Source organism: Nostoc sp. CCY 9925 (assembly GCF_963920935.1).
GTDB lineage: Bacteria > Cyanobacteriota > Cyanobacteriia > Cyanobacteriales > Nostocaceae > Nostoc.
Map to the genome: position 1 here is coordinate 57,672 of NZ_CAWUDO010000016.1, position 52,810 is coordinate 110,481.

General features: G+C 42.0%; 41 protein-coding genes and 1 pseudogene (1 of these 42 running past the window's edge). 24 read left to right on the forward strand and 18 right to left on the reverse strand.

What is annotated here, in order from left to right; genetic code table 11:
* Window positions 1–1,362, reverse strand: partial view of a threonine--tRNA ligase gene (gene thrS / locus ACM0OY_RS11270; RefSeq protein WP_414568940.1) — the 5' portion only. The gene continues 477 nt to the left of window position 1, outside the view; 1,362 of the gene's 1,839 nt are visible here — the first part of the coding sequence; its start codon is at window positions 1,360–1,362; its stop codon lies beyond the left edge, outside the window.
* Between the two features lie 110 nt (window positions 1,363–1,472).
* Window positions 1,473–2,684: an RNA-guided endonuclease InsQ/TnpB family protein gene (locus ACM0OY_RS11275; protein ID WP_414568941.1), complete on the reverse strand. Its 1,212-nt coding sequence runs from the start codon at window positions 2,682–2,684 to the stop codon at window positions 1,473–1,475.
* Window positions 2,685–3,073: 389 nt separating this feature from the next.
* Between ACM0OY_RS11275 and ACM0OY_RS11280 the strand changes: the two genes are divergently transcribed.
* The 3 genes from ACM0OY_RS11280 (at window position 3,074) to ACM0OY_RS11290 (ending at window position 4,273) form a co-directional block, all read left to right on the forward strand.
* On the forward strand, window positions 3,074–3,391 hold the full coding sequence (locus tag ACM0OY_RS11280) for a DUF2605 domain-containing protein (protein ID WP_414568942.1): 318 nt from the start codon (window positions 3,074–3,076) through the stop codon (window positions 3,389–3,391).
* Window positions 3,392–3,696: 305 nt separating this feature from the next.
* The gene (locus ACM0OY_RS11285) at window positions 3,697–4,026 is read left to right on the forward strand and encodes a DUF2973 domain-containing protein (protein ID WP_414568943.1); all 330 of its coding nucleotides are present in this window, start codon (window positions 3,697–3,699) and stop codon (window positions 4,024–4,026) included.
* Between the two features lie 118 nt (window positions 4,027–4,144).
* Window positions 4,145–4,273 (forward strand): hypothetical protein, encoded by a 129-nt coding sequence (locus ACM0OY_RS11290; protein WP_414568944.1) that lies wholly within the window; start codon window positions 4,145–4,147, stop codon window positions 4,271–4,273.
* 95 nt (window positions 4,274–4,368) lie between these two features.
* Here the strand turns inward: ACM0OY_RS11290 and ACM0OY_RS11295 are convergent, their stop codons facing one another.
* A complete protein-coding gene (locus ACM0OY_RS11295; protein ID WP_414568945.1) occupies window positions 4,369–6,660 on the reverse strand; it encodes a glycogen debranching N-terminal domain-containing protein in 2,292 nt (763 codons plus the stop codon).
* A gap of 1,214 nt (window positions 6,661–7,874) precedes the next feature.
* Between ACM0OY_RS11295 and ACM0OY_RS11300 the strand changes: the two genes are divergently transcribed.
* The 3 genes from ACM0OY_RS11300 to trpE all read left to right on the forward strand — a co-directional run bounded on the left by ACM0OY_RS11300 (window position 7,875) and on the right by trpE (window position 12,337).
* On the forward strand, window positions 7,875–9,884 hold the full coding sequence (locus ACM0OY_RS11300) for a DICT sensory domain-containing protein (RefSeq protein ID WP_414568946.1): 2,010 nt from the start codon (window positions 7,875–7,877) through the stop codon (window positions 9,882–9,884).
* A 170-nt stretch (window positions 9,885–10,054) separates the two neighbouring features.
* Window positions 10,055–10,474, forward strand: coding sequence for a photosystem I reaction center subunit II PsaD (locus tag ACM0OY_RS11305; protein ID WP_414568947.1), 420 nt, complete (start codon window positions 10,055–10,057; stop codon window positions 10,472–10,474).
* A gap of 285 nt (window positions 10,475–10,759) precedes the next feature.
* Entirely contained in the window at window positions 10,760–12,337 is a 1,578-nt protein-coding gene (trpE, locus tag ACM0OY_RS11310; RefSeq protein ID WP_414568948.1) for an anthranilate synthase component I, read from the forward strand.
* 681 nt (window positions 12,338–13,018) lie between these two features.
* Here the strand turns inward: trpE and ACM0OY_RS11315 are convergent.
* Complete coding sequence (locus ACM0OY_RS11315) at window positions 13,019–13,147, reverse strand: hypothetical protein (protein WP_414568949.1); 129 nt, start codon at window positions 13,145–13,147, stop codon at window positions 13,019–13,021.
* Window positions 13,148–13,987: 840 nt separating this feature from the next.
* Between ACM0OY_RS11315 and ACM0OY_RS11320 the strand changes: the two genes are divergently transcribed.
* From ACM0OY_RS11320 to ACM0OY_RS11350, 7 genes and pseudogenes are all read left to right on the forward strand, one after another.
* Complete coding sequence (locus ACM0OY_RS11320; RefSeq protein ID WP_414568950.1) at window positions 13,988–14,950, forward strand: orange carotenoid protein N-terminal domain-containing protein; 963 nt, start codon at window positions 13,988–13,990, stop codon at window positions 14,948–14,950.
* 579 nt (window positions 14,951–15,529) lie between these two features.
* Window positions 15,530–16,150, forward strand: coding sequence for a pentapeptide repeat-containing protein (locus ACM0OY_RS11325; RefSeq protein WP_414568951.1), 621 nt, complete (start codon window positions 15,530–15,532; stop codon window positions 16,148–16,150).
* 117 nt (window positions 16,151–16,267) lie between these two features.
* Entirely contained in the window at window positions 16,268–18,253 is a 1,986-nt protein-coding gene (locus ACM0OY_RS11330; RefSeq protein WP_414568952.1) for a DICT sensory domain-containing protein, read from the forward strand.
* A 392-nt stretch (window positions 18,254–18,645) separates the two neighbouring features.
* Entirely contained in the window at window positions 18,646–21,099 is a 2,454-nt protein-coding gene (locus ACM0OY_RS11335; protein WP_414568953.1) for an LAGLIDADG family homing endonuclease, read from the forward strand.
* Between the two features lie 281 nt (window positions 21,100–21,380).
* A pseudogene (nrdJ, locus tag ACM0OY_RS11340) lies at window positions 21,381–22,454 on the forward strand (ribonucleoside-triphosphate reductase, adenosylcobalamin-dependent); the annotation flags it as partial.
* A 230-nt stretch (window positions 22,455–22,684) separates the two neighbouring features.
* On the forward strand, window positions 22,685–22,903 hold the full coding sequence (locus tag ACM0OY_RS11345) for a hypothetical protein (RefSeq protein ID WP_414568954.1): 219 nt from the start codon (window positions 22,685–22,687) through the stop codon (window positions 22,901–22,903).
* A 325-nt stretch (window positions 22,904–23,228) separates the two neighbouring features.
* Window positions 23,229–23,804, forward strand: coding sequence for a TMEM175 family protein (locus ACM0OY_RS11350; protein ID WP_414568955.1), 576 nt, complete (start codon window positions 23,229–23,231; stop codon window positions 23,802–23,804).
* Here ACM0OY_RS11350 and ACM0OY_RS11355 read toward each other — a convergent pair.
* From ACM0OY_RS11355 to ACM0OY_RS11375, 5 genes are all read right to left on the reverse strand, one after another.
* Window positions 23,764–23,991: a hypothetical protein gene (locus tag ACM0OY_RS11355; RefSeq protein ID WP_414568956.1), complete on the reverse strand. Its 228-nt coding sequence runs from the start codon at window positions 23,989–23,991 to the stop codon at window positions 23,764–23,766. The two genes, ACM0OY_RS11350 and ACM0OY_RS11355, sit on opposite strands and share 41 nt — an antisense overlap.
* A gap of 522 nt (window positions 23,992–24,513) precedes the next feature.
* Window positions 24,514–25,707 (reverse strand): MFS transporter, encoded by a 1,194-nt coding sequence (locus ACM0OY_RS11360; RefSeq protein WP_414568957.1) that lies wholly within the window; start codon window positions 25,705–25,707, stop codon window positions 24,514–24,516.
* Between the two features lie 331 nt (window positions 25,708–26,038).
* Window positions 26,039–27,349 carry an efflux RND transporter periplasmic adaptor subunit gene (locus tag ACM0OY_RS11365; RefSeq protein ID WP_414568958.1) on the reverse strand — a complete coding sequence of 437 codons (1,311 nt, stop codon included), beginning with the start codon at window positions 27,347–27,349 and terminating at the stop codon, window positions 26,039–26,041.
* 249 nt (window positions 27,350–27,598) lie between these two features.
* Complete coding sequence (locus ACM0OY_RS11370) at window positions 27,599–28,606, reverse strand: LysR substrate-binding domain-containing protein (protein ID WP_414568959.1); 1,008 nt, start codon at window positions 28,604–28,606, stop codon at window positions 27,599–27,601.
* Between the two features lie 119 nt (window positions 28,607–28,725).
* Window positions 28,726–28,881, reverse strand: a complete 156-nt coding sequence (locus ACM0OY_RS11375) for a hypothetical protein (protein ID WP_414568960.1) — start codon at window positions 28,879–28,881, stop codon at window positions 28,726–28,728.
* 44 nt (window positions 28,882–28,925) lie between these two features.
* On the opposite strand from ACM0OY_RS11375, the gene ACM0OY_RS11380 reads away from it, so the two are divergent.
* The 3 genes from ACM0OY_RS11380 to ACM0OY_RS11390 all read left to right on the forward strand — a co-directional run bounded on the left by ACM0OY_RS11380 (window position 28,926) and on the right by ACM0OY_RS11390 (window position 31,205).
* Window positions 28,926–29,636: a cadmium resistance transporter gene (locus ACM0OY_RS11380; protein WP_414568961.1), complete on the forward strand. Its 711-nt coding sequence runs from the start codon at window positions 28,926–28,928 to the stop codon at window positions 29,634–29,636.
* A gap of 86 nt (window positions 29,637–29,722) precedes the next feature.
* A complete protein-coding gene (locus ACM0OY_RS11385; protein WP_414568962.1) occupies window positions 29,723–30,379 on the forward strand; it encodes a hypothetical protein in 657 nt (218 codons plus the stop codon).
* 397 nt (window positions 30,380–30,776) lie between these two features.
* Window positions 30,777–31,205: a YidH family protein gene (locus tag ACM0OY_RS11390; protein WP_414568963.1), complete on the forward strand. Its 429-nt coding sequence runs from the start codon at window positions 30,777–30,779 to the stop codon at window positions 31,203–31,205.
* Window positions 31,206–31,313: 108 nt separating this feature from the next.
* Here the strand turns inward: ACM0OY_RS11390 and ACM0OY_RS11395 are convergent, their stop codons facing one another.
* The 5 genes from ACM0OY_RS11395 to ACM0OY_RS11415 all read right to left on the reverse strand — a co-directional run bounded on the left by ACM0OY_RS11395 (window position 31,314) and on the right by ACM0OY_RS11415 (window position 37,063).
* On the reverse strand, window positions 31,314–32,036 hold the full coding sequence (locus tag ACM0OY_RS11395) for a class I SAM-dependent methyltransferase (protein WP_414568964.1): 723 nt from the start codon (window positions 32,034–32,036) through the stop codon (window positions 31,314–31,316).
* Between the two features lie 187 nt (window positions 32,037–32,223).
* Window positions 32,224–32,940, reverse strand: a complete 717-nt coding sequence (locus tag ACM0OY_RS11400; RefSeq protein ID WP_414568965.1) for a pirin family protein — start codon at window positions 32,938–32,940, stop codon at window positions 32,224–32,226.
* 665 nt (window positions 32,941–33,605) lie between these two features.
* Window positions 33,606–34,178, reverse strand: coding sequence for a DNA starvation/stationary phase protection protein Dps (gene dps, locus ACM0OY_RS11405; RefSeq protein WP_414568966.1), 573 nt, complete (start codon window positions 34,176–34,178; stop codon window positions 33,606–33,608).
* Window positions 34,179–34,450: 272 nt separating this feature from the next.
* Window positions 34,451–35,503, reverse strand: coding sequence for an aldo/keto reductase (locus tag ACM0OY_RS11410; protein ID WP_414568967.1), 1,053 nt, complete (start codon window positions 35,501–35,503; stop codon window positions 34,451–34,453).
* Window positions 35,504–35,860: 357 nt separating this feature from the next.
* Window positions 35,861–37,063: a 3-dehydroquinate synthase gene (locus tag ACM0OY_RS11415; protein ID WP_414568968.1), complete on the reverse strand. Its 1,203-nt coding sequence runs from the start codon at window positions 37,061–37,063 to the stop codon at window positions 35,861–35,863.
* A 493-nt stretch (window positions 37,064–37,556) separates the two neighbouring features.
* Between ACM0OY_RS11415 and ACM0OY_RS11420 the strand changes: the two genes are divergently transcribed.
* From ACM0OY_RS11420 to ACM0OY_RS11445, 6 genes are all read left to right on the forward strand, one after another.
* Complete coding sequence (locus tag ACM0OY_RS11420; RefSeq protein WP_414568969.1) at window positions 37,557–38,447, forward strand: EboA family metabolite traffic protein; 891 nt, start codon at window positions 37,557–37,559, stop codon at window positions 38,445–38,447.
* Window positions 38,448–38,570: 123 nt separating this feature from the next.
* Entirely contained in the window at window positions 38,571–39,473 is a 903-nt protein-coding gene (locus ACM0OY_RS11425; RefSeq protein WP_414568970.1) for a TatD family hydrolase, read from the forward strand.
* Window positions 39,474–39,624: 151 nt separating this feature from the next.
* Window positions 39,625–40,557 (forward strand): UbiA-like protein EboC, encoded by a 933-nt coding sequence (gene eboC / locus ACM0OY_RS11430; protein ID WP_414568971.1) that lies wholly within the window; start codon window positions 39,625–39,627, stop codon window positions 40,555–40,557.
* Window positions 40,558–40,715: 158 nt separating this feature from the next.
* Window positions 40,716–41,939, forward strand: coding sequence for a metabolite traffic protein EboE (eboE, locus tag ACM0OY_RS11435; RefSeq protein WP_414568972.1), 1,224 nt, complete (start codon window positions 40,716–40,718; stop codon window positions 41,937–41,939).
* A gap of 14 nt (window positions 41,940–41,953) precedes the next feature.
* A complete protein-coding gene (locus ACM0OY_RS11440) occupies window positions 41,954–43,330 on the forward strand; it encodes an alkaline phosphatase family protein (RefSeq protein ID WP_414568973.1) in 1,377 nt (458 codons plus the stop codon).
* A gap of 345 nt (window positions 43,331–43,675) precedes the next feature.
* Window positions 43,676–45,169: a catalase gene (locus ACM0OY_RS11445; RefSeq protein ID WP_414568974.1), complete on the forward strand. Its 1,494-nt coding sequence runs from the start codon at window positions 43,676–43,678 to the stop codon at window positions 45,167–45,169.
* A gap of 104 nt (window positions 45,170–45,273) precedes the next feature.
* Here ACM0OY_RS11445 and ACM0OY_RS11450 read toward each other — a convergent pair whose 3' ends face one another.
* From ACM0OY_RS11450 to ACM0OY_RS11465, 4 genes are all read right to left on the reverse strand, one after another.
* Window positions 45,274–47,106, reverse strand: a complete 1,833-nt coding sequence (locus ACM0OY_RS11450) for a tetratricopeptide repeat protein (protein ID WP_414568975.1) — start codon at window positions 47,104–47,106, stop codon at window positions 45,274–45,276.
* Window positions 47,100–48,539: an NB-ARC domain-containing protein gene (locus tag ACM0OY_RS11455; RefSeq protein ID WP_414568976.1), complete on the reverse strand. Its 1,440-nt coding sequence runs from the start codon at window positions 48,537–48,539 to the stop codon at window positions 47,100–47,102. Before ACM0OY_RS11455 ends, ACM0OY_RS11450 begins: the two co-directional genes overlap by 7 nt.
* An 8-nt stretch (window positions 48,540–48,547) precedes the next feature.
* On the reverse strand, window positions 48,548–49,723 hold the full coding sequence (locus ACM0OY_RS11460) for a hypothetical protein (RefSeq protein WP_414568977.1): 1,176 nt from the start codon (window positions 49,721–49,723) through the stop codon (window positions 48,548–48,550).
* A 155-nt stretch (window positions 49,724–49,878) separates the two neighbouring features.
* Window positions 49,879–50,313: a hypothetical protein gene (locus ACM0OY_RS11465; protein ID WP_414568978.1), complete on the reverse strand. Its 435-nt coding sequence runs from the start codon at window positions 50,311–50,313 to the stop codon at window positions 49,879–49,881.
* Window positions 50,314–50,635: 322 nt separating this feature from the next.
* Between ACM0OY_RS11465 and aroC the strand changes: the two genes are divergently transcribed.
* Window positions 50,636–51,724, forward strand: coding sequence for a chorismate synthase (gene aroC / locus ACM0OY_RS11470; protein WP_414568979.1), 1,089 nt, complete (start codon window positions 50,636–50,638; stop codon window positions 51,722–51,724).
* Window positions 51,725–51,810: 86 nt separating this feature from the next.
* On the forward strand, window positions 51,811–52,716 hold the full coding sequence (locus tag ACM0OY_RS11475) for a hypothetical protein (RefSeq protein ID WP_414568980.1): 906 nt from the start codon (window positions 51,811–51,813) through the stop codon (window positions 52,714–52,716).
* Window positions 52,717–52,810 lie beyond the last annotated feature (94 nt).

A 52,810-nucleotide genomic window follows, 5' to 3' on the forward strand; every position in this document is an offset into this window, starting at 1 on the left:
CAATTGCCATTCCCGTTCTAGGGCATCACTGAAGATAAAATCGAGTTTCGGCCCATAAAATGCCGCTTCCCCGATTCCCTCAAAGTGTTGCATCCCCAAGGTTTCAACTGCACGCCGAATCGCAGCTTCGGCTTTGTCCCAAACTTCATCGTCACCAATATACTTATCACTAGCTGGATCGCGGAAACTCAATCTAGCTTTAAAGTTCTTCAGTTGCAGTTTATTGAACACCGATAAAATCAAATCCACCACGCTGATGAATTCGCTATCGAGTTGTTCTGGGGTGACGAACAAGTGAGAATCATCCACAGTAAAACCGCGCACCCGCGTCAAACCGCCCAATTCTCCCGATTGTTCGTAGCGATAAACAGTGCCGAATTCTGCAAACCGCAAGGGTAGTTCTCGATAGGAACGCAACTCGCTCTTATATATTTGGATGTGGAAAGGGCAATTCATTGGCTTCATGACGAAGCCCACCTCCTGTGCGGCCGCTTCTTCATCGTCCGCCATTAAGGGAAACATATCTTCTTTATATTTTTGCCAGTGTCCAGAGGTTTTAAATAAATCGACTTTGGCAATGTGGGGCGTTACTACAGGCAAATAGCCCCGTTTTAGTTGTTCCTGCTTTAGGAAGTCTTCTAAAATACTCCGCAACAGAGTACCTTTGGGCGTCCACAAGGGTAAACCCGGCCCTACTAAGTCAGAAAATATAAATAATCCTAGTTCTTTACCGAGTTTCTTATGATCTCGCCGCAAGGCTTCTTCTTTCCGCCGCTTGTACTCAGCGAGTTGTTCTGGACTTTCCCAAGCGGTAGCGTAGATGCGTTGTAGTTGGGCTTTGGTTTCATCCCCACGCCAATAAGCGCCAGCAACACTTTCTAATTCAATGGCTTTGGGGTTTAATTCACTGGTGTTTTCCACATGAGGTCCCGCACACAAATCCCACCATTCATTCCCCAAGTGGTAAATCGTGATTGGTTCCTGTTTAATATCTGCGAGGATTTCTAACTTGTAAGGTTCCTTAATTTCCTGAATCCGGCGTTCGGCCTCTTCGCGACTGACTTCTTCTTGAATAACTGGCAATTTGCGATTGATAATCTTGACCATCTCTTTTTTGATGGCTTTAAGATCGTTTTCGCTAAATGGTTCTGGGTTATCGAAGTCGTAATAAAATCCGTTTTCAATCCAAGGACCAATTGTAACTTGCGCCTTGGGAAACAGCTTTTGTACCGCCATTGCCATCACATGGGAAGCAGTGTGGCGAATCTTTTTTAGCTTCTGGGATTCGCTGGTACGCGGTAAATAAATTTTTTCAGGTTTTTCTGACTCTTCTGAAGGATTTGATGATGATTTTAGCGACATTGGCTGCTGAACCGTTGGCGAAGTGATTACAAAAAGGAATTGATTTGAATTTGTAAGCTTATTCAACTTTGACATCCTCCCTGACCTAAAGGTACAGGGATTCCTAAGACTCACGACTTAGGTTTCTGCTTCTTTCCCTTTCGACTACGCTCAAGGCAAGCCTTACGGGTTTTACTCAACTGCCTTTTAATCTCAAGATTATCGGGTCTTATGTTCGATCCACAGACTGACACTGCGAGTCCCGCAGCCAAAATATTCTTACTTGCATTTATATCTCGGTCGTGATGTGTGTCACATTTAGGACAATCCCACTCTCGAATATTTAATGGCATTTTATCTACTACGTAACCGCAAGTTGCACAACGCTTTGAGCTAGGGAACCATCGGTCTATTTTTATCAGTTCTCGTCCATACCACTGGCACTTGTAAGTTAGTTGCCTGATTAATTCACCCCAACTAGCATCTGAAATATGCTGTGCAAGAGAGGGATTTTTCTCCATATTCTTGATAGCTAAATTTTCAACTACTATCGTTTGGTTTTCACGCACTAGTTGGGTTGTTAGCTTATGTAAAAAATCTGAGCGAGAATTCGTTATTTTTGCATGAATTTTAGCAACCTTGCGTCGTGCCTTGTATCTGTTGTTAGAGCCTTTGTGCTTGCGAGATAGAGATTTCTGGAGTTGCCTAAGTTGAGAACGCAATCGTTTAAAGTGCTTAGGGTTGACGATTTTATCGCCATCGCTAGTAGCTATCAACGAAGTTATACCAACGTCCAAGCCGATAGATTTATCAGTCACAGGTAACGGCTTAATACCTTGGTTGTCTACAAGCAAACAAATGTGCCACCGTCCACTTGCGTCGAGTTTGACAGTTATAGTAGATGGTTGGCAATTAACTGGCAATTGTCTACTCCAGCGAATAGGCAAGGCTTGGGCACACTTAGCAAGCCAAATTTGTCCATCCTTCCACCGAAAAGCAGCCTTAGTAAATTCAGCAGAACCTCCATGATGCTTCTTTTTAAAGTTTGGATATTGAGCAAGTCCTGCCCAAAAGTTAGCAAAGGCTTTTTGTAAATTTCGTAATCCCTGCTGTAATGGCACACTGCTAACTTCATTCAGAAATTGCAATTCCTCTTGCTTTTTCCATTCAGTCAGCAACGAACTTGTCTTAAGGTAGTCGATTCTTTCAAGTCTATCGTACCAAGCCTCCGTTCTCGCCGCCAGCGCTCGGTTATAAACCAAGCGCACACATCCGATAGTTTTCCGTAACAAGGTTTCTTGTTCAGAAGTTGGGTAAAAACGATAGCGGAAAGCTTGCTCCATATACTTTGTAGATATTCCTTACATTATAGACTAGATACTGTAAAAGAGGAAATTAATATAAAGTCGTCCTTCCAGGACGGGGTTTTTAACCCAATTTTTTGATAACGGCATTGGGAATTGGGAGTGCTGTTAGCGGTAGCGGGGCGTTTAGCCCGTGTTGACTGTTCACTGAGTAATTATTACTAGCCCCTCAGCCCTATCTATACCTATAGACACCTTTCCAAAGGAGCTGTACAAACCGATTAGCAAAAATATATAATTAAAAGTGTGCTTTTTGTTACAGATTATTGTTTTTTTGAATTTATTGTGTGTGAGAGAAATAAGATAATTGTTAAGAATAGTAAATAACGTTAATATTAGTAAGAAAGTTGGAAATATTCTTCTAATTTATGCGAGACTCAAATGTACCAGGGACTCAGTTGCTGAAAACGGTTTTAGAACCCCTGCTGGACGATTTTCAGTATTGGTTTACGCGATCGCGCGACTTACTCGAAACCGAAAAACTCTCATTTATGAGCAACCAAGAGCAATCTGACTTGCTTTTACGCGTTAAACAAGCGCAAGAAGAACTAAACACTGCAAAAATGCTATTTGCTGCTACTGACGGACAAGTCGGAATTGATATGGCAACCTTAATGCCTTGGCATCAATTAGTAACAGAATGTTGGAATGTGGCAATGCGCTTTCGTCAAGCACCTGAAGTCTAAACAGCATCACCGAAAGTTCGATACCGCAGACAGCTTAACAATTCCAAGGCGACATAATTTAGTCGTTAAACAAATAGTACAAAATTCTTAACATTATCTTAAGTTTGTTTCGATTAACAAAATAATGTATCCTATGTTACCGTAAGTGGAATAACGGTTGACAGATCGCTCCATATCAATGCAAGCGCACAAAAAGTGCGTTAAATATTTCCCCTCACTGTGAGCTTAAATGTGAGCCACAGCGTCGGCGAAACAAAACGTTACAAAATAAACTTTTAAAAATTGCTGCCCTGGAGGAAAATCCAATGTTACACCTGCTTTACATCTTTGCTTTTACAATCCTTGCATTTATAGCTGTTGGTAACTTAATTCGTAACCTGATTATGTTCAGTTTTGATCGGGAGCGAACCTACCCAACGAATGCTTCGCCAATGGGCGATAGAGGTAGCTTTGGTTATTACGCATCAAGAAAACAGTTTGTACCTCATCCAGAGTTATTAGATAACGCGGGTAACTTAATTAAAGAGCCATTATTGGTAATGCGTTCGATTAACGTTGAAGATGCTCGCCAACATCTGGATGCGCTTTATGAAGCATCTCCAGGGCATAAGAGAGACAATTCTGAAGAAGCATAAAAGAAAGTTAGGAAAGATTTTTTGGATTTGGAATTTTGGATTGTTAGGGAAAATTGCAAATCTCAAATTACCAGAGTTAGGAATTAAGAGTTAAAGATTTAGGACAAACCTTAGTGGGGTGTTAACGTGGAAACCACCCAACGAAGGTTTATTTTATTGGCGATCGCTTCCGCATATTTCTGATACACTACGCTTGGTATATAGCTGGGAGTTGCTATTTGCCAACACAGCGAGTTTTGTAGGATGAAATAACCTGTAATCTCTTATTTAGAACTGCATTGGCAAGCGATCGCACTCAACATAAAATAGGGAGTGGTAAATTTCCCACTCCCGACTCCCTTGCTATGCTTCAATAACTACCCGCAGGTTACCGCGTTTTTTGGCAACGCGACAAGCAGTTGTACCACCGGAACGCTCGAATTCTAAATCGAGAATGGTAGTACCAACTTGTAAATTGTGAAAGGATAAGCGATTAATTGATTCTGGTAAAGCCGGGTCGATTATTCGCAAACAGTTATTTTGGGCATCAGGCACCAAGTTAACCATCATTTGTAGTAGTTGAAAGATACTCCCAGTAGCCCAAGCTTGGGGAGTGCAGGCAACTGGATAGTGGACAGGCGCATTATCACCGTTACGTTCGTAGCCGCAGAAAAGTTCTGGAGGACGTTGATATGATTGCTGACTAGTCATGTCAAATAAACCTTGGAAAATTTCCAAAGCTTGATCAATGAGGCCGAGCGATCGCAATCCCATTGCAATCAAAGCGTTATCATGCGGCCAGACCGAACCAATGTGATAGCCCATTGGATTATAAGCAGGTGACAAACTACTCAGGGTACGAATGCCCCAACCGTTAAACATATCTGGTGCCCGCAAGCGTTCTGCCACACTGTAGGCTTTTTCGTGTGTGAAAATCCCCAAATGCAGACAATGACCGGGATTTGAGGTAATACTATCTACTCGCTTACCATCTCCATCCAAAGCCAAAGCGCAGAAATCCTGGTCTTCCATCCAAAAATCTCGATTAAAACGCACCTTGAGATTTCTCGCCTCTTCTTGCCAACGGTCTGCCAAATCAAGGCGCTTCTTCATCCTGGCTATTTCTGCTAACCGCATTTTTGCCGCAAAGACGTAAGCTTGGACTTCACACAGAGCTATGGGGCCATTGGCTAGTTCTCCCTTGTGGTCAACCATACAATCACCGGAATCTTTCCAACCTTGGTTAGCAAGACCGCGTTTAGATCTACAGTAGTAGCTCAGGTAGCTAGTTTCTTTAGTATTGCGATCGATCCACTCCATTGCTGCTAGAGCATTCGGCCAAAGTAGCTCTAGGAGTTCTTGGTCGTGAGTCCAAGCATAATATTCGGCATACAGCATCAGCCATAGGGGAGTGGCATCAACTGTACCGTAGTAGGGTGTATGGGGAATTTCTTGACACCGAGCCATTTCCCCCAAACGTAACTCGTGCAAAATCTTACCCGGTTCTTCTTCTCGCCATTCATCGTCGGTTTTACCTTGGTATGTGGCAAGTAGTATCAGGGTTTCTTTGGCGATTTGCGAGTTTAACATCAGAGTTTGGGAGGCTGTAATCAACGAATCCCGGCCAAATAATGTAGAAAACCACGGAACTCCGGCGGAAACAGTTTTATACTTGCCAAAAGACTGGCGCAACAAATACATATCTTCCTCAGCCCGCTCAATCACTCGGTTGAAGATGCTCTTATCGGAGCTAATACGTGTAATTTGTTGTACCCAATGTTGTTCTTCCATGCACTCGGCAGCCTTCGCCTGTCCTAGCGTGGCAGGGGCGCTGACAGTTGAAGTGGACTTATTGTTGGTCACCATGTTCACCCGATAGCCAAGTTTTTGGGTTTGGTGAGAAGCCAACTCTAGCTGCCAAACGGCAGTGTAACCTTTAAAATAGTCTGGTTGTCGATGCTGGAATAGAAGACGGGATTCCATCACCGAGCCATCCAGACCCTGATAGGCGAGTGTTAAAGATTTTTCCCTAGAGGCAGATGGCTCTTTGGTTACAGGTGAAAGACCATACACCAGAGAAAATGTTCCTTCTTCAGCCGTTGGTTCCACTAGGCGTAAAAGCCTACCCTGTTTTTCTCTCCCGTAACCCCGGACTTCAAATAAATCAACAAAATCCGCGTCAAAGCTGATGCTGAGTTCAAAACTGATGGTGGTTGTGCTGTAGTTAGATACCTCTATTTCTTCAAATAGTGCTCCATTCAGTACCATTTCCCGGCGAATTCCCACAGTGTCGGCTCTGAGGCGTTCGTCGATTCTGGGGTTGGTACACAACACTGAGAGTGAAAACCCTTTTTCAGCAGTACTACTCAAGAGTACAGGCGATCGCCCTTCAATTTGCAACTCTAAACGATTGATAAATCGCGTATCACAGCAAAACAGCCCCATGCTGGGATTTCCATCATTGAGGGAACAGCCAGAAATGTTCCCCATAGTATCTGTGACCAAAAATAAATCATCATCTTTAATGGTCAGTGTCGGCTGTGGTCTTTCACTGACAACACAAGGCCACTCTGGAATAGGTAATTGATCGGCAGCAATAAAAGTTTTTCCATCTACTAAAATTTTTTCCGGGGTCATGAGTGCATCTGGTGTCATTAGGCAAAGTTCCGCGTACAGGTCTATATTTTTGCGATCGTATTATTTATAGCTGTTCTCGATTCCGTGCAATACATCCTCAAAGAAGATAGTAGGAAAATTTCAAAATATAGCACAATTCAGAAGTAAAACAGGGTTGATACCTGGGTTTGCGATTTAGCTTGTGTAGTTAAGTAACTTGAATTCTGCTGGAAGTGACTGTATTCAACAATTCCGACTAAAATACTCATCAATATTTCTAAATCATCAGGTAACGAATAAATAGTAATGTTCTCAGTAATGTGTTGTGCTTTAATATCAAGTATGCCAAATCGTCAAACATCACCAATAGTTACTGCACCATATAGGAATCCGATTTGATTCGGATAAATAACTTGTGTGGTGCGCGTTCGCGTTGGCAAAGCCTCTCGTAGAGAAGCGTCTCGCATAGAAGCCCAGCGCAAGCGCAATAGGCAGGCAATAGGCAATAGTAAAAAAGACGGTCAACGTGTGCTGACTTTTTTCACACAATCAAATACTAGTCCTATATAAAATTTGCTGAAGTAATCTTGACAGAAATGAATAATTGTGAATAAATTTCGAGAGGCGATCGCCCTTTGAAGACGGTAATAGAGATTTTTAAGCCTATTGCCTATTCCCTGTTCCCAATAGCACAGTAACTCACCTTTCAATTTTTTACTTTTGCCTTGTTCGGTGATGACAAATGCGATCGAGAATGTATATTGGGCTTAGTGGTTTATCATTTAAAACATCACAATTAGGCATTGGGCATTGGGCATTGGGCATGGGAGATGAGTCTTTGAACTCCATTAATGAGTCTTTGAACTCCATTAATGAGCCTTTGAACTCCATTAATGAGTCTTTGAACTCCATTAATGAGTCTTTAATACTTGTGAATGAGCCTTTGAACTCCATTAATGAGCCTTTGAACTCCACTCCCCTGCCCCTTTGCCCCTTTGCCCCTTTGCCCCTCCGCTCTCCAGTCCCCAGTCCCCAGTAACGGAGCGCTATCCCCACGACCAGTTAAATTTTGTAAATGAAACTGCACGCACTCCTGCTAATTGGTAACAAAGTGTTGCATTTGCCTAAGCCAAAAGTGCTTTTTAGCGTTCTTTACATATCGAAACTGTCTATTTAACTTGAGAGTCCTTTGGAATTTGTACAATGCAGCTGTGACGTGGATCTTGTTGAGATTGGGCGTTTAACGATAATTCATGAGCATTTCGACTTCTGTGCTGAGTGATCTGCTAAAGTTCCTACCCTACTTGCGGCCCCAGCTATATTTTAAGGCTTCATTAACGGCGCTCTCCCACGCGATGGAAGATCAAGTTTTGGCTGCGACTTTAGCTCAACCCCTTGTAATTGCTAGTTTCCAGCGAGAGCGATTCTACCGCCAAGAAGCTCATCGCTACCAGCGACTTGCCTTGCGAAGTAATCAAATATACGTATTGTCGGCTCCGGAAACTGATTTCGCTAACAGTTCGGAACACTACGAAAAGGTAGCTTTTGAGCCAGAGGATGGGTTAAGTCAAGAGTGGCATTTGGTTGTAATTGCTGACAGTTATGCGACTTGTTTGGTTTGCCGGGAAAACCTCGGTTCTATTGCTAAAAACAAGCAACTACCAGAGCAAAGCCCCAATCTAGATATGGACACAGCGCGAAGATTTGAGGGGATTTGGACATCAGAAAGAGGAGTTAGTCTCAAAGCCGCCGAATTGCTGTTAGATAGGATTTTGGTCTACAGACCAGAACTGGCAAGCAAAATTGAGCAGGCACGTCAGAGATTTGGTATTGGGGAGACAAGAAGCTACTTTGGAGCAGAACAGATCAACGAATATGCTTGTGACATTGACACAGATCCTTTTGTGCAACGCTTGGTGACTTACTTACAAGCTAGTCAGTACAAATTGCACAAAGCCTACCGTTCAATTACTGCACAAGCACGAAAAGAACGATTAGTCAATACCATTAGTACTGCCATTCGGCGATCGCTCGATCCTCATGAAGTTCTCCAAATAGCAGCACAAGAGTTAGGGCAACACCTAAATGCTTGTCGCTGTCTAATTTACCGCGCTCAAGCGACAGATAAGCAAGCGATCATTGAACATGAATTTTTGACTGCTGGTGTTTTATCAATTCGCGGACAAACTTGGGAATTAGAGAAAAATTCCCTATTTCGAGACATTGTGCAACAAGGCGAAGGAGTTTGTATCAGCGATACACTCAGCGATCCTCGTGTTACGAATTCGGCGGGACTTTCCTTGATTGCCAAAAAGTTTGCCATTCGTTCTTGGCTGATGGAACCAGTATTCTATCAAGGACGATTATTGGGGATTGTTGAATTACACTACTGCCAGATGCCACCGCACGAGTGTCAACCAGGGGAATTGGATTTGGTCAAAGCGATCGCCACCCAAGTGGGTGCAGCTCTCATCCAAGCCGAAGCTTACGCCAACCTAGAAGAACTCAATCAGCAGCTAGAAGCACTAGACCGCACCCGCAGCAACCTCATAGCCATTACCGGACACGAACTTCGTACCCCCCTATCCACTATTCAAGTGTGCCTAGAAAGTCTGGCTAGCGAGCCAGACATGCCCTTGGAATTGCAACAAGTCATGCTCAACACTGCTCTTGCCGACTCAGAACGAATGCGGAAACTCGTGCAAGATTTCCTCACACTTTCCAACTTAGAAAGCGGTCGCGTGGAATGGCATCCAGAATCCCTAACTTTACAAGAGTGTGTAGATTTAGCGCTCAGCCGCCTTCGCAGCCGTTCTTCAACAGAAAAGCCCCCCCAAATCCAAACTCAAATTCCCCAAAACCTACCTTTGGTCAGAGCTGATGGTGACTGGCTGGTAGAAGTACTAGCAAAACTCATAGACAACGCTTGTAAATTTACGCCAGCCCAAGGAGAAATCACCATTAACGCGATTCGCAACAGCCATCAAATGGTCGAGGTCACTGTGGCTGACACAGGACGCGGCATCGAACCGAATCGCTTAGAAGTCGTTTTTGACCGTTTTTATCAAGAAGAAGGAGCGCTCCGACGCACCACTGGCGGTACTGGACTTGGACTAGCAATTTGTCGTCAAATTGTCAATGGCTGGGGTGGAGAAATTTGGGCGAAGTCAGATGGCAAAGACCAGGGGAGTGAGTTTCACTTCACCATCCCAATTGTTCAGAGTAGCCAAGAGGAAAAGCGGACGAAAGTCAAGACTAAGTAGATATGGAAAGATGGGGAGATGGGGAGACGTGGGGACACGGGGACGCAAAGAAAAACAAATGACAAATGACAAATGACCAATCACTAAAAACTGTTACAGTCTATGACGCGATCGCAATATGATCGTAATTACGATGTTAGTATGCCCTAAAAACGTTGAGAGAACACTTTATGGCTGAAACACTCTCTGGACAAACGCCACGATTTGCTGGCAACACTGGTGGCTTGCTTTCTAAAGCAGAAGTGGAAGAAAAGTACGCTATCACCTGGACTAGCCCGAAAGACCAAGTATTTGAATTGCCTACAGGTGGTGCTGCCACTATGGTCAAAGGCGAAAACCTGCTGTACTTGGCCCGTAAAGAACAAGGCATCGCTTTAGGTGGTCAACTCCGGAAATTTAAGATTACAGACTACAAAATTTACCGGATTTTACCCAACGGAGAAACCACTGCAATTCACCCAGCCGATGGCGTCTTCCCCGAAAAAGTGAATGAAGGCCGTGAAAAAGTTCGTTTCGTCGCACGCAGCATTGGGCAAAACCCCAATCCAGCACAACTCAAGTTCAGTGGTAAAGCTACCTACGATGCTTAGGGACTAAGGACTGGGGATTAGGGACTGGGGATTGGGGACTAGGGAGATGCGGTTCGGCTTCGCTCACCGACCGGAAGATGAGGGAGATGGGGAAATAAAACGAATAACCAATGCCCTATGACGCCACTTGCTTCAAGTCGGGAAACCCGCCCAACGCAGTGGCTCCCCCATGCCCTATGACGCCACTTGCTTCAAGTCGGGAAACCCGCCCAAGGCAGTGGCTCCCCCATGCCCCATGCCCTATGCCCAATCCCCAACCCCTAATCCCCAACCCCCTAGCTATTTATGGTATTCCCCGATTTTTCTGAATTTTCCCAGCTAGCTGTACAAGGCAACTTCGTTCCGGTATATCAGGAATGGGTGGCAGACTTAGATACGCCAGTATCTGCTTGGTATAAAGTTTGTGCAGGTCAGCCGTATAGCTTTTTATTGGAATCCATAGAAGGTGGAGAAAAACTCGGGCGCTATAGTTTAGTGGGTTGCGATCCGCTATGGGTCTTGGAAGCAAGAGGCGATCGCACGACTCAAATTAACCGCGATGGTTCGCAGGTGATTTTTGCAGGCGACCCTTTTACAGCTTTAGCTCAATGTCTAGAACCTTATCACCCAGTTAAATTGCCCCAGCTACCGCCAGGAATTGGTGGTTTGTTTGGGTTTTGGGGTTATGAATTAATTCGCTGGATTGAACCACGTGTACCAATTCATCCACAAGATGAGCGAAATATCCCTGATGGATTGTGGATGCAGGTAGACCACCTGTTGATTTTTGACCAGGTAAAGCGGAAAATTTGGGCGGTCGCCTATGCTGATTTACGCGACCCGCAAGTTGATTTCAAAGCAGCATATCAAAAAGCTTGCGATCGCGTTACCCAAATGCTCGAAAAGCTATCTCTCCCTCTATCACCCCAAAAAACTAGATTGGAATGGAAGCCGCCAGGAAGCAGCGGGGCACAGGAGCAGACTTCGACTACTTCGACGCCGCTCAGCACAAGTGCACTCAGTAACCAGGGTAGCAGAGGGTTAGACGAGTATCAGAGTAACTTTACCCGCCCTGATTTTTGTGCAAGCGTCCAAAAGGCAAAAGAATATATTAAAGCTGGTGACATCTTCCAAGTAGTTATTTCCCAGCGATTATCAACAACATACACAGGTGACCCCTTTGCTCTTTACCGTTCTCTACGTCAAATAAATCCTTCGCCTTACATGGCTTATTTTCACTTCCAAGATTGGCAAATCATCGGTTCCAGTCCCGAAGTGATGGTGAAAGCCGAAACCGATCCAAATGGTGGAGCGATCGCAACTCTACGTCCAATCGCAGGGACGCGTCCACGGGGCAAAACCACCCAGGAAGATACATCTTTTGCTGAGGATTTACTGCAAGATCCTAAGGAAATTGCCGAACATGTGATGCTTGTTGATTTAGGACGAAACGATTTAGGGCGTGTTTGTCAAAGTGGTAGCGTCAAAGTTGATGAGTTAATGGTAGTTGAACGCTACTCCCATGTAATGCACATTGTTAGCAATGTTGTGGGTAAATTAGCATCTGATAAAACAGCATGGGATTTACTCAAAGCCTGTTTCCCCGCAGGCACAGTCAGCGGCGCACCTAAGATTAGGGCAATGGAAATTATCCACGAATTAGAGCCTAGTCGTCGGGGTGTTTATTCTGGTGTTTACGGATATTATGATTTTGAAGGACAATTAAATAGTGCTATAGCAATTCGCACAATGGTAGTGCATAATGACACCGTCAGTGTGCAAGCTGGTGCAGGTTTAGTAGCTGATTCTGAACCTGAGAAAGAATACGAAGAAACCCTGAATAAAGCTAGAGGCCTATTAGAAGCGATTCGTTGTTTGCGTTAAATTTGAGCATTTCGCATTGGGAGTGGTGACCCTTGGACTTCGCCTAGCCTTGACCCTGAGCGAAATCGAAGCTTTGATTATTGACAGAAGAGTTAGGAGTTAAGAGCAAAGCCGGAGACGCTCCGCCTCCAGTGAGGAGTTATTTGCCTTGTCTGTCCATCTCCCCCTATCCCCCTCATCCCCTCTGCTCTTCCCGCTCCGTTACTCAGCACTCATGAATGGCACACTGATTTTTGTTGGTTGATTGTAAGATTGGACTTGATATCAATACAGTAATTGTTCTATTAGCTGTATGAGAATCTAGACCAGACTTTAAAAGTTGATATATTAGTATTCTTCTATTTTGAATTACATAAGTTTTACTCTGAACAGCAAGGTATTTGACAACAATTTCTGCCACTTCTAAACCTACATATCCACAATAACGCGATAAATTGGGAAGATTTATAAATCCAATTAACATTAATTTTTTTCCAAAGGTAACATAAACTTTTACATAAATTTAATAAATCAAATCAATCTGAGTATCGAAACTCAAGACTTCAGTGGAAGTTGCTACAGACAATAAGCAACAGCAACAAACTTTTTGATGCTGAGAATCAGTTTTCATAGTTATGCCTCTAAGTGGTTTTATTCGTCAATTGAGGAAAATTCGTAAATTTGAAGTCTCTTTAAGGCTTGTTAGCCATAAAACTCAGCTATTTCGGTAAAAACTTCTAGGGCTATGAGTAAGACAATACCATTCATTGCCAAATGCTCGTTGAGTTTTTCAGTATATTCCGTACACCAAGCCCCTAGAATTTCATCCACAAAACTTTCGACTCAATAGCAAATCTGTTGAGTTAACCCTGCTCCAATACTACTCGGTTTGTGCATTTTGAACTCAGAATTTGGTTTGGGGAAAAGGTTAAAGGGTAAGGGTTAAAGGTTTTTTCTTTCCCTTTTCCCCCGCCCCTTATCCCCAGAGGGGGCCCCACCTTCCCCTTTTCCCCAAAACCCGACAAGTATTGAACCCTGCTCGTTAATGCTGAAGCCTATACCTATCATTATTGTTGTTTTTGGGAATTTGTAAATAAACACATATTAATATAAATGTTTTTTACAAAAACTTGACACACCAATAAAGGTAGTAAAAACCGTACTAAGCAGTCCCGATGAAGCAAGTTTGACCACCAAATATGAAAGTGGTCTTTTCCCCTAAACCCCTATACCCCTTTCAAGTCAGGTAGGTTATTTGGGATTGATCGAGGAGTGCTACTGGTGAAAGCTGGATTGCGATCGCTCTTGTAGGTAAATACGGACTTAGATATCGCAGACAATTCTTGATTGCGTCTAATTTACTTAAGTAAAACTTATCTATTTTATAGATAAAACTTATTAAGTCCTAACTGAGAAAGTATTGCTTATTTGTAACAATATTGTTATATTTCTTTACATAAAGACATAAAGCTCAAAAATGCCTGAAATTTGAGCAATTCTTTCTGATTCAAATTCAAGTATCTAAGACAACGGAAGTGATAGCTCTGCCTTAGAGCGATCGCAACTGTAACTATGTCGTCGCTAGTGTTCAGTAGCTTTGCTAGCAGATCAAGGCATTTTCCTTGTTTGCACATTTGATAGAACTGTAATTTTCTTTTTGGAATTTCTGCTATGTCTTTTACCCTCCAGTCGGCTCAAAGTATTTTTCCCGGCACTCTAGTTGCTGACATTGTTCCATCTCTGATTGAATCTTTTAATCAGCTCAACGCTGAAGATCAACTAGCGTTACTTTGGTTTGCCTACACCGAAATGGGTAAATCGATTACGGTTGCTGCTCCAGGGGCTGCAAACATGATCCTCGCCCAAGGGCTTTTGGAACAAATTAAGCAGATGCCTTTTGATGCTCAAACCCAAGTGATGTATGATTTGGCCAATCGTGCTGATACTCCCATCTGCCGTTCCTATGCATCGTTCACCGTAAACATCAAATTAGGCTTCTGGTATCAGTTGGGAGAATGGATGGCTCAGGGAATTGTCGCTCCCATACCACCGGGTTACAAGCTTTCTTCTAAAGCTGCTCAAGTGCTGCAAGCAATCCGAGAGGCCGATCCAGGTCAACAAATCACCATCCTACGGAATACCGTAGTCAGTATGGGATTTGACCCGAACGCTCCTGGTAGTTACAAAAAAGTCTCAGAGCCTGTGGCTCCCCCTATTGCACAAGCATTTCGGACTAAAGTCACAATTGAGGGCGTCAACAATCCTACTGTCCTTGGCTACATCAACAACATGAATGCCAATGACTTTGACAGTGCGGTTGCTTTGTTTAACTCCGAAGGTGCCCTGCAACCTCCCTTTGAAAGACCAATTGTTGGTCAAGAGGCAATCCGCGCTTATATGCGTGAAGAATGCCAGGGATTGAAGATGATGCCAGAGCGTGGTGTATCAGAGCCAGTGGAAGATGGCTATACCCAAGTTAAAGTGACCGGCAAAGTTCAAACCCCCTGGTTCGGTGCGAGTGTAGGGATGAACATTGCATGGCGGTTTTTGATAGATCCCCAAGGCAAAATCTTCTTCGTAGCGATTGACTTGTTAGCTTCTCCTAAAGAACTCCTGAACTTAGTACGTAAATAGAGTACTAGCTTAGTCGTTGTTGCGTAGGGTGGGCACTACCTAAAACATAACAGAGAAAGGTAAACAGTGCCCACCTTAAGAAAATTGGGACGATCGCTTTTGAAAGTAACTAATACCAATTTTAAAAAAGAATGCGGCAGATACATACTCCCAAGCCTTTGTTATGTTTGGAATTGGTATAACTGTTTTTCATTTTCGTCTCGAGTTTTCAAAAGCCTAGTTAAGATAACAGCTTGGAATCAATAGTATTGTTTGAAATTCCATCTAATAGCTTTTTAATTAACATTTTTAATCGAAAATTTAGCTTAAAAAAAGGAGTAAGGAATGGGTAGACAGGTAATTAATCGTGTCTTAGGGGAAGAGACCTTTTTACGTTTGATTGTGGGATTTTCCCATAATTTGGCTGTCTTGGAAAGTTGAGTTGGCGATCGCGGACTCGGCTCAAGTGTACTCTTGCTGGAAGCGGGCGATTCAACTTTCCGCAAAACGCAAAATTGCGATCGGATATATTTCCAGCAATCTATCGATTGGATACTTTAAATTTTCAGGTGAGAAATGGAGACTTTGAAGGCGGGCTGTATGGATTCCGATCAAATACTCAAGCGCTATTGTGCAGGAGAGAGAAATTTTACTCAGGTAAGCTTGCACTTGGCTAACCTCAGCGAGGTCTGTCTAGCTGGAATCAATCTAGATAAAGCTAACTTGGCTAATGCTACTTTATCTCATGCTAACCTGCGGGGAGCAAATTTGATTGAAGCAAATTTGACTGCTGCGGCTCTCTGGAGAACTGACCTGAGTGGAGCGAACCTCATCTGGGCAAACCTCAAGGCTGCTAATTTGATCCGAGCAACTCTCAGCAAAGCAGACTTACATAAGGGAAACCTTGTAAAAGCAGATTTACGCTTAGCAGATCTGCGTGATGCAGACCTTAGTGGTGCAAACTTAGCTGGAGCAGACTTGCGCTATGCCAACCTTAGTGGCGCTTTTTTAGCTAAGGCAAATCTCAGTGGCGCAAACCTGACTGGAGCAAACTTAAGCAACACAGACCTGAGTTATACCAATCTTGCCAAAGCCATTTTGTTTAAAACCGATCTGAGTTACGTTGATTTCACCGAAGTAAACCTGACACAGATAGATCTGCATCACTGCGTCCTCAAAGGAGCCATTTTGCCGGAACCAAATTTGATTAAGACGAGTTAATCCTGCCAATTTTAGATTAAAAATTACTTCGGTACTCCTCGAAACAAGCAAGCTGCCCATGCTGCCCCAGACCCGACTTGAGTTAGTAATCGTTTATTATCACCGACCTAGTTACCAATGACTGTCTCCAATTCCTTGTTGGAAGATTTGTGCCAAGTGCTACCGGATCTACAACCTCAAATCTATTTCAAGTCTTCGTTGACGGCTGTTTCTCATGCAATAGAAGACCTGGTACTGGCAGCGACAGATCAACCCCTAGTGATTGCAAATTTTCAGCAGGAGCGTTTTTATCGCCAGGAGATTCCTCGCTATGAAAAAATTGCTCAGCATACAGACCAGGTTTATGTATTAGCTGCACCAGAGAGTGATTTTGGTATGGTTTCAGCCCCTTATGCAACCATCCCTTTTGCCCCTAATGACGAATTAGCTCAGGAATGGCATTTGATTGTGATTGGTCAGCTATATTCAGCCTGCTTGATTTGTCGAGAACATGCTTCACCAGTAGATTCAGCATCTCTAGACCAAGCAAGGGAATTTCAAGGAATTTGGACATTTGACCCCGAAGTTAGTATTCAAGCTGCCCGCCTATTATTAGAACGGATTCTGACTTATCGACCAGAACTTGCCCCTAAAATTCAGCAAGCGCATAAACGTTATCGACTTTTGCGGCAATCCCAAGTACAAAAATCAAAAAATAAAACACTAGGAATTGACTTCAGACTATTTGCTAACCGCTTACTCACATATCTACAAGCTAGTCAGTACAGGCTACTGAAAGCTTATCGTACTATAGCTAGCAAAGAGCAAAAAGAGCGTTTGATTAATGCGATCGCCACTACTATTCGCCACTCTTTTAATCCAGAGGAGATTTTAACAGTTACTGTTAGAGAATTAAGTCAAGTTTTTAGCGATTGCCGATGTCTAGTTTATATATATCAATCAGATAGTCAAAAACAGCCAATTGCTTATGAGTCAACACCTGCGAGATTAGCATCTTTCAAAGGCGAAGTTTGGTCATTGGCAAGTCATCCGCTGTTTCAAACTGCTTTAATGCCAAGTCAAACTCAGGGCAAAAATCAATGGCAAACTATAGTTATTGCTGATATCAACCAGGATTTTGGCTTACAATCCCATCCAGAATTCAAAGCTCAATTGGTGCGCTGGCAGATCCGTGCTTGCTTGTTGGTACCGATTTGCTATCAAGGGACTTGGCTGGGAATGCTAGAACTGCATCAGCCAGAGGCTCATTTGTGGACAGAGGATGATATAGCTTTAGTAGAAGCGATCGCTACACAGGTTGGAGTTGCTTTGATGCAAGCACTAGCTTATAGCAACTTGGAAACTTTGAATCGTCAGCTGGTAGACTTGGAGCGCACCCAAAGTAACTTGATCGCGATCGTTGGCCATGAACTGCGTACTCCTTTATCTACCATCCGCGTTTGCTTAGAAAGTTTAATTACAGAACCACAAATGCCGCTTGAGTTGCAGCAGACTATGTTGCAAACTGCTTTAGACGATGCAGATCGGTTACGTAAACTAATCCAAGATTTTATTACCTTATCTCGCTTAGAAGGCGGATTGGTACGCTGGCAAATCGAGCCAATATCCCTTCAAGAATACCTAGATTTAGCCCTCAGCGGCCTCGAATCTCGTCAGACATTGCCTCAAATCGTCGTAGAATTGCCGCATTACTTACCGCCAATCCAGGTAGATGGAGAAGGACTGATTGAAGTTTTAACAAAGTTACTCGATAATGCCTGCAAGTTTACCGACAATAGCGGACAAGTCACCATTCGTGCAGACCTTTTGCATCCTGAAGAAGTTGACTCAGCTTTAGGAAAAACCCAGAAAACATCTGTATTAAAAGTCACTATTGCAGACACAGGCCGAGGGATTGAACCGAGTCGACTAGAAACTATCTTTGAGCGTTTTTATCAGGAAGAAGGATTTTTGCAACGCACTGTAAGTGGGGCAGGACTTGGTTTGGCGATTTGTCGCCGGATTATTGATAACTTAGGAGGGAAAATTTGGGCTGAGTCTTTGGGGAAAAATCAGGGTAGTAAATTTCATTTTACGGTTCCAGTTGCAGTGTCTATTTCTTAATCTGATGTTTGCGTTTTGAAATAGTAACCTGTTAACAATTCAAAATTCAAAATTCACGCATTAAAGACAATTTCAGACGAAGAGGAGTGCGGTCTTGGGGTCTCCCCAAGAGGAGCAACTCCGGGGGATTTAAACCCCGACTGAAACTGGGGCTACCTGTAGAGTTAGGAGTCTTAAACCCTTTTTTTACGATAAAGGGAGATGATTTATTTGTACTAATTAAAACTTAGTAGAAATCCTTTACGTAGGAGCGGTGAATATTATATATCATAAAGTTCTGTTGCAATAACTACGAACTAGCGCTAGCGTAAAGTGGACAATTTGACAATCTTTAATCCTAAATCTACTTGGCGTATAGTCATAATCTGTTCGCACGCAACAAGACTTGATTTATGGTTCAGAAGCTTGAAAGAAAACGCCAGAGCGGAGGGTTTCCAGAGACTGCCCCCGCCGCTAATCCTGTATTTTTTAGAACCTATAGCCGCCGTACAAAGGCAGGGTTGAGGGAAACATGGGATGAGGTATGCGATCGCACTTTACAGGGCTTAATCGAGTTGGGCAAACTCGCAAGAGAAGAAGTTGCCATATTAGATCGGATGCAGCGCAATCTAAAAGCCATGCCCAGTGGTCGCTGGTTATGGGTTGGCGGTACAGACTGGATTAGGAAGCCAAAGAATTTTTCCGGGGCTTATAATTGCACTTCTACTAATTTAGAAGACTGGAGTGCCTTCGGATTAATGATGGATTTGGCAATGATGGGTTGTGGTACTGGAGCGATGCTAGAACCACAATATATTAACCAATTGCCCGCCATCCGTAATCACTTGAATATCACTGTACAAGGTGAAATTGGTAGTACTGTTAAAATTGGGCGTCGTGAATATACACAAACACATATAGAAGGCAACAAGGTTACTATCCACGTTGGAGATAGCCGTGAAGGCTGGGTGGAATCATATCAAACGTTGTTAGAACTCTCCACTAACGAAAGTTTTTCAGGGGATGTTGAAGTATTAGTTGATATCAGCGATGTCCGCAAAGCAGGAGAAACTCTCAACGGCTTTGGAGGCGTTGCTAATCCTGTGAAATTGCCTGGACTTTATCAGCGTTGTGCATCCATCCTGAATAAAGCAAAAGGGCGACAATTAAATTCAGTTGAGTGTTGTCTGTTAATCGATCAAGCTGCTGTGACAATTGTTGCAGGCAATATCCGGCGTTGTCTGCCTGAAGATGCTTTAGTACATACAGCTAAAGGTCTAGTTCCTATCCGTGATGTACAAGTAGGTGACTTGGTACAGACTCCTTTGGGATTCCGGCGAGTTGTTGATAAATTCGACCAAGGATTTCAAGATGTCTATGAAATTGAAACTAATGCTACTTACCCTAGAGCAACTCTAAACCATAGACAAGCAGTGTTGGCAGATGCTAAAGGCAGCATTGTCTGGAAACATATTGCTAGTTTAGAGGCAGGCGATCGCTTACTGCACAACAAGCAAGTTCTACCTGGTACAGTTACCCATCTACCCGCTGATTTTACGGAATTTCCTCCTTGCCAAAGTCGCACAGCCAAATCTTTTGTTGTTCCAGAACTAACTGCGGAAATAGCTTGGCTCATTGGGTTTACCCACGGTGATGGTTATGTAGCTCTTGGTCGCAATAAATACGATAAACCTTACGGTCGTGTTGAGTGGTCAATGAACAGTCTCGATGCTGAAGTTACAACTAGAATCCAAGCTAAAATAGATGCCGCCTTAGCTTTATTTGGCTTGAGTGCTGTTCATTGCATTACCAAAGGTGAAAACACGGCCAAGTCCATCTGTTCATCAATTCGCCTAGCTGAGTATTTTTATCGTTACATCAAGCAGCCGAATGTTGCCCTAGCAGTTCCTAATTTTATTTTGCAGGGTTCAATAGATATCCGGGCTGCATATCTAGCAGGCTTAATGGATAGTGATGGCGCTGTTAATAACCGCCCTCCTCACCTAATTACCTCAGTTTATCGGTCATTTATCAGACAAGTTAGTGTAGTTTTATCGAGCTTGGGTATTGCTGGGAGGCTTACTACAACTTATCCGCAAAATTCAAGTTGGCAACTCAAGTACAACTTGACAATTCCAGCACTCAAAGAGCGTTACAATGCCCTGATTGTGCTTCACTCAGCTAAAGGTGAACTACGTCAAGGACTAAAGATGTATGGTTTTACCGTTCCTGGTGGAATTATGCGGGAAGCTTACACCTACAGCGAAATGCGGGAGATGGGATTCCAAGGTTCCCGCACTGTAGATGCTAATTACGAACGCTACGTTGCTGAGGCGGATATTTCCTTAGATATTCCCGTCACCGTTAAAGGATTGGGCAGTTACGATCATGTTCAGACTTATGATATAGAAGTCGATGAAGCTCATTGTTTCTACTGCGACGGCTATCTCACACATAACAGTGCGGGGATGCGTCAGTTTAGTGCTGACGACAGCCTAGCAGCCACCGCCAAAGATAATTTATGGCAGCAAGATGAAAGTGGCAACTGGCGAATCGATCCAGAACGTGATGCACTCAGGATGGCCAACCATACCAGAGTTTTTCACCGCAAACCGACATTAGAAGAATGTATTGGTGCTGTTCAAAAGCAATATTATAGTGGCGAAGGCGCGATTCAATGGGCTGGTGAAGCTGTAGCCAGAGCAAATATAGATTTGTTACCAACACAAGCATTAAAAGTTGATTTTTTAAATGCTTACAACCAAGGCACAGCAAAACAATGGTTGCAAGAACGCTATCCTCAGCTTGATGCTAATGAGCTAGAACATCGTTTGGCTCGCTATGGGCTAAATCCGTGTGGTAATTGATTTTGCCTCACGTTAAAAACCTCGCAAAAACGGGGAAAGCTGAGATGCTAATCCCGTGGTAATCAAAGGAAGTAATAAGCCTTTGACACCGTACAGCGTAGAGAGTGAAACTAGATTACACCGAAAATAGGCGTCTAGAATATAATCTCTCCAAGAGTGCGGGGACAGATGTAAAAAGTACTTTTATTATTAAACTCACATCTGTAAAATGTACGCGGAGCTACTGCAAATTATCAAGCAGTAGAACTAGAGGATAAAAAGCCTTTAGGATAACAAAATTGGAAATCATCGGCTCTAATTTTCACTGTAATTTGTCTGAGGTTCACCTCAATCAAATTGACCCATATAATTACAAAGAACAAGAGGAGGCTTTCACGGCTGGGGCGCTATCTGTAGCAGCACTTTTAAATCACAAATTCCAAGAACCACGTTATCAATACAGCCGTGAATTAGACCCAATTGTGGGAGTTTCTTTTACTGGTTTATTTGATTTCTTTGTTCATGCTTTTGGTGTTGATTGGCTGCGCTGGTGGGAAGCGGGAAGACCTGCAACGCCACAAGGATTAGCTTTTAAGCGAGAGGAGGAGAAATATTTAAGTTTTTGGAAAGATACCGTGCATCGAGTTGTTTGGGATTATTGCGATCGCCACAATCTCAAACGTCCAAATCGCTGCACTACAGTCCAACCCAGCGGCACTAAAGCTTTATTAACTAATGCCAGTTCCGGATGGCATCCCCCCAAAGCACAACGATTTATCCGCCGCATCACTTTCGGCAAAAATGACCCCGTAGCTTTAGCCTGTATTGACTATGGTTACAACGTTATTCCCTCGCAATCAGACAAAGACGAACACGGCAATCTACTCAACGATCCTTTCGATCCACGTGTGAGTGAATGGTTAGTAGAAATCCCCGTTGCTGTCTCTTGGGCTGATTTACCTGGGGCTGATGAAATTGATGTTTCTAAGTTTTCAGCCCTAGCTCAATTCGATTTTGTCCTCCAAGTTCAGCGCCACTATGTGAGTCACAACACATCAGCAACTTTAGAACTGCGGTCTGATGAAGTTGAAAGCCTTGGACAGCGCATCTATGAAAGTATCCAGAACGATGAAGGATATATTTCCGCAGCACTTTTAGCCCGTTTTGACGATTTGCAATCATTCCCACGTTTACCGTTTGAACCAATAAATAAAGCAACGTGCGATCGCTTAACTCAAGAAGTCAAAGCACGCCGCAAAACAGATGATTTCTGTGCAGCGCTAAGCCGCTACGATTTAGGCGAAATGTCAGAAGCTGGCCCTAGTGGTTGTGACTCCGATAAGTGTATGTTTCCCGAACAGGAACCAAGTTCATAAGGTGAGTAGGGAGATCGGAGTGGAGGAGCACAGAGGAGAATAATAACTCTTAACTCTTGTACAGACGCGATTAATCGCGTCTCTACTCTTAACTCTTGTACAGACGCGATTAATCGCGTCTCTACTCTTAACTCCTTACTCAACAGTTAGCACTCCCAATACCCCATCGCTAACACGTTACGATTAATTAAAAAGTAACAATTTTTTACGGCAGAGCCAGGAGACTTTTTATGTTCATTGATGAATTATCACCTATATTCAGAGAACTTACCCAACACCCAGTCTCGTTTCTCGGTGGATTATTCTCTGGTGTACTTCGACTAAATCTTGCAGACGATCCCGTTAAAAGCTGGCTAGATCAACAGAAGCACTCAAATAGTTCCACTTACAATACAACTGAGGCAAATAATGGCAAAGCTACTGGCCCTCAGCGGATTGCAATTGACTAAATTCTTGATGAATCCCAAATCGAGTTAATCAATTTGACCAACCGACGCGTCTCACCCCATCTGTCACTCTCTGTTTGTGTCTTTAACTACGGAGAAAATAAGGACTGTATGGGGTGAGAAACATTGATAATTAAAATTTTGCTGACGATATTAAGGATTATCGCGCAGACAATCTTTATCAACCGCGAGTACTTGGTAAGGTAAACTACACAATTAGACAAATTGGGATTTTGGATTTTTGATTGATTGCACAGATAAATCCGCTTGCTCTGTAACATCAAGTAATCACTGGTCACTCTCAAATAAATAGAAAAGGAATGCGTACATGGGGAAGGGCAGGTTAGAAGCATTCAGTGATGGGGTGATTGCCATCATTATTACCATTATGGTACTGGAAATCAAAGTGCCTCATGGGCCTGATTTAGCCGCGCTGCGTCCGCTGATACCAATATTTCTGAGCTATGTGCTGAGTTTTATTTATCTTGGCATTTATTGGAACAACCATCATCACTTGTTACAGTCAATTCGTCATGTTAATGGGCGTATCCTTTGGGCGAATCTGCATTTGCTGTTTTGGTTGTCGCTAATCCCCTTCGTCACTGGCTGGATGGGCGAGAATCAATTTGCCAGTATACCAGCTGCCCTTTATGGTACGGTTTTAATGTTAAATGCGATCGCTTACTTTATCCTCACCCGTACTTTAATTTCTCATCATGGCAATGATTCCACTCTGGCGATCGCAGTTGGTAAAGATTTTAAAGGAAAAGTATCTGTGGTTATTTATGCTGTGGCAATTCCACTTGCGTTTCTAAATTCGTGGCTTGCTTGTGCATTATACATTCTGGTTGCAGTTATGTGGCTTATCCCCGACCGCCGCATTGAAAAAACTCTAACTCATTAACATCGCCCTGCAATGTGATTGCATCGACATGCAACACGATTGCATCGCCCTGCAATGCAATTGCATCGACATACAACACGATTGCATCGACATGCAATGTAATTGCATCGCCATGCAATGTAATTGCATCGACATGCAATGTAATTGCATCGCCCTGCAACACGATTGCATCGCAATCAAATTCCATCAACTTGGGATTTATAGCCGTAGTCACACAGGTTAGGACATTTTGAAAGCATGGAAGCTAGGAATAGTAATACTTTTACCTCCTGCCTCCTGCCTCTTGCCTCTGCCTCCTGCTATATATCATGTCCGCATAATTAGTTATGATTCCCACAGTCATTGCACCCCAAAGAGCCAAAGCTGCGCTTTGTCTCCCCTAAGAGCTTGCAGGGCTACGGTGTACACACAAGTCGGAGTAGTCTGTCAAGGAATAATTGACGAGTAGATTCTCTGTAGAGACGGCGATTTATCGCGTCTTGTGAACGTGTTGGTCTATCAGACGCGATAAATCGCGTCTCTACATGAGGGCTTTCTCGCTAATCCCAAGTGTATTAGGATAAAACTGAATCAGACTTGTGTGTACACCGTAGGCTTGCTCTTAGGGGATTAAGGGGTGGGGTGTAATGATTACCGAAATCATAACTAATTACCTGGACATGATATTACTCCCCATTCCACACTTACAGTTAAGATGTGTAAATTGGTATTACATACAAGTGCAATATCTAAATACAAAAAACATCAGAACTGCAAAACCGGCTGCTGCATAATACACACTAGTAATTCCACCAAAACCAAAGACATAGCCCATCAACAGCGGTCCTAATGTTTGTCCTAAACCGAAAAATGTCCCATTGACTGATATGATTGTCGCCAAATATTCTTTTGGTGCTAAATCTGCTAACAATGTTTGGATACTAGGAAAACCAATGCCAAGACCAATACCAAAAATGATGCTAGGAATTAATAGTAACCAAAGATTGGGCACAAAAGGAATTATTAACATAGCTAATCCATAGAAAATATAAGACGCACTAATTAAATTAGTAGTGCGAAATTTTCTGGCTAATTTGCTTAACTGGCTAGCAGCGATAGTAATTGATATAGAAACACTAGAAAGTAACAATCCAATGACAGTAGGTGGTGCTTTGAAGATATCATTAATTAGCTGTGGTAAATAGGTGACATAAGCGCCGTAAAGAAAAACAAAGTTAGCTGCACTGGCAATAAAAAGTCCGAATAATTGGCGATTTTTGAGAACTTTTACTGCATTCCTTAAATACTCTTTTAAATTGCGTTCGCCTTGTGGTTCTGGATTCTTAAGTCTAAATAATACGAGCAATCCCAGGGGAATTGCTAATATCGGTAACATAAAAGGATAATACCAACCCATTGTCGCCAATGTACCACCAATTATTGGATAAGTTGCAGTGCCAATGCTGTTGACACTTGCACTGTAACCCATTGCTTGAGTACGCCTATCTCCTGTATATAAATCGCCGATTAAAGTGATACTCAAAGAAAGCAAAGGAGCAGCGCCAATTCCTTGTAGTAAACGCAACCATAATAATAAATTAAAATCGCGGGCAAAGGCGCAAGCTGTACCAGCAAGACCAAATAAAAACAATGCAGGAACGATAATTCTCTTTCTGCCCCATCTATCAGCAAAGATGCCGATGATTGGGCCTAGAATCAAAGCGGGAAAGGTAAATATTGTAATCAATAAACCCAAATCTTTGGGATTTATATTTAACTCTTTGACTAACTTAGGAAAAGCTGGAGTCACGCTGGAAACTCCGATAACAGCTATTAGAGAAACGGCACAAACTATGTGAAAATTTAGCTCTAGATAAACTGGCTTTTTGCGTTCAACTTGGCCGTTATCTTTTGGTGAACTCATCAGATTACCCTGTGTATAAAATCAGAATTCAAAATTCAGAGAGAACTTTGAACGGCGGGAACCGTCGCTCAGAAGTTCTGAGAGTCAGAAGACTTAAAGAATCATATATCAATCACACTAGACTTCTTATAAATTCTGACTTCTGACTCTTGATGACTGAATTTTGAATTCTGACACCTTGGCGGAGTGTCTTTGGCTTTGCTCTTGAATTCAAATGGTTTGAAGTTCTAAAAACGGGTAATTAGCGTATCCTGTGGCGTTAGTGAAGAGAACGAGGAGATAAGGGTAATTGCAAAGGGAGAGAAAACCCTTGTCTCTCCATTCCCTTGTGCTAAAATTCTGGAGCGATCGCCACACCATCGGTAAGATTAAGTAGTCCTGAGATAATAATTTTATCTTCTGGCTGTAATCCTTGAATCACTTGATAATTATTACCTTTAATTTGGCCTAGCTTCACTCGCTTTTGCCGAGCCACTTGTTGAGACACGCCTTGGGGAGATTTTTCAGTTTCAACTACATAGACAAAAGTTTCTCCACCTACACGAGTCACTGCTGCTGTAGGGACTAAAATTCCAGGGCGCTCATTCCAGATGACTCTGGCCCTAGCCAATTGATTTGCACGTACCTGACCATTAGGGTTATTAAAGAGTGCTTTAATCAATATCCCTTGTTTTTCATCACTGCCATTAGGTGCAATGAAAAATACTCTAGTTCTACCTAACTTCTGACCTTGTGTGTTCATAATCTCCATCGGCATTCCCTCGCGCAATAGAGCTTTTTGCTGTGGAGGCACAGAAACTTTAACTTCTAAAGGTCGATTTTGCAACAGGCTAACCAATGGCGTGGAAGTATTAACGAAATCGCCGGCTTTCACCGAGATTTCGCCAACTGTACCAGCAAAGGGAGCAGTAATTTTGTCGTACTGGGCTTGTTGTTTTGGATTTACATTAGCTTTTTGTAGGGATTTTTCAGCTTGTAAGATACTGGCTCGTTGGGTTTGAATCCTAGAATCAATTGCACCTAGACTAGTTTTGGCAGCAGCGAGCCTATTAGCGTATAGATTGCTAGCCTGTCGAGATACCGCTCCTTGCTGAGCTAAGCTGAAATATTTTTCGTATTCCTGCTGGCTGAGTTGGACATTAGCAATGTAAGATGGCCGTTCTGCCTCCAAAGATTTGAGTGTAGAGCGGGCATTTTCTAGCTGGATTAAAAATGCTTCAGAGGCAGGATTAATTGTATTGACCCCTGCTTGTTGCGGTCTGGAGTCTACTTGGATAATTGCTGCTCCTTGTGCTACTGAATCTCCAGGTTTGACAAATATTTGGGTGACTTGACCCTGAATCGCTGATCTGAGGTTAATTGACCCCTGGGACTCCAGGCTAGCAATAAAATCTGAACTTTCCTCAATGATGCCGCTTTGTACTGTGGATATTTTGACTCTTACCCCTTGAGGTTGAACATTAGCAGTTGAAGGTACTGAATTTTGTGGAGTCAGCAAACGCCAAACGATAGTTACTCCGCCGCCTAACAGTAGTAGTGCAGCTAAAAATAACCAAAGCCACCGCCGTTTTTCTGGAGGTGGCTCAAATGAGGTTTGCGAAGAATTTTCTCCAAAATCAGTTTGAGGCTCTGGGGATGTCATGGCTGATAAGGAATTTAATGAACAAAATGAATTAGAACTCAATCAAGATTTTATCTGTTGAGATTGAAATTCCTGATTTTACATAAACTATTTTGGTAAATTATATATTCACCCATTTAAAATATACTGTTTTGATAATTGCATCTAAATCTACCTAAAGGTGAATGATATCTTTTAAAAAATGGGCTATGCAAAGAGAAGTGGGAACTCTCGCAGATGAGGGACTCAGAAAATAATGACTAATGAATATTAACTTTTAATTTTTCCTTTTTCCTTTTTTGTTGGATGTTGAGGTGAATTATTGGTCGTAGGAGATATCAACATTTTTTCAAAGGCCTTGGAAAGAGTAGTTTGGAAACGCTGGCGATGCTTAAGTTTGAAAAAAGGCCGAACTATTTCTACGTAGGCGTAACCCGCCGTAGGCATCGCACTTTCTTTTTCTCTGTTATCAATAACTCTAATTGGCCGTAGAGTTCCAAGCTGGATTTCTTTTTTTACCATCAATTCAGAAATTCCAGTTGCACCTACGCCGTTTTCAATCGCTGCTTTTGCCATTTCACCACTGGTGAACACTAAAATTACATTTAGTTCACTGAGGTTGATTCCCCAATTGAGCAAGGCTTCCTCAAATCTTTGCTGGGTTCCAGATTCCGGTACCCGCATCACCCAAGGAGTTTGCGTCAGTTGGGTTAACTCGATTTCTCCCTCCTCAAACCAAGGATGTTTTTCACCTACGACAATTTGCAAGCGATCGCTCCCCACAATTTCGTATTCTAGAGTGTTTTGCAGCGCTGGCTTCACGTCTCCTTCCACTAAGCCCAAATCAAATTGTCCCATTGCTGTTCCTACACAAATTGTTTCGGCGTTGGCAAGGGTACAGTCAATTTGGATACCGGGATATAGGCTCTTAAACTCACTAATCTTGCTTGGTAGCCAATAATTGCCGATTGTCAAACTTGAGCCTAATTTCAATTCACCCCGTTGCAGATTATTCAATTCTCGCAATCCCCTTTCGGTCAAGGAGACTTGATCGAGAATTTTCTGCGCCTCCATTTGCAATAACTTACCAGCCTCAGCAATCTCGATATGACGACCAATCCGATGAAACAATTTGACCCCGTACTCTTGTTCTAAATTCTGGATGGCTGCACTGACGGCAGGTTGTGTAATATAAAGTTCTTCTGCTGCCCGAGTAAAGTGTAAGTGGTGCGCCACAGCCATAAATATTTTTAGCTGCTCAAGTGTCATTCCTGCCATTGATGGTATCCCTAAAACTTGGTGTCAAACTTTTCATCACTTCCATTTATCATTTTGAGAAAAAAAAGCATTTGATTCTATCGTTTAGTTTGTCTAAAGTATAAACCAAAGCTTCCTACCTAGTTATTGGTCATTGCGAGTGCAGAGTTAGGAGTAGAGACGCGATTCATCGCGTTTGTACAAGAGTGAGAAATTTTCTCCTCTGCTCCTCCGGCTTCCTCATCTCCCTCGTCTCCCCCAATGCCCAATACTTCTCTACGAGAGGCTGCGCTCAATACAAATGCCTAATTACCAAGCATCAAAATAAGGACTTCGACAAATGAGCGGTTTAGTCACTGCAATTACCACAGGAATTACAGCGTTCAGTGCCACGAATATTGACGATATTGTGATTTTGACGTTGCTGTTTTCACAAGTAAATAAAACGTTCCGCAGTCGTCACATTATTGCTGGTCAATATCTCGGTTTTGCTGCATTGATCGCTGCTAGTCTTCCAGGTTTTTTTGGTGGACTAATTATACCGCAGGACTGGATTAGATTACTTGGTTTAATGCCAATAATTATTGGTATGAGTAGTTTACTAAAGCGCGAAGAGGATTCCTCAGAGGAAGTTACAGAAGAAACTGAGGGTTCTTGTCCCTCTGTAATTCGCAGTTTTATATCTCCGCAAACATGTAATGTAGCTGCGATCGCCTTTGCTAATGGTAGCGACAATATTAGTGTTTACGTACCTCTATTTGCCAATTCGGAATTAGAAAGTTTGTTGCTGATTTTGGGTGTATTCTTTTCTTTAGTGGGTGTTTGGTGTTATGCCGCTTATAAGTTAACTTACTTACCTGCGATCGCTCAATTTTTAACTGATAATGGCAACACTTTTGTTCCTTGTATCTTGGTTGGATTGGGTGTGTTTATTGTTTCAGAAAATGTTACTTGGACTTTGTTATCTGTAATTTCTAGTTATCTATTTTCCTTCATTTTGAGTTTCAATAATCAGCGCTCAAGTCAAGAACAAGAAAAATTAAGTATCTAAAAATTTAGTGTAATAATTCATAATCCTGAATTTTGATAATGAATTACCTACTAAAAAATCTCAAATTAATCGACAGGAGTTGAATCATGAAAATCTGGAAATCTCTGCTAATTGTCTTGATGATTTTTGTTAATCTCGCCTTTGCTCAACCTTCTTTTGCTGATAGACCAAAATTTAGCAAAAACCCTGATTATGTCGAGGTCACAAAAGCACTTAAGCAACTTACTCAGGCAAAAAAAGCCCGAACTCAACTTGCAGGTGTGACACCAGAGGAAATTCAAAAGAAAATCGATGAGTTAGAATTCCAAAAATATGCTTTAGAGACGGGAATTAACTGGGGTCAATGTGAGAACCAAACAGGTAATACCATCGCAGTATATGGCAAAACAGCAAATGAAGAAGAGGAAGAAGATGCTACATACGAGAATGGTCTGTATTTTCTAGCTGATGGTCAGTCTACTCAAAATAGCTGGGATTGTGATGGATTCTATCTGCCAAATGATGCTAAACTCGCAGCCTTAATCCCAGATGGACAAATTCAAGAATTCACACAACCAGTGGCTGTCAAAATACCTGATGGCAGTAAGTTAACGATTAAAACCAATCCAGAGAATGCTGCAATTGAAATCAACATTCCTAATGCTGAAATTGTCAAAGCTAATGAAGTCAACTGGTTTATTCCGAATGTATCACAGGCTTTAATAGATACACGAGTTCCCAATGCGCCTATTGAGAAGTCTTAAATCGGTGAATAATAGACAGTTACCAGTGAACACTAGTTACTGAAATCTATTTCTCAACGAGATGTTTTCAAATTTAACAGGGTAACAGCCAAAATCAGAGAAAAAACAGGACAAAGACTGGTCAAAAATCTCTCTGTTGTTGGCTGTTTTTTTAAGTAATTACTGCTAACTGTTGCCTAAAAGCCTAATTTTGATGTTGCGATTGCCGTTTACCCCACGGTACTTGAGAATAATGCAAAATCTTAGTTAAAATAAACTCAGCAAAAAAATGTACAATCACAATAAATATATTTTACTAGCAGAGTTAGCGCGTTGGATGCAAATAATCTGGAAGGAGATTTGCTATTACCTTCGCGTTTTTTGGAGAGGAGCCTCTTTCAGCATAAAGGTATTATTGATGCAGTTAAAATCGAAATCCACAGAAGAAGTTAAAGATCAAAAGAAAGCAGGACGACTAAATCCATCTCGGATACGAGACCACTTAGCAAATGAGCGTACATACCTGGCTTGGATGCGGACAGGGATTGCTCTTTTGGGCTTTGGTGTGGTCATCGTGCGTCTGCGTGCTTTCCAAATACCTTTGGTGCCCCGTCCTGGTAACGGCTGGAAGTTAGGTTTAGTCTTCTCGCTGGTGGGTTTGATTACGGTGTGGCTATCAACGGGACACTATTTTGCTGTCCGCCGTGATATCGAAGAAGATACTTATGAACCAACAGACCGCTGGGTGCTGTTATTTAGTTTGGCTGTGATGATTCTCGGTGCTGGAGTCATCTATTTTGTTTTTACAACTTCTTTAGATCCAACGAGTCCAGTGATTGCTGAGTAATGCTATTTTTACAGCAGATTTCAAGAAGCGTGAATTACACTATCTGGGTCTGGTAGCTAGGCACAGAGGCTATTCAAATTCTGAATTCTACTGTAACTGTTCGTTAGTTTAAAAGCGCACTTTGTACAACTCGAATAATTCTCCTGATTTCTGGTTGATTACTTTAGCACCAGCAGCTTTAATTGTTTTTTCCCACTCTCCTAGAGGTTCTAAAAATACCTCAGCACCCAGATAAGTTTCCAGAACAGCCCAATCTTCTGCTAAAGGCTGCTCGGAGTTGAGGATGTCAAACACAAAATGTCCGCCTGGTTTTAAAACTCGTTTGACTTGTGTCAGGACAGCATTCCAGTATTCAACTGGAAAATAGCAGCTAAATCCTGTGGCGATCGCCAAGTCAAATTGACCTGCTGAATAGTTTAGATCGTGAGCCGCTCCCAATTCAACACCTTTAAATAGCTTGGAATTCAACTGCGGCCCGCGAGAAGTGAGAATATCTCGCGCCACATTGCTGATTTCTTGTCCATAAAAAAATGCTTGCCAATCCCGCCAAGGATAAATTAACAAGCTGACGCCGCAGCCGATATCTAAACAGTGCTGGTTCTTTTGAGGTTTGGCAACTTCCCAAAAAGGAGAAGCAATTCTCCCGGAAAAATTGCCGCCAGCCCACTCCCGAAAGATTGGCATTGCTTGTACTTCAGCTGGGAGTTCAACGGGTTGACCAAGATATTCTCGGTTGAAGCGGTAGGCTACTTGCGTTAATCTTTCTTGCCAGTCAGTTGATTTGTGGGCAGCGAAGAGATTTTGTAACTGCGAATCGGGCTTTTTGGACATGAGATTTTTGCTAGTATTTCTAAGGATTGTATTCAAATTCGCTTTGCGATGGCGTAACCGCCCGCCGGAGGGATCATTCCTTAGCAGACTTATCTTTTGATTGTAGGGGCGCACAGCTAGCTGTGCGCCCCTACTGTAGTCTATTCAACTAGAAATTGCTCTAGTTTTTTCAAACAGACTTAGCATATTAGCCCAAATCAAAAAGCAAGATTTCGCCGCCGATATTGGTGCTAATTTCTAGCTGTTCTTCGCCGTTGATTTGTACGCCATCACCGGCTCTGAGTTCTTCACCGTTTAAGCTAACTATACCTTGGGCGACTTGTAACCAGGCATAGCGATCGCCTTTGACTTGATAATTAACAACATCACCTTGTTCTAAAACAGATGTGTATAAATCAACATCTTGGTGAATTGTCACAGCACCATCGCGCCCATCTTTAGCAGCAATTAAGCGTAATTTGCCGCGCTTTTCTTCAATAGGAAACGCTTTTTGTTCGTATCTTGGTGTCAAGCCTTCTTGATCGGGCAGGATCCAGATTTGTAACAAGTGCAGTGGTTCAGTTGGCGAAGGATTAAATTCGCTGTGGCTGATTCCAGTACCAGCGCTCATAATTTGGGCATCACCGGGACGAATTACTGAGCCTGTACCCAAGCTGTCTTTATGTTCTACAGCACCTTCTAAGACGTATGTGAGGATTTCCATGTCACGATGACCGTGGGTAGGAAATCCAGCACCAGGGGTAATGCGGTCATCGTTGATTACTCGCAGAGAACGAAATCCCATACGATTGGGATCGTAAAAACTACCAAAGGAAAATGTGTGATAGCTATCGAGCCAGCCCGTTTTAGCGTGACCACGAGAATTGCGATCGTGAATTAAGTGCGTAATTGTATTTTTAGACATAGATTTACCTCGTTGTTAATTGTTTTTAGGTAAGAATTCAGAATTAATAGGTCTTGGATACCCAACATTGTTCAGACTTCTTATTTATTTAACCTAATTTTGAACTATTTAAATAGTAAAGTATATACATATAAAATGAAAAGTACGTACTTAAAAGTGCCATACTTACCAAAAAGATACTGTGAAATTTTAGAGTGATTTTCAATTGAATAGCGTTGTTTTATTAACGTAAATTTGACGAACCTCTCCCTGCCTTGAACTTTAGTTCAAGTCTTTCCCTCTCCCACTCTGAGAGGGACGGTTTTGCGTAGTAAAAACAGGGAGAGGTTTTTTGTTTGAGGTTAGAATATGAGCCATCGAATTCACATTTTATTAGTATAAAAAAATAAAAATATTTGTAACTTAGATTTTGAAAGACTAAGCTAAGAAAACTAGGTATTCTTTTATTCTGAATTCTGGTATAGGAATCCGGTTTGATTTCTGAAAAAAATCCGTACTCTTCTAATCCCCTTCTTCACTATTGCCTATTGCCTGTTCCCTGCCTCTACGAGTAATTTCAAAAATCAAATACTAGTCTTATATATATAAATAATATGGTGCGTTAAGCTAAAGCCTAACGCACCCTACTACTAGTTAAGATTTACTGTTCCCTGATTCAAAAGTGCTTATCTGACGCCAGCAGCTGTCTTTTGAGTTTTAGTAGCACCTGCATTGCCATTCTCTGCCTTAATTTCTGCTACTTGTAGATGAGCTTCTAAGAACCAGAGGCGTTTGTCAATGGTGCGGGAAATTTCAGTGTAAAGGTCAGCGGTATCAGCATCACCTAAGTCATCGGTTTTAGCGATCGCTTCTCGGATATGTTTAGCGTAAAGTGCAAAACGATCTGCTAAGGCTGTTACATGGTCTTTACCGTCCAAAATATCAAAGGGATATTCTGGCAGAATGGAATTATTAGCAGCAGAACGGGCTGTTCCTACAGCATATCCACCCAAAGCAGTGACGCGTTCCGCAACCATATCAACATATTCTTCCAATTCACCAGCAAGTTCATCAAATAATTCGTGTAGCTGGTAAAAATCGGTGCCTTTAACATTCCAGTGCGCTTGCTTTGCCTGAGTTTTCAAATCTAAACTAGCTGCTAAGGTTTTGTTGAGAAGTACCACGATTTGCACTCGCGCTTCGGCGGGAATGTCAATGCGAGTAGGGTACAAACGTGATGAAATGGTGTTGTCGCTCATGGTTGTAGTTAATGCCTTTTACAGTTAACTTTACAGATTTTGCTATGCAATGCGAAACTCTCTGACGATAGATTGTATTCAAGGCTGAATGTGTTACTGTTTGTAACTGATACAATTTTCGATGAAAGAAGTTGAGATTTAGGTTTGAGAACGTATTACTCTTCAAGGGTTATGTAAATATATCGATCGCTAGTCAATAGTCATTGGTCATTGGTGAATAACAAAACACTAATAATAAAGAACAAGTAACTAAAGACTAATGACTAAGAAAATTAGATCCGATGGTTGTCTATGGCATTAAATGTACCACCAAAAAGACGATCGCGAATCATATCGCTGTGCAAAAAGTCATGGGGAAAACCCAGTTCAATTTGACTCACTTCATTTAAACGCTGCAAATGTTCTGGAGAAAGAGTCACATCCAAAGAAGCTAAGTTATCTTGAAACTGAGTTAATTTACGTGCGCCAATAATCGGAATTATTACCCCACTTTGAGCGCGTAACCAAGCTAATGCTACCTGTGATGGTGTGTATCCAATTTCTGCTGCTACTTGACTTACAACTTCCGCGATCGCTAAACTTTTTTCTGAAATAGTTCCTAATGCTGGATTTGCTAACCGTCCTTGTTCGCCGCTTTCTTGAGCAGATTTATTGTACTTACCTGTCAGCACACCACCACCCAAAGGTGACCACGGTGTGACTGCTAAATCGAAAGCTTTGGCCATCGGTATTAAATCGCGTTCTGGTGTCCGCTGAATTAAACTATACTCAATTTGCAGGGCGACAAACTGCGTCCATCCTTGATATTGGGCGATGGTATTTGCTTGGGAAACAATCCAAGCGGGTGCGTCAGAAATGCCGACGTAAAGTACTTTACCTTGGCGGACTACATCATCAAGCGATCGCAATACTTCTTCAATAGGTGTGGTAAAATCCCAAGCGTGCAACCAGAATAAGTCAATGTAGTCAGTATTCAACCGCTTCAGGCTACCTTCTAAAGACTGGATTAAGTTCTTGCGATGATTCCCACTACCGTTAGGGTCGCCCTTCTTATCGTTCATCCGCAAGGGAAAAGAATATTTCGTAGCAACTACAAAGCGTTCCCGGTCTTTGGAGATTAATTCACCGACAATTTTTTCGCTGCTACCATCGGTGTAACCATTGGCGGTGTCAATAAAATTGCCTCCTGCTTCCACAAAAGCATCAAAGACTTTAGCGCTTTCGTCTTTGGAAGCACCCCAACCCCAATCTTCACCAAAGGTCATGGTTCCCAAGCAGAGTTCGGAGACTCTTAACCCGCTTTTGCCCAAGAGTTTGTATCTCATGAATATTTTCTCATTAATGAAAAAAACTATGCGAATACTATCCCAAAGGCATGATAACTAGAAATTAGGACTTAAGTAGGTCGGTGAGAAAAAACAAAGATATGTAATACCAATTCAAAATTCACGCATTCAAAATTCAAAATTAAGAAAGCCAGACAGAACAAGGGTTTGGGAGTATGTATCTGTCGCATTGTTTTTTCAAATTGGTATAACGAATTGTAAAATCTCTGAAACTGGCTCATAGTTGCGCTGTCTTCGCGAAAGCGCAACTACGAGCCATGATGAGAATAATTGAAAAATCAATGATTCTATACTGCTTGATTTTTTAAATTATCAAGATTAATTCTGAATTCTTCTTCAATGCAATAGTTCCCAATCTTCCAGCAAGGAAATAGCATCTTTATACAAAGATAAATTCACTTGGTTCACTTCTATTCCCTGTCCGATTCCTTCTAGAAGGGTAATTGTCAATTTTCCTCCTAAATGTTCGCGGAACTCAGTAAGACCCCTAAATATACAATTGGAATGGTCTGGGCGATCTAATTGCTCTGTTAGTGCTGGTACATACAGAGTAAAGCCTAATTTCTTAAGTGTAACTAGAACCCTTTGCCACTCTGATTGTAAAAGTTGCCCTGTTAAATATGAATAGGTTGTATCCAAAGCAATGCCGATCGCTACAGCTTCACCGTGACGTAAACTGTAATTAGTTAAGTGTTCTAGTTTGTGAGCAGCCCAATGTCCAAAATCTAAAGGACGCGATGAACCCATTTCAAAAGGGTCGCCACCACCAGCAATATGTTGTAAGTGCAACTGCGAACAACGATAGATCAGCTTTTCCATAATCTCCATATCTCGGTTAGCTAATCTATCGGCATAAGTCATAATAAAATTAAAGAAATCTGCATCTTTAATTAACGCTACTTTCACCGCTTCTGCAATACCCGATCGCCAATCGCGATCGTCAAGGCTAGTAATAAAGTCAAAGTCATTCAATACGGCATAAGGTGGCATAAATGTGCCAAGAAAATTTTTCTTGCCAAAGGCATTAATTCCATTCTTGACCCCGACACCCGAATCATTTTGTCCTAATACTGTTGTCGGCACCCGTAGCAGTCGAATTCCTCGATGAGCCGTGGCTGCTGCGTATCCTGCCATGTCTAATACGGCTCCACCTCCAATTGCTAACACGTAGGAATGACGGCACAATCCAACTGCATCGATTCGTTGATGAATTTGCTCTATAAATCTAGAATCATTCTTGACTGCTTCTCCACCGGGAACGATTATTGGTTCACCACTCAAGGTAAGTACATCTGCATAATGCTGAGCGTAAAGTGCTAATTTTTTTAGTAACCCACTTTGATAATTTAAAACTCCACCATCTACCACCACTAGAACTCGTTTTGGAGTTGTCTCTCCATTTCCGGCAATCACTTGTGCCAACAAAGAATTATCTAATTCAAATAAACCTCTGGTGAAATGAACATCATAGTTGAAGGTTACTCGAACACATTGATTAATGGGTTGTAGATTTAGAGCAGTCTTTTGCTTGATTGCCATATCTAAATATTATTAACTAATAATTAATTGTAAATATATGGGGTACTTTAATGAAGATTTGCGGCTATTTCAAGAATATAAATTTGGCATTTCAATATCCCAATAATTTACTAGACAATTAGATCTAATAAATCATTGTTTGACAGTGCTATCATCTATTGTTGAATCAAGCCCAAGATCACAATTATTTGCAAATATCTTGACTGTTATACTTAAATATATTTTAGAGCTTATATTTAAGTTTAACAATTGATATCATCATTATTACATAAAATTCTAATTTTTTTCCGTAAGGTAACTTGCGGTTTTATCGATTGAAAATCAGATCTTTACAGTATCTTCTCTAAATTAAATAGATTTTATAGATTCAATGAAGTTATTAGCTAAGTAATATAGTATAGAACTGGTTGAATAATAAAGTATCAAATTTAATGCTAGATATTATACATAGTTGTCACCAAAAAAAGTTGGACAACTTCTCCTGAAATTTATCATGAGTACAGTAAACAAGTTACTACATCAGTGGTTACTACAGTCTGTTTCCCAGACGGGTATTGCTTGGCTGGAACAGAAGCAGGTACAGATTGCTAGCGGTGCAGCTGAGCGGGTGTTTTTCACAGCTTTTAGTGCTGTGCCGCGTTATCTGGGTAAACAGAATTTGCAGCTAACATCCCAAGATTTGGAAGCAGCAGAGGAGGCAATTCCTGGTTGGAATCCTGGTAATTGGAGTGTAGATCAAGCAGGTCGCACACTCTTACTTTTAGCTTTGCCTTACGATGATGCCGAGGGTTATGTGCGAGTCTCCTTTGGAGAGGCTGTGCCAACGCTTGATAAAGTTTTCTCTAGTGCCGATATGGGCGAGTTAGTTGCACTTTATCAGAGTTTACCCTTATTGCCACATCCAGAATTACATCGTCACCGTGCTGCTGAGGGAATTCGTAGCAATATGAGCAATGTATTCCAAGCCATAGCACTACGCAACCCTTATCCGGCCAATTATTTAGATAATGCTGCTTGGAATCAGATGGTGCTAAAAGCCGTCTTTGTCGGTAGCCCATTACATCTAATTTGGGGTCTAGATCGTCGCGCTAACCCAGAATTAGCGAAGATGTTAACAGACTATGCCCACGAACGCTGGGCTGCTAAACGCTCAGTTACCCCAGAACTTTGGCGACCTGTAGGTAAATTTGCTGATAGTGCAATCATCGCAGATTTAGAAAAAGTTCTGATAAACGGAGATATAGCTGAGCAGCAAGCAGCAGCATTAGCTTGTGCTGAATCAGCTTTACCCGAAGCGCAAGTATTACTTTCCCATTATCCGGATTTACAGTCATCCATAGAACAGGGTAACCTGACTTGGAATAGTTTTAGCAGCGATCGCTGAAAGAGATTGGGGATTAGGGACTGGGGACTAGGGACTAGGGAATAAGATTCAAAATATATTTTCCAATCCCAAATACCCAATACCCAATCCCCAATACCCAATCCCTAATCACTAAACCACACCATGATGTTTATCGATCCTCACATTCACATGTGTTCCCGTACTACTTACGATTACCTAGTAATGCGGGAATATGGCATTGTCGCCGTTATTGAACCAGCTTTTTGGCTAGGACAACCCCGAACCAACGCGGGCACATTCCAAGACTATTTCAGCAGTCTTGTGGGCTGGGAACGGTTTCGTGCTAACCAGTTTGGCATCCAGCATTACTGTACAATCGGCTTAAATCCCAAAGAAGCTAATAATGAAGCATTGGCAGCAGAAGTGATAGAACTGCTACCACTTTATGCTTGTAAAGAAGGAGTTGTGGCCATTGGCGAAATTGGCTACGACGATATGACAGAAGCAGAAGATAAGTACTTTTGTCAACAGTTAGCATTAGCCAAAGAACTCGACATGTTGGTACTAATTCATACTCCTCATCGTAATAAGAAAGCGGGTGCTATTCGGAGTATGGATCGGTGTATTGAATATGGCTTAGATCCTTCACAAGTAGTTATTGATCATAACAACGAGGAAACTGTTGAAGAAGTACTAAAACGGGGTTTTTGGGCAGCTTTTACTATTTATCCCCAGACAAAAATGGGTAACGCCAGGATGGTGGAAGTTGTTCGTAAATATGGATCTGACCGCATCATTGTTGATAGTAGTGCTGATTGGGGAATTAGCGATCCATTAGCAGTGCCAAAAACGGCTCAGTTAATGTTAGAAAGAGGCATTCCTGAAGAACATGTACGAGCAGTTTGTTACGAAAATGCCCTAGCTGCTTACAGCCAAACCGGGCAGATGCAAGCCTCAGACTGGCTCAACCCCCAATCTATCGACCAGCGTCAGCTATTTAATGGTAATTCTGTGTTGCGGGGACAAGAACCAGGCATTAATTCACTTTCAGTGCTGATTGAATAGAAAATTGGGCATTGGGGAGCCACTGCGTTGGGCGGCTTTGCCGACTTGAAGCAAGTGGCGTCATGGGGCATTGCAAGAGAAATTTTTATCTTTGCGTTGTCACTTTCACAATCTGAAATCAAAATCGAAAATATTGTTAGGGGGCAGATAAGTGAGTGTTGCAAGCTTGAATTTTCAAAGCTGGCGGGGCTATTTTGAATTGATGCGTCCGGCTAATATTGTTACTGCTTGGGCTGATATTTTAGTTGGGTTTGCTGCTTCTGGTTCTGGGATTATTTTCGCTCAATTAATTAATGGTGACGCCAATTTTGCGGTTTTAATTCCATTAGCTTGGTTGTTATTAGCAACGACAGGCTTATATGGCGGCGGTATTGTTTTTAATGATGTTTTTGATGCTGATTTAGATACAAAAGAACGACCAAATAGAGCAATCCCTAGTGGCCGGGTGTCTTTGAGAAATGCTATTTTCTTAGGCAGTATAATGTTTGCCATCGGCATTGGAGCGGCTTTTCAAGTATCCTGGTTGAGTGGGGCGATCGCTATCTTCATTGCTCTTTCAGCACTGCTGTATAATTCCTTTGCCAAACATCATTCTTTTTTCGGGCCACTTAATATGGGTTTGTGCCGTGGCAGTAACTTATTATTAGGTGTAAGTGCTGTCCCAGCAATCATCGGAGAACGTTGGTATCTAGCGCTGATTCCTGTGATTTACATTGCGGCTATCACTGCAATTAGTCAGGGGGAAGTTCACGGAGGAAAGAAGATTACCGGAGTATTAGCGCTAGTTTTGATTGCAATAGTTTTGACGGCACTTTTAGCATTAGGAATATTACCAGAGTATACAGCGATCGCAGCATTACCATTTGCAGTTTTATTAGCTATCCGAGTTCTGCCTAATTTTGTTAAAGCGGCGCGTGAACCTTTAGCCGAAAATATCCGCAATGCTGTCAAAATAGGTGTGTTGTCTCTTATTGTTTTAGACGCCACTATTGCATCTGGTTTTGCTGGTTTGTATTACGGTTTAGCAGTCCTAATTTTGCTACCAATTTCTATGAAATTAGCACAAATATTTGCGGTTACTTAACATTAATCTTGCTCGATAGAGTTATGAAAACCTCACGCAGAGGCGCAGAACGGTTTTTCAAACTTGAATGATTACAAAATATTGTATACAACTCAATCTTTCTCTTTGCGTCTCTGCGACTCTGCGTGCAAATAAAAAATAGGGGATAAAACTAGAAAATGAAAATTATAAACAACAACTTCCATTTAACTTATTGCAGCAATATTCATCCCGGCGAAAGTTGGATAGAGGTCTTTGCAAATTTACAAAAATATATTCCCGAACTCAAATCACGTTTATCACCGACAGAAACTTTTGGGATTGGTTTGAGATTAGCAAATACAGCCGCCAAAGAACTTTTAGAAAGTAAGAATCTGGCTGAATTTCAAAAATGGCTAACTCAACAAGAGTTATACGTTTTTACCTTAAATGGATTTCCTTATGGCGGATTTCATCGACAGGTAGTCAAAGACCAAGTTTATGCACCAGATTGGTCTACAGAAGAACGGGTTAATTACACATTAAACCTTACACAAATTTTAGCAACTCTGTTACCAGAAGGACTTGATGGCGGAATTTCTACACTGCCATTATCGTATAAACCTTGGTGGGAAAAAGACCAAGCAACTTTTGAGACAGTGCTGAAAAAGAGTTGTTTGAATTTAGCATCAGTTGTTACAGAAATGATTCGCATCTGGGAAGAAACAGGAAAATTACTCCATATTGATTTGGAACCCGAGCCAGATGGATTAATTGAAAATACCTCAGAAGTAATTGATTTTTTCCAAAATTGGTTATTGCCAATTGGCGGTAATTATTTATCAGAAAAATTAAATATTGAACAGAGTTTAGCTGAAGCTAAATTGCTAGAACATGTTAGGCTTTGTTATGATACCTGCCATTTTTCAGTTGAATACGAGGAACCAAAATCTGTATTTGCACGTTTAGAATCAGCAGGAATTAAGATTGGTAAGGTTCAAATCAGTGCAGCAATTCAAGTAAAAATCCCTGCTGAAGTTGAAAAGCGTAGTTTAATAGTCGAACGCTTGCGTCCTTTTGCAGAATCTACCTATCTTCACCAAGTAATCGAACGTCGTAGCGATGGTACGCTATATCACTATCCGGATTTAGTCACTGCATTACCACATTTAGAACAATCTCTAGCTGAAGAATGGCGGACTCATTTTCATGTCCCTATTTTTATTCATGATTATCAAATATTGCAGTCTACGCAAGATGATATTGCTACTGTTTTGCATCTACTTCAAACAAACAATGCTTGCTCACATTTAGAAATCGAAACTTACACTTGGGATGTATTGCCATCAGAAATGAAGATAGATTTGCTGACTTCTATTCAGCGGGAATATGAATGGGTGTTAAAAGAACTCGCTGCAAATTAAAAGGAATTAAGTTTATGAAAAAAACGGTTATTTTAAATGTCGTGGGATTGACGCCAAGCTTACTAGGAAAAAATACCCCGTTTTTATCTGCTTGGGCGGCTATTGGTCAAGTGGTTCCAATCAAAACAGTATTACCTGCTGTAACTTGTTCTGTTCAGGCTACTTATTTAACCGGAAAATTTCCTGATGAACATGGAATTGTTGCTAATGGTTGGTACTTCCGCGATGAATGTGAAGTAAAATTTTGGCGACAATCTAATAAATTAGTACAGGCTCCCAAAGTTTGGGAAATTGCTAAATCAATTGATTCAAACTTCACTTGTGCCAACCTTTTTTGGTGGTACAATATGTATTCTTCGGTGGATTATGCCATTACACCGCGCCCGATGTATCCCGCAGATGGGAGAAAATTACCTGATATTTATACTTATCCTAGTGATGTGCGATCGCCAATTCAATCTGATTTAGGTCAATTCCCTTTATTTGATTTTTGGGGGCCAAAAACTTCAATTAATTCTAGTCAATGGATTGCCAATTCTGCAAAATGGATTGAGGAACGCTATAGCCCTACATTATCATTAGTTTATCTACCACATTTAGATTACTGTCTGCAAAAATTTGGTCACAATGAAACACACATTCAAGCAGATTTACAGCAAATTGATGCAGTTTGTGGCGATCTAATTGAATATTATCAAGCACGAAATACTCAAGTAATTATTCTTTCTGAGTATGGCATTACCCCAGTTTCTAAAGCTGTAGATTTGAACCGCGTGCTACGGAAAAATAATTTAATTGCTGTGCGGGAAGAATTGGGGCGAGAATTGCTCGATTTTGGTGCTAGCATTGCCTTTGCCGTTGCCGATCATCAAGTTGCTCATGTATATGTGAACGAGCCGGCGTACATCCCAAAAGTGCGATCGCTTTTAGAAGCCACTGAAGGCGTAGCCCAAGTTTTGGATGAACAGGGTAAACAAGCCTACCATCTCAATCATCCCAGATCTGGAGAGTTAGTGGCGATCGCTCAACCTGACGCTTGGTTTACCTACTATTATTGGCTCGATGATGCAAAAGCCCCTGATTTTGCTAGAACAGTAGATATCCACCGCAAACCCGGTTACGATCCTGTAGAACTTTTCCTCGATCCACAAATTAAATTTCCTCAGGGAAAAATCGCTCTCAAGTTACTTAAGAAACAACTCGGTTTTCGCTACCTCATGGATGTGATTCCTCTAGATGCTTCCTTAGTACGTGGCTCTCACGGTCATATTACTACTTCTGTTGATGAAGGGGCTTTATTTATCACCCATCAAACTCACCTTGTTGATGAAAATCTAATTGAGGCCACGGATGTTTGCTCGTTGATTCTCAAACATTTAAATCAAGATTAAGGAGTAGGGAAACTCTGGTGAGGGTGATTGCGCCATAACACCTAAAATGAAACACGAAGGATCATCACATCCCAAAGACGCGATAAATCGCCGTCTCTACAAAGGACTGATTATTGTAAAGACGGCGATTTATCGCCTCTCTCGTCTTAACCTCTAGGAGTTCTAAATATTGCTCCCAAAGATACAAAAAAAAGCCCTTGTAATTCATAGTCATTTCGAGTATGCTTTATTTATGAACTCATAATGACTATGAATTAGCTGATTATATTCAGTAGGTATTCGTTTATCTACTGACTAACAATATACTGTAGGCAATTTGAGTAACTTCACGGAGAACTTCTTTACATGACTGAACCCCAAAACTTGACAACTGCTGACGGCATTCCTGTTGCTGATAACCAGAACTCACTTACTGCGGGGTCACGTGGCCCTGTATTAATGCAGGATTTCCACTTACTAGAAAAGCTGGCTCATTTCAACAGAGAACGCATTCCTGAAAGAGTTGTCCATGCTAAAGGTGCTGCTGCTTTCGGTACTTTTACGGTTACAAATGATATCACACGCTACACGAAAGCCAAACTTTTTTCTGAGATTGGCAAAAAAACAGAAGTTCTGTTGCGTTTTTCTACGGTTGGCGGAGAAAAAGGTTCAGCAGATGCGGAACGCGATCCTAGAGGTTTTGCCATCAAGTTTTACACAGAAGAGGGCAACTGGGATATCACAGGTAACAATACTCCGATTTTCTTCATCCGTGACCCACTGAAGTTTCCTGATTTCATTCATACTCAAAAGCGGAATCCCCAAACGAATTGTAAAGACCACAATGCAAAATGGGATTTTTGGTCACTGAGTCCGGAATCGCTGCACCAGGTAACGATCCTGTTTTCCGACCGGGGAATTCCCAAAACCTATCGACACATGGACGGCTTTGGTAGCCATACTTTTAGCTTAATTAATGCTCAAGGCGATCGCGTTTGGTGTAAATTTCACTTTAAGACCTTGCAAGGACATCAAACCTTGACAGAGGAGGAATCGGGCAAGCTTAAGGGAGAAGATCCCGATCATGCGACTCGCGATCTATTTGAAGCGATCGCTCAAGGAGATTATCCCAAATGGCGGATGTGTATTCAAGTGATGACAGAGGAGCAAGCAGCAAAACATCGAGATAATCCCTTTGACTTGACAAAAGTTTGGAAGCACTCAGAATATCCCTTAATTGAAGTCGGGATATTAGAGCTAAATCGTAACCCAGAGAATTATTTTGCCGAAGTTGAACAAGCCGCTTTTAGTCCTAGTGCAGTGGTTCCTGGAGTTAGTTTTTCTCCAGACAAAATGCTTCAAGCTCGGATCTTTTCTTACCCAGATGCTCAACGGTATCGCTTGGGTGGTAATTATCAGCAACTACCAGTCAACCAGCCCAAATGTCCAGTGATACATTACCAGCGAGATGGCTTTATGGCATCGGGAAACAACGGCGGTAGCGCTCCCAACTATGAACCCAATAGTGCTGAGGGTACGCCCAAAGAAAATCCAGCTTATGCAGAGCCACCCAGCCACTTGGGCGATGTCACAGTCGATCGCTACAATCATCGTGAAGGAAACGACGATTATACTCAAGCAGGCGACCTCTATCGGTTAATGACTCCCGAACAGCAAGAACGTCTTGTGCAAAATATCGTTGGTAGCCTCAGCCAAGCAAAGCAAGATGTCCAAATGCGTCAACTTTGCCACTTTTTTAGAGCAGATGTTTCCTATGGTCTTCGTGTAGCTGAGGGGTTAGGCATTGCGATCGATCCTTCAATGTTCGGTGCTACTGCTCAACCTGTAGGTAACTGGTAGTTTCAGGTTTACCTACTGAAACTGCTGCTTAGATTTCCAACTTTCTGAAGAAGTCAGGGATCTGAGCAGCAACTTTTGTTTAAGAGTAACTACTATTCGACCTCTTAAGACTGACGACGCCGACATAAGATTTCCAAATTCTGACGAATTGTTATTGTAATGGGATGGTGTAGCCCTAGCTGCGGTTCAGCAATTTCTAAAGCTTGAATGTACAAAGGTTCGACTTCGCTGTAGCGTCCCTGTGAACAGTATAATATGGCCAAATTGTTCAAGGTATGTGCCACATCCGGGTGATATTCTCCCAGCAGGAGTCTTCTCATCTCCAAAGCTTGGATGAATAAAGTTTCCGCTTCTATGTAGCGTTCCTGTAAACGATAGAGTCCTGCTAAATTGTTGAGGATAACTGCCACATCTGGGTGAAATTCCCCCAACAGGCGTTTTGTTATCTCCAAAGCTTGGATAAACAAAGGTTCTGCTTTATTGTAGTGTCCCAAAGAAGAGTAGACGAATGCCAAATTGTTCAAGTTTTGTGCCACATCTGGGTGAGATTGCCCCAGCAGGCTTTTTCTCATGTCCAAAGCTCGGATGAACAAAGGTTCTGCTTTATTGTACTGTCCCACAGACGAGTTGAGGAATGCCAAATTGTTCAAACTAGTGGCCACATCCGCGTGAAATTCCCCCAGCAGCTGTCTTCTCATGTCCAAAGCTTTGATGAACAAAGTTTCTGCTACAGAATAGCGTCCCTGAGAACGGTAGAGTAATGCCAAATCGTTCAGGGTTTGTGCCACATCCAGGTGAGATTCTCCCAGCAGGCGTTTTTTCATCTTCAAAGCTTCGATAAACAAAGGTTCGGCTTCTCGATAGCGTCCCAAAGTACGGTAGAGTCCTGCCAAATTGTTCAGTCCAGTCGCTACATCCGAGTGAGATTCTCCTAGCAGGCGTTTTTTCATCTCCAATGCTTGCAGGAACAAAGGTTCAGCTTCGCTGTAGCGTCCTTGCAAACGGTAGAGTCCTGCTAAATTGTTCAGAGTCCTTGCTATATTGGGGTGAAATTCTCCCAGCAGGTGTTTTCTGATTTCCAATGCTTGCAGGAACAAAGGTTCGGCTTCGCTGTAGCGTCCCAGAGTACGGTAGAGTAATGCCAAATTGTTTAAGCTTTGTGCCACACTGGAGTGAGATTCGCCTAACAAGCGTTTTCTCATCTCCAATGCTCGCAGGAACAAAGGTTCGGCTTGTCTGTAGCGTCCTTGGGAGTCGTAAAGTAATGCCAAATTATTTAAGCTTTGTGCCACATTGGGGTGTGAGTCTCCAAAGCGTTCTTTTGTGGCTAATAAACTTTGTTCATACCAAGGTAAAACTTGCTCGTACCAAGTTAAAACTTGCTCACCAGCCCCTTGTGCTTGGTAAAATCTACCTAAGCCAACAAGAGCCGAAATTAACTCTTCATTGCTGAGCCAATCTTGATTAACTGTGGCGACTTCTGCAAGGTGAGGGATGGCAAAGGTTACTCGATCAATTTCTATCCCTGTGAGTGTTTGAGGAATCTTCCGCGCCATAGCTACCATTGCTTGACAAAACCCACGCTTAAGTTTGTCACTTTCAGCCAAATCTTCTAACTTCCGATGCAGTAATTCTTGAATGCGATCGTGAACTTGGTATGTGTCATCTGCCAATTTTTGCAGCAGATAACGCTCAACTAAAACTGTGCAGTTAGCTTTCAGGTCAAATTCCAAATGGCTATAACTTGCTGTTAATTGTACTAAATACCAGGGAATAGGAGCCAAAGCAAACAAACTTAATAGACAAGCTAATTTTTGTACCTCTGGTTCCAAGCACTCCCAATTTAACTCAAAGGCTACTACTACACCAGATTTCTTACCAGACTCGCCTGCCGATGCTGATAATTGCTGTAGCCGCGCAAGGATATCTGCTAGCATGATTCTCCCCCTAGCTCTCGGCATTGTGCTGCTATTAGATAAATTCCAACGGGTATATAACCTACAAATTCACAGAGTTTCTTTGCAAACTCTAATTCTTTCTCAACCCAATCTTTTCCTAACAGGTTTGTTAACAGTTCTAAAGCTGCATCTGGTGACAATGCACCTAACTCCAGCGATGGATATATTAACCCTGTGTTTTGCCTAGTGGTAATTAACACCTTAAAGTGAGAATCTCTGGGTGGTAGACAAGCTTGAATTTGCATCCAGTCTTTAACATCATCAAATACTAATAACACTTGGTCAGATTCCCAGTTACGCCAGCAATAGTTAAGTCGATTAGGTCGGCTTAATCCATAAGGAATACTAAAATCGCGAAGATTTAAAATCGCAAAATCTACTAGTTGTGTTATTAGATTAGTTCCTTGGGGATTTAACCAACAACACCCTCCGGGGTAATCTTCTAAAAATTGCCATGAGTATTGAATGGCTAACTCTGTTTTCCCCACCCCGCCTTGCCCAGTCACATCGGTAATTACCACAACATCATTCTCTTGTAATAGCTGACGCAATTGTTCTATTTGATCATCCCTACCCACAAATTTACGAGCTTGACTATGTTGAATATTATGCGGGATATCAAATGGATTGAAATGATATTTTTCAATATCTCCATTCCAATTGCGGTAATAAAAATAAGTCGGTAGTTGTTTTTTATTGAAGCTGGTAAATCGCTGCTTAACTGCTTCAGCAATTACTTTCATATTAGGTGGAAAAGTTCCATTAGCTTCAGCTAATGCTTCTCTCACTGCTTGAGAAAAGTAACCTGTTTTGGCTTCAGAATTTACCTCGGCTTTCTCTCCTTCACGCGTAGCTAGTAACACAAATTGTTGACTGTCTCGCCTTGGCTGTCCACTCAGAAAAGTTTTGCCACCTAGGTTAGTTGGTCTTCCCTTCAACTCTAAGACATAATTAGCACAAGCATCAATAATACAGATATGATTGCGAATCTGAAATCTATCTGAACTTAACAAAACTAATAAAGAATTGAAATCCACATTCTGCCAATTTTGTTTATTTGCATCAGCACAAATTAATCGACGTTCTCGTTCTGAGGTAATCAAACCATGTCCCGCCCAAAAAATGTAGAGTAAATCCCCCAGTTTTGGGGATAAAAAGTTAGTCACAATGTCGCAGATATTTTGCTCTGTTGCTAACTCTACATTTAACCCACATTCCCCAATTAACTGATGATTTTCTTCCAGCGTTGATAAACATAACCGGATATTCTCCTTCGGTACACCGCGCCGATGCAGCCAATGAGCAAATTTCAGCGCGTCATCGGCTGGCCCCCCACCCGGCACATTCCAAGTAGATTCATGGTACTTTTCAATACCCACAATTAACCCAAAAGTCCGCTCAGGTTTAGCCATAACATCCATTATGGCAACCTCGAAATAATCGCCTCCCAGGTTTTAGCATTTGTCCAATAAGCACCGTGGGAACGGGGAAATGGTTGTCTGCTATCCACTTGCACATCCTGCACCCTATCAGGAAAAATATTCTTAGCAACGTAACTGAGAAAATCCCGTAAATCGTAGATATTTAACCATTCGGGGAAATGCTCTGGCAATAACTCTCCATATTTTAAGCTGTAGAGGGCGTTAATCTCATATAAAAATGGTGCTTGGGAACCAACTGTCACTAATAATTCCACCTGAGATAATTGCTGTTGCACTAGCAAATCTACACAAGCGATACCTCCCAAACTATGGGCGATTAAAACTACTGGCGGTTCTGCTTGTTCGATTTGTTGCTGGATAAACTCCCTGATTTTTTCACCCCGCGTCAGATACAACAAAATATCACCAGGCATAGGCGAAATTTTATCAGTTAACTCCAGGCGGTTTCCTCTGACATAATTTGTTCCGCCGTGCTGCGCTAATTCAACAAGTGGCTTTAATAACCAGCCACCCAATCCTAACTCTGCCTCTCCCAAAGCCAAAGTTAGCAATTCCACAACTTTATCGCGCAATTGGGCATCGGTGAGTATGGGGGGAAATTTTTCTTGCTGTTCGCTAATAAACATTGCTTGAGCCACAATTGCTCTAGCTATTGCTGCATAATATTCACTCAAATCAGATTCGGAAACTGTGAGCAATGCCCGTTCATACGGTTGGCTGTGGATAATAACCTCTCGTGCTGGCTCAAATACCTCTGCAATTCCCGCCTCTTGCAACTTAGCTTCCAGTTGAGATGCTGGAGTGAGACTGGCTACACGAGATTGTAAAACATCCCCCGGTTCTTCCCCAAAGGGATTTCCTGACTCAATCGGTTTTAAAGACAACAGCCGCAATTCATACAGAGGATCGCGGTATAATTGTCCCCACAACACAATATCTGCGTCTTCTTCTCCTGGAGATAAAGCCAGCGTCGCATCTTCCAAGGGTACTGATGCCCGATTATTATTGAACTTCGCACCTAATACACCCCAAAGGCAGGGAGCAACTTTGATATCAGGACGTTGGGCGTGAATTTTTTGCTCAATTATCTGAAAAGTTTCGTTGTATTCTCGTTCCCTAATGCCAGTGCCATGTACAAATATTACGGTAGTCACAATAATTCGTAATTTATAATTCGTAATTCGTAATTTTTACCCCATACCTGAAGTTAGGAGCTTGAAATAATGATACTACCCGTTGTTATATTTCCATTGATGAATCAAGGGGCTTGTACCTATTTAATTACGAATTACGAATTACGAATTACGAATTAGTAATTATCACTTGGTTTATTAAATACTTCTAAAATCTGTCTGCATATCTGTTTGAGCTTATCTCCAATTTCAGTAGAAGGGGAAGATGCGCCGACAATACTCCAGTTTTCCACCGTAGAGAGTCGCCACGCCTCGCCCCGATGATCGAATCCAGCGACCTCCACACCGATCGCTCGCCGGGAATTATTGATGGGATCTTGATAAAATCGGATTTGAATTAACACGCTGCGACTTCGCCAAGATTTACTAATACCAGGAAAGTGAAAGCCAATATCTATAGAATCTGGATCGATTAACTGCCTAGTTTCCGGGTCATTCTTCCAGGGTTTGAGGTCAGATTTGGCATCAGGAAACTCGAATTTGAACAAATTAACTACCGTAGCAATCTTGCCGGCGAGTTCAAGGTTAGTTGCCTGTTCAGATGCGTTCACTAAAAAACACTCCTATATTGCGTCGGCGTCTGGGGAAAGATGAAGACAGGAAAACGCCAGAAGGCTTATACCATTGGTGTTTCAGCTTATCAAGACCTTAGAAATTTCGCAACTTTAAATCAGGTTTCCCTAACAATATTCTGATTAACAGACGCGAAAAATCGCTTCTTGTTGGGACTGAGTAGCACCTATTAAGTAATTGTACTTAAAAAATTCAAAAACAGCAGATGAAACTACTCAAAAGCCCTGCCCATAAGCGGGCTGGGTCACTTTACACTAGAGTGGATAGATAAGCCTCACCCTTTTTTCTCACTCAATAATCATGGGTAACACTTTTGGTCATCTATTCCGGATTACTACTTTTGGCGAGTCTCACGGCGGTGGCGTGGGAGTTGTGATTGATGGTTGTCCTCCGCAACTAGAAATTTCGGCACAAGAAATCCAAGTTGAACTAGATAGAAGGCGGCCGGGACAAAGTAAAATTACGACACCTCGGAAAGAAGCGGATACCTGCGAGATTTTATCAGGGGTATTTGAGGGCAAAACTTTGGGAACGCCGATATCAATTTTGGTGCGAAACAAAGACACTCGTCCGCAAGACTATGATGAGATGGCCGAAAAGTATCGCCCTTCTCATGCCGATGCAACTTATGATGCAAAATATGGGATTCGCAATTGGCAGGGTGGGGGTAGGTCGTCAGCGCGTGAGACAATTGGTAGAGTAGCGGCAGGTGCGATCGCTAAAAAAATTCTCCGCCAAGTTGCTAATGTGGAAGTTATTGGTTACGTCAAGCGCATCAAAGATTTAGAAGGTGTAGTGGATGCAAATACTGTTACTTTAGAACAAGTGGAAAGCAACATCGTCCGCTGTCCTGATGCTGAATGCGCCGAACGCATGATTGAATTAATCGAGCAAACTGGCAGACAAGGCGATTCTATTGGCGGTGTAGTAGAATGTGTGGCGCGAAATGTCCCCAAAGGTTTGGGCGAACCAGTATTTGATAAATTAGAAGCTGATATTGCTAAAGGTGTGATGTCTTTGCCTGCTAGCAAAGGTTTTGAAATAGGTTCCGGCTTTGGCGGAACGCTGTTAACAGGAATTGAGCATAACGACGAATTTTATATTGATGAAAATGGCGAAATTCGCACCGTAACTAACCGTTCTGGTGGCATTCAAGGGGGAATTTCCAATGGAGAAAATATTATTTTGCGAGTTGCTTTTAAGCCGACAGCAACAATTAGAAAAGAACAAAAAACAGTCACTCGTGAAGGCGAAGAAACGCTTTTAGCCGCAAAAGGAAGACACGATCCTTGTGTGTTACCGCGTGCAGTTCCGATGGTTGAAGCAATGGTGGCGTTGGTGTTGTGCGACCATTTACTGCGGCATCACGGTCAGTGTAAGGTGCTGTAAAGTTACACTCTGACTAAGAGAAAATATTTTTTTCTAGGGTGGGTATCTATAACTAACTCGCCCTTTTTTACTAGTGTTTTCAACAAATGACCAGATTCATTCATGACCAATTTGCGAAAGACTACCTTGAACAATTACTCACGCCATACGGTGAAGTTCAAGCACCCCGGCGAGTTGCAGGAGAAGTTAGACAAATTGACGTTTATTTTATTCCCAAACCACAATCAACCACTATTCCAAACACGCTAGGTTTATTAGGTCAGTTTGCCGCTACTCCATCCTTATTTGAGCCTTTTCGTAACGCTGCATCTGCTACAGAAATTTGCGATTGTATCTTAAAACTATTAGAGGTACGCGGCGATTTACAACGACAAGCAAATCGAAATAGCACTCGCATTCTCGAATCTGATTTACCAAAATTATGGATTTTTACACCCACAGCATCAGCCCAAATATTATCAGGATTTGGTGCTAACCCAAAAGATGACTACTTGCCTGGGATACACTTCATGCCAGAATATTTGCGTACTGCTATAGTCGCAATTCATCAGTTACCTTCTATCCCAGAAACTTTATGGTTAAGAATCATCGGTAGAGGAAACGTTCAAAAGCAAGCAATTGACGAATTAGAAGCGCTTACTCCTGATAACCCTTTCCGCAAAGCAACGTTAGAATTATTGTACAACTTACAACAAAACTTACAAGTTACTCAAAATCAAAACGAAGAAGACAGGGAATTGCTTATGCGATTAGCACCACTTTACCAACAAGACCGAGAACAAGCGATACAAGAAGGGGAACAACGAGGAATTCAGCAAGGAGTTCAGCAAGGAGAACGTTTGGTAGTGGAAAATTTGCTTAAAGTTCGCTTTGGTGAAATAGATAATCAGCTTCAAGCAATTATAGAACCTTTATTAAGTTTGCCACCAGAAGAGTTTACGCCTTTACTCTTACAGTTATCGCGTCAAGAATTAATTGATAGGTTTCGCTAATATCAAATCATTTTGATTTTGGGTTTGTTTTACTCATGAATCAGTAAACCAAAAAGTTTTTCTCCAAAGAGCGATCGCTAAAATATTTACATTT

Excerpts from the sequence above, each read along its gene's own strand:
- ACM0OY_RS11275 (WP_414568941.1), bottom strand. The coding sequence starts at position 2,684 with ATGGAGCAAGCTTTCCGCTATCGTTTTTACCCAACTTCTGAACAAGAA.
- ACM0OY_RS11280 (WP_414568942.1), top strand. The coding sequence starts at position 3,074 with ATGCGAGACTCAAATGTACCAGGGACTCAGTTGCTGAAAACGGTTTTA.
- ACM0OY_RS11285 (WP_414568943.1), top strand. The coding sequence starts at position 3,697 with ATGTTACACCTGCTTTACATCTTTGCTTTTACAATCCTTGCATTTATA.
- ACM0OY_RS11295 (WP_414568945.1), bottom strand. The coding sequence starts at position 6,660 with ATGACACCAGATGCACTCATGACCCCGGAAAAAATTTTAGTAGATGGA.
- ACM0OY_RS11300 (WP_414568946.1), top strand. The coding sequence starts at position 7,875 with ATGAGCATTTCGACTTCTGTGCTGAGTGATCTGCTAAAGTTCCTACCC.
- ACM0OY_RS11305 (WP_414568947.1), top strand. The coding sequence starts at position 10,055 with ATGGCTGAAACACTCTCTGGACAAACGCCACGATTTGCTGGCAACACT.
- trpE (WP_414568948.1), top strand. The coding sequence starts at position 10,760 with ATGGTATTCCCCGATTTTTCTGAATTTTCCCAGCTAGCTGTACAAGGC.
- ACM0OY_RS11320 (WP_414568950.1), top strand. The coding sequence starts at position 13,988 with ATGTCTTTTACCCTCCAGTCGGCTCAAAGTATTTTTCCCGGCACTCTA.
- ACM0OY_RS11325 (WP_414568951.1), top strand. The coding sequence starts at position 15,530 with ATGGATTCCGATCAAATACTCAAGCGCTATTGTGCAGGAGAGAGAAAT.
- ACM0OY_RS11330 (WP_414568952.1), top strand. The coding sequence starts at position 16,268 with ATGACTGTCTCCAATTCCTTGTTGGAAGATTTGTGCCAAGTGCTACCG.
- ACM0OY_RS11335 (WP_414568953.1), top strand. The coding sequence starts at position 18,646 with ATGGTTCAGAAGCTTGAAAGAAAACGCCAGAGCGGAGGGTTTCCAGAG.
- ACM0OY_RS11345 (WP_414568954.1), top strand. The coding sequence starts at position 22,685 with ATGTTCATTGATGAATTATCACCTATATTCAGAGAACTTACCCAACAC.
- ACM0OY_RS11350 (WP_414568955.1), top strand. The coding sequence starts at position 23,229 with ATGGGGAAGGGCAGGTTAGAAGCATTCAGTGATGGGGTGATTGCCATC.
- ACM0OY_RS11355 (WP_414568956.1), bottom strand. The coding sequence starts at position 23,991 with ATGGAATTTGATTGCGATGCAATCGTGTTGCAGGGCGATGCAATTACA.
- ACM0OY_RS11360 (WP_414568957.1), bottom strand. The coding sequence starts at position 25,707 with ATGAGTTCACCAAAAGATAACGGCCAAGTTGAACGCAAAAAGCCAGTT.
- ACM0OY_RS11365 (WP_414568958.1), bottom strand. The coding sequence starts at position 27,349 with ATGACATCCCCAGAGCCTCAAACTGATTTTGGAGAAAATTCTTCGCAA.
- ACM0OY_RS11370 (WP_414568959.1), bottom strand. The coding sequence starts at position 28,606 with ATGGCAGGAATGACACTTGAGCAGCTAAAAATATTTATGGCTGTGGCG.
- ACM0OY_RS11380 (WP_414568961.1), top strand. The coding sequence starts at position 28,926 with ATGAGCGGTTTAGTCACTGCAATTACCACAGGAATTACAGCGTTCAGT.
- ACM0OY_RS11385 (WP_414568962.1), top strand. The coding sequence starts at position 29,723 with ATGAAAATCTGGAAATCTCTGCTAATTGTCTTGATGATTTTTGTTAAT.
- ACM0OY_RS11390 (WP_414568963.1), top strand. The coding sequence starts at position 30,777 with ATGCAGTTAAAATCGAAATCCACAGAAGAAGTTAAAGATCAAAAGAAA.
- ACM0OY_RS11395 (WP_414568964.1), bottom strand. The coding sequence starts at position 32,036 with ATGTCCAAAAAGCCCGATTCGCAGTTACAAAATCTCTTCGCTGCCCAC.
- ACM0OY_RS11400 (WP_414568965.1), bottom strand. The coding sequence starts at position 32,940 with ATGTCTAAAAATACAATTACGCACTTAATTCACGATCGCAATTCTCGT.
- dps (WP_414568966.1), bottom strand. The coding sequence starts at position 34,178 with ATGAGCGACAACACCATTTCATCACGTTTGTACCCTACTCGCATTGAC.
- ACM0OY_RS11410 (WP_414568967.1), bottom strand. The coding sequence starts at position 35,503 with ATGAGATACAAACTCTTGGGCAAAAGCGGGTTAAGAGTCTCCGAACTC.
- ACM0OY_RS11415 (WP_414568968.1), bottom strand. The coding sequence starts at position 37,063 with ATGGCAATCAAGCAAAAGACTGCTCTAAATCTACAACCCATTAATCAA.
- ACM0OY_RS11420 (WP_414568969.1), top strand. The coding sequence starts at position 37,557 with ATGAGTACAGTAAACAAGTTACTACATCAGTGGTTACTACAGTCTGTT.
- ACM0OY_RS11425 (WP_414568970.1), top strand. The coding sequence starts at position 38,571 with ATGATGTTTATCGATCCTCACATTCACATGTGTTCCCGTACTACTTAC.
- eboE (WP_414568972.1), top strand. The coding sequence starts at position 40,716 with ATGAAAATTATAAACAACAACTTCCATTTAACTTATTGCAGCAATATT.
- ACM0OY_RS11440 (WP_414568973.1), top strand. The coding sequence starts at position 41,954 with ATGAAAAAAACGGTTATTTTAAATGTCGTGGGATTGACGCCAAGCTTA.
- ACM0OY_RS11445 (WP_414568974.1), top strand. The coding sequence starts at position 43,676 with ATGACTGAACCCCAAAACTTGACAACTGCTGACGGCATTCCTGTTGCT.
- ACM0OY_RS11450 (WP_414568975.1), bottom strand. The coding sequence starts at position 47,106 with ATGCTAGCAGATATCCTTGCGCGGCTACAGCAATTATCAGCATCGGCA.
- ACM0OY_RS11455 (WP_414568976.1), bottom strand. The coding sequence starts at position 48,539 with ATGGCTAAACCTGAGCGGACTTTTGGGTTAATTGTGGGTATTGAAAAG.
- aroC (WP_414568979.1), top strand. The coding sequence starts at position 50,636 with ATGGGTAACACTTTTGGTCATCTATTCCGGATTACTACTTTTGGCGAG.
- ACM0OY_RS11475 (WP_414568980.1), top strand. The coding sequence starts at position 51,811 with ATGACCAGATTCATTCATGACCAATTTGCGAAAGACTACCTTGAACAA.